Genomic DNA, 57671 nt, shown 5'->3' with positions numbered 1-57671 from the left:
AGTTCCTGGTGCGCTTTCCGGGCACCGTGGTCGCGGTCACCCACGATCGCTACTTCCTCGACAACGCGGCCGAGTGGATTCTCGAACTCGACCGCGGCCACGGCATTCCGTGGAAGGGCAACTACAGCAGCTGGCTCGACCAGAAGGAAGAGCGCCTGAAGCAGGAAGAAGCGTCGGAATCGGCGCGCCAGAAGGCGATCAAGAAGGAACTGGAGTGGGTGCGCCAGAACCCGAAGGGCCGCCAGGCGAAGTCGAAGGCGCGTATCGCGCGCTTCGAGGAGCTGAGCAGCCAGGAATACCAGAAGCGCAACGAGACGCAGGAAATCTTCATTCCGGCCGGCGAACGCCTGGGCAATGAAGTGATCGAGTTCAAGAACGTCAGCAAGTCGTTCGGCGACCGCCTGCTGATCGACAACCTGAGCTTCAAGATCCCGGCCGGTGCGATCGTCGGCATCATCGGCCCGAACGGCGCCGGCAAGTCGACGCTGTTCAAGATGCTGACGGGCAAGGAACAGCCGGATTCGGGCGAAGTCGTGATGGGGCCGACCGTGAAGCTCGCGTACGTCGACCAGAGCCGCGACGCGCTCGACGGTTCGAAGACGGTGTTCGAGGAAATCTCGGGCGGCGCCGACGTGCTGACGGTGGGCAAGTACGAAACGCCGTCGCGTGCGTACATCGGCCGCTTCAACTTCAAGGGCGGCGACCAGCAGAAGATCGTCGGCAACCTGTCGGGCGGCGAGCGCGGCCGCCTGCACCTCGCGAAGACGCTGATCTCGGGCGGCAACGTGCTGCTGCTCGACGAACCGTCGAACGACCTCGACGTCGAAACGCTGCGTGCGCTGGAAGATGCGCTGCTCGAATTCGCGGGCTCGGTGATGGTGATCTCGCACGACCGCTGGTTCCTCGACCGGATCGCGACGCACATCCTCGCGTTCGAAGGCGATTCGCAGGTCACGTTCTTCGACGGCAATTACCAGGAGTACGAAGTCGACAAGCGTGCGCGCCTCGGCGAAGAAGCGGCGAAGCCGAAGCGCCTGCGCTACAAGCCGATCAGCCGCTGACCGGCACGGCCCGGGCGCCCGGCGCCGCGAAAACGCGGGGCCAGGCGCCGAGCGGCCCGCTCAAGGCGCGGCACAACAAAAAAGCGGACCGCTTGGTCCGCTTTTTTTATCCGATCGCCGGCTGCCCGCCCGCCGCTTACGCGAGCGCGCCCAGTTCGCGCAGCCGCGCCTCTGTGGCTGCCGCACTCGTGTGATGAATGCCGTGCCAGCCGAGCGCCGTCGCGGCCGCGGCGTTCTTCGCGTTGTCGTCGATGAACACGAGCTCGTGCGGCGCGATGCCCGGCAGGTGCGGCACGATCCGCGCGTGCATCTCGTGGTAGATCGCCGGATCGGGTTTCACGAGTTTCACCCGGCCCGACACGACGATGTCCGTGAAACGCCGCAGCACCGGGAAGTTGTCCCACGCATACGGAAACGTCTGCGCGGACCAGTTCGTCAGCCCGAACAACGGCATCCCCTGCGCGTGGAGCCGGTCGACGAGCGCCGCGCCTTCGTCGAGCACGCCGCCGATCATCTCGTGCCAGCGCGCGTAGAACGCACGAATCAGCGCCTCGTGCTCGGGGAACATCGCGACGCGTTCGGCCGTGCCTTCGTCGATCGTCTGCCCGCCATCCTGGCGCACCACCCAGTCCATCCCGCACACGTGCGTGAGGAACCAGCGGCGCTGCGCGTCGTCGGGAATCAGTTTCCGGTAAAGGTACTCGGGACTCCAGTCGATCAGCACGCCGCCGAAATCGAACACCACGGCCTTGATCGTCATGCGAACTCCGTCGCGAGCACGTCGGCGAGCGGGCGCGGCGTCACCGCATTGCCCGACAGCGAGTTGTTTTCCCAGATGAAGTGGTGATGCGCGACGATCTGCGCCGCCGACAGGTGCGTGCGCTCGTTCGTCGTGTGCAGATCGGACACGACGGTCGTCCGGTAGCCGAGCAGCGCCGCACGGCGCGCGGCCGAATCGACGCAGAACTCAGTCGCATAACCGCAGATCAGCACCGAACGAATGCCGTGACCGTCGAGCTGCGCGGCGAGCGGTGTGTCGTGAAACGAGTCGCTCACCTGCTTGCGCACGCGCCAGTCGTCGCGCCCGACCACCAGCTCCGCATGCAGCTCCCAGCCCGGCGTGCCGGGAACGACGTCGTCGTCCGCATCGCCGTCGTGCTGCACGAAGCAGACGGGCGCGTTCGCCGCGCGCGCCGCCGCGGTCAGCCGGTTGATGCCCGCCACGACATGATCGAGCCGGTAAGCAGGCCGCGCCCGCTGCACCAGCCCGCGCTGCATGTCGACCACGATCACTGCGGTGTCCGCCATGGTTTGCCCTCGGTTGTGTCGTTCGGCCGTCGGCCGGCCGTTATCGCAAGGTGCGTCAGATCGGCTGCGTGCGCGCGTCGAGCCACGCTTTCGCGTCGCCGCTCAGGTGCCGGCCGACGCGCTCGCGCACCGTCGCGTGATAGGTGTTCAGCCACGCGCGCTCGTCGTCGTGCAGCATCTCGATCAGCACGCAGCGCGTATCGATCGGACACAGCGTCAGCGTCTCGAACGCGAGGAAATCGCCGAATTCCGTCTGCCCCGCCGCCCGGTTCACGACCAGGTTCTCGATCCGGATGCCCCACTGGCCGGGGCGATACACGCCCGGCTCGATCGACGTGATCATCCCCTCTTCCATCGCCGTGTACGGCTCGGCCGGCGCGTAGTGCGAGATGACCTGCGGGCCTTCGTGCACGTTCAGGAAGTAGCCGACGCCATGCCCGGTGCCGTGGCCGTAGTCGAGCCCGGCCGCCCACATCGGCGCGCGCGCGATCGCGTCGAGCATCGGCGAGCGGATGCCGCGCGGAAAGCGGGCGCGCGACAGCGCCATCATCGATTTCAGCACGATCGTGAAGTCGCGCCGCTGCAGGTCGCTGACCGTGCCGACCGGCACGACCCGCGTGATGTCGGTCGTGCCGGTGACATACTGGCCGCCCGAATCGATCAGCAGCAGCCCGTCGCCGGCGATCGTCGCGTGCGATTCGCGCGTCGCGTGGTAGTGCGGCATCGCGCCGTTCGCGTTGAACCCGGCGATCGTCGCGAAGCTCGCCGACACGTAGCCGGGGCGCCGCGCACGCGCGGCCGTGAGTTTTTCCTCGATCGTCAGCTCGGTGATCGTCTCGCGGTTCACCGACTGCTCGAACCACGCGAAGAATTCCGCGAGCGCGGCTCCGTCGTGCTCCATCGTCACGCGCACGTGCTCGATCTCAGTGGCCGTCTTGCGCGACTTCGCGAACGTCGACGGATTCACGGCCTCGACGAGCTTCACGCCGGCCGGCACCGCTTCGAGCGTGCCGAACGTCACGCGGCGCGGATCGATCAGCAGCGTCGCGCCGTCGGGCAGCGCCGCGAGCGACGCGCGCGCGGCGTCGTAGGCGCGCACCTCGACGCCATCCTTCGCGAGCGAGGCGGCCAGCGCCGGCGACACCTTGCCGTCGGCGACGAACAGCGTCGCGCGATCGACGCCGATCATTGCGTGCGCAACGAACACGGGATTGAAGTTGACGTCCGCGCCGCGCAGGTTGAACAGCCACGCGAGGTCGTCGAGCGTCGACACGAAATGCCACTGCGCGCCCTGCGCCTGCATCGCGCGGCGCACGTCGGCCAGCTTGCTCGCGCGCGTCGTGTCGGCCTGCGGCGCCGCGTGCTCGAACACCGCGTCGCCGGGCAGCCCCGGCCGCTCGGGCCAGATCGCGTCGAGCAGGTCGAGGTCGGTGCGCAGCGCGATGCCGCGCGCGGTCAGCGCGCCCGTCAGCCCGCGCGCGGCCGCGACGCCGAGCACCGCGCCGTCGACGCCGACCGTCGCGCCCGCCGGCACGTTCTGCGCGAGCCAGTCGACGTGCGGGGCGCTCTGCTGCCCGCCCGTCATCTTCATCAGTTGCACGCCGGTGCCGGCCAGTTCGGCATCGGCCTGCACCCAGTAGCGGCTGTCGACCCACAGCCCCGCGAAATCCGCGGTCACGACCAGCGTGCCGACCGAGCCCGTGAAGCCGGACAGCCAGCGGCGGGCCTGCCAGCGCTCCGGCAGGTACTCGGACAGATGGGGATCGGCGGACGGCACGAGATAGGCGGCCAGGTCCTCGCGGGCCATGGCGCCACGCAGCAGCGCGAGACGGGCCGGCACCGGCGAGACTTCGGGAAGACGGGCATTCATGATTTCACCTGAGAGCATTCAGCGACGGGCCGACAGCGCCACCGTCACGGCTACGACGAGGAACGCGACGCCGGTGCAGACCGGCCATTCGAGCGTCTCGCCATCGTAAAACAGTCCGGAGAGATTGCCGGCCATGCGGGCCGCAGCCGCGCCGACGATGCCGGCGAGCACCGCGATCCACCACGGCGGCCGGCCCGTGCGCCGCATCGGATGCAGCCATCGGCCGAACAGCCCGACGGCCGCTCCCAGGACAAGGATTCCAAACCAGTTCATTCGACGCCTTCTATAAATTCAGATTCGTCCCATAGGCGTGAACGTTGCCAGCGGCTAGCATCGATTCATTCATCGAACCCGGAACCAGCCGGATGCCGCGAACTTTCGAGTGTAGGGGCCGACTCGACGTTATGGCAAGCGCGCACCGGTTGCCGTACTGAAGAAATTCCCATGCGAATTGCTCTGATCGATCCGGACGCGCGGCACGCCGCGCTCCTGAACCGCCTGCTCTTTGCGGGCGGTCATGTGTGCCACGCGTTTGCGTCCAGCACCGCGTTCTTCGAGTGGCTCGCCACCCATACCTGCGACATGCTGATCACCGGGCACTGGGCGGGCGACCGGTCGGCCGAGGAAATCATTCCGTGCGCCCAGGCGGTGCTGCCCGGGCTGCCGGCCATCACCGTGATGCAGTTGCCGCGCGAAAGCGAAATCGTATCGTGCCTGCACGCGGGCGCCGACGATTGCGTCGTGCGTCCCGTGAGCGGGCCCGAGCTGCTCGCACGCGTGAACGCGCTGAGCCGGCGCGCCGGCGTGCGCCGGGCCCCCACCCGCTCGCGCGAAATGTATGGCGACTACGCGTTCGACGCCACGCACTGCCTCGTTCGTTTCGGCGACGCAATCGTTTCACTGACGCCGAAAGAGTTCCGTTTCGCGCAGTTGCTGTTCACGAACCTGTCGCGGCCGGTGTCGCGCGCCCATATCCTCGAAACGGTGTGGGCACGCCGCCGCGACATGAAGTCGCGCACGCTCGACACCCACGCGTCCCGGCTGCGCAGCAAATTGCAACTGCTTCCGGAGCGCGGCTACCGGCTCCTGCCGCTCTACGGCTTCGGCTATCAACTCGACCGCGTGCCGATCGAGCCCCCAAATTCCCGGCCCCGCCACGCCGATGCCCGGTATGCGTCGGGTGAGGAAATCGTTGAAACGCTATAATATGGGGCTAAACGATAGCCCTCGATATGCAACTCCTCACGATCGGAATCAATCACCACACTGCGCCTGTCGCCCTGCGCGAACGCGTGGCGTTTCCGCTCGAGCAGATCAAGCCGGCTCTCGTCACGTTCAAGAACGTGTTTCTCGGCCCCCAGGCGCCCACTACGCCCGAAGCGGCGATCCTTTCCACCTGCAACCGCACCGAACTGTATTGCGCGACCGATGATCGCGCGGCGCGCGAAGGCGCGGTGCGCTGGCTGTCGGAGTATCACCGGATTCCGGTCGACGAACTCGCGCCGCACGTCTATGCGCTGCCGCAGTCGGAGGCGGTCCGGCACGCATTTCGCGTGGCATCCGGCCTCGATTCGATGGTGCTCGGCGAAACCCAGATTCTGGGCCAGATGAAGGATGCGGTGCGCACCGCGACGGAAGCCGGCGCGCTCGGCACGTATCTGAACCAGCTGTTCCAGCGCACGTTCGCGGTCGCGAAGGAAGTGCGCGGCACGACCGAGATCGGCACGCAATCGGTGTCGATGGCCGCTGCCGCCGTGCGTCTCGCGCAACGGATCTTCGAAAAAGTGGCCGATCAGCGCGTGCTGTTCATCGGTGCCGGCGAGATGATCGAGCTGTGCGCGACGCACTTCGCCGCGCAAGGGCCGCGCGAACTCGTCGTCGCGAACCGCACGGCCGAACGCGGCCAGCGGCTCGCCGAGCGCTTCAACGGTCGCGCGATGCCGCTCTCGGATCTGCCGACCCACATGCACGAGTTCGACATCATCGTGTCGTGCACCGCGTCGACGCTGCCGATCATCGGCCTCGGCGCGGTCGAACGCGCGGTGAAGGCGCGCCGCCACCGGCCGATCTTCATGGTCGACCTCGCGGTGCCGCGCGACATCGAGCCCGAAGTCGGCAAGCTGAAGGACGTGTTCCTTTACACCGTCGACGATCTCGGCGCGATCGTGCGCGAAGGCAACGCATCGCGCCAGGCCGCGGTCGCGCAGGCCGAAGCGATCATCGAGACGCGCGTGCAGAATTTCATGCAATGGCTCGACACGCGCAGCGTCGTGCCGGTGATCCGCCACATGCATACGCAGGCCGACGCGCTGCGTCGCGCCGAAGTCGACAAGGCGCTGAAGCTGCTCGCGCGCGGCGACGATCCGGCCGCCGTGCTCGAAGCGCTGTCGCAGGCGCTGACCAACAAGCTGATCCACGGCCCGACGAGCGCGCTCAATCGCGTGAACGGCGCCGATCGCGATTCGCTGATCGACCTGATGCGCGGCTTCTACCAGCACGCCCCGCGCTCGAACGACCAGTCCGGCCACTAGCGCCGGCCGATCTCGCCCTGCCGCCGGCCGCGCGCCGGCCTATCCTTTCCGAATACCCCTTTGCCCGGGAGCGCCGCTCCACACCATGAAGACGAGCATGCAACGCAAGCTCGACCAGCTGTCCACACGGCTGGCCGAACTGAACGACCTGCTGAGCCGCGAAAACGTCACGGCCGACCTCGACCAGTACCGCAAGCTGACGCGTGAACATGCGGAACTCGGCCCGGTGGTCGAACAGTACGCGCTGTGGCGCCAGTCGCGCAGCGACGAGACGGCCGCACAGGAGCTGCTCGGCGATCCGTCGATGCGCGACTTCGCGGAAGACGAAATCCGCAGCGCGCGCGAGCGCATGGCCCGCCTCGAAACCGAGCTGCAGAAGATGCTGCTGCCGAAGGATCCGAACGACGACCGCAACATCTTCGTCGAAATCCGCGCGGGCACCGGCGGCGACGAGTCGGCGCTGTTCGCGGGCGACCTGCTGCGCATGTACCTGCGCTTCGCGGAACGCCAGCGCTGGCAGGTCGAAATGATGTCGGAGAGCGCGTCGGATCTCGGCGGCTACAAGGAAGTGATCGTGCGGATCGCGGGCCAGGGCGCGTATTCGCGCCTGAAGTTCGAATCGGGCGGCCATCGCGTGCAGCGCGTTCCCGCCACCGAAACGCAGGGGCGCATCCACACGTCCGCGTGCACGGTGGCCGTGATGCCAGAAGCCGACGAGATCGGCGAGATCGAGATCAATCCGGCCGACCTGCGGATCGACACGTTCCGCGCATCCGGCGCGGGCGGCCAGCACATCAACAAGACCGATTCGGCGGTGCGGGTGACGCACATCCCGACCGGGATCGTCGTCGAGTGCCAGGACGATCGTTCACAGCACAAGAACAAGGATCGCGCGCTGAAGGTGCTCGCCGCGCGCATCAAGGACAAGCAGTATCACGAGCAGCACGCGAAGGAAGCCGCGACGCGCAAGAGCCTGATCGGCTCCGGCGACCGCTCGGAACGGATCCGCACGTACAACTTTCCGCAGGGCCGGATGACCGACCACCGGATCAACCTGACGCTGTACCGGCTCGAGGCGATCATGGACGGCGACCTCGACGAACTGATCCGCGCGCTGGTCAGCGAACATCAGGCCGAGCTGCTCGCGTCGCTCGGCGATGCCGACTGAGGCCGCGATGCCCGACACCACCGCCGACGAACTGCTGCGCGCGTCTTCGCTCGACGCGATCGATGCGCGCGTCTTGCTCGCGCACGCACTCGGCTGGACCCGCACGCAACTGATCACGCGTGGCGACGCGCCGCTCGATGCGGCCGCGGTCGAACGCTACCGCGCGCTCGAGGCGCGCCGCGTGGCCGGCGAGCCGGTCGCGCAACTCGTCGGGATGCGCGAATTCTTCGGGCGGACGTTCGACGTGACGCCCGACGTACTGATCCCGCGCCCCGAAACCGAACTGCTCGTCGAAACCGCGCTCGACGCGATCGACGGGCTGCCGCATCCGGCCGTGCTCGATCTCGGCACGGGCAGCGGCGCGATCGCCGTCTCCATCGCCGCCGAGCGGCCCGATGCCCGCGTGTGGGCGCTCGACCGCTCGCCGGCCGCGCTCGCGGTCGCCCAACGCAACGCCGGCAAACTGCTCGACGCGCGCCGCCCCGGCGGCCCGCTGCACTGGCTAGAGAGCGACTGGTACGCGGCGCTCGATCCGGCACTCGCGTTCGACACGATCGTCAGCAACCCGCCGTACATCGCGCAGCACGATCCGCACCTCGAACAGGGCGACCTGCGTTTCGAGCCACGCGGCGCACTCACCGACGATGCCGACGGCCTCAGCGCGATCCGGACGATCGTCGCGGGCGCCGGCACCTATCTGAAACCGGGCGGCACGCTCTGGATCGAGCACGGCTTCGACCAGGCCGAGGCCGTGCGCGCCGTGCTCGCGTCGCACGGCTTCGTCGCGGTCGAATCGCTCGCCGATCTGGCCGCGATCGAACGCACGACGGGCGGCCGCCTGCCGGGCTGATGCCCGGCCCGCCCGGTTGAAATCCGCTATCATTTCGATCTAACGCCCCGCTAAAGCAAGGTCAGTCATGGACACCCAACAACGTATCAAGCAAATCGTCGACGAAAACCAGGTCGTGCTCTTCATGAAGGGCAACGCGCAATTCCCGATGTGCGGCTTTTCGGGCCGCGCCGTCCAGGTGCTGAAAGCCTGCGGCGTCGACCAGTTCAAGACGGTCAACGTGCTCGAGGACGACGAAATCCGCCAGGGCATCAAGGCTTTCTCGAACTGGCCGACCATCCCGCAGCTGTACGTGAAGGGCGAATTCATCGGCGGCTCGGACATCATGATGGAGATGTACCAGTCGGGCGAACTGCAGCAACTGTTCGCCGCCGCGTAATACGCTCCCCCTTTCGATGGCCTCTCCCAGCGCGCCGCCACGCCGGCTGATCGTTGCGATCACCGGCGCCACCGGCGCCATCTACGGCGTGCGGCTGCTCGACCTGCTGCGCGCCGCCGGCGGCGTCGAAACGCATCTGCTGATTTCGAACGCCGGCTGGCTCAATATCCAGCACGAACTGAAGCTGTCGAAGGCCGATGTCGAAAGCCGTGCGGACGTCGTGCATTCGGTGCGCGACGTCGGCGCGACGATCGCGTCAGGCTCGTTCGCCACCGACGGGATGGTGATCGCGCCCTGCTCGATGAAGACGCTCGCGAGCGTCGCGCACGGGCTGTCCGACAACCTGATCACGCGCGCGGCCGACGTCACGTTGAAGGAGCGCCGCCGCCTCGTGCTGATGGTGCGGGAAACGCCGTTCAACCTCGCGCATCTGCGCAACATGACGGCCGTCACCGAAATGGGCGGCATCGTCTTCCCGCCGCTGCCCGCGTTCTACGCGATGCCGAAGACGATCGACGAACTCGTCGACCAGACGGTCACGCGCGTGCTCGACCTGTTCACGCTCAACGCACCGCTGACGACGCCGTGGGCCGGCATCCGGCACGCTCAATAAGCCCGCGTCTGCAGAGCCGTTCTTTGCGCATCTTCGCCGATTTGCACTGAAATTCGTTCAACGCGATGAATGCGGCGCCCGCTTGCCGTGGAATGCGGCCCGCCGCCCCGATTATCAACGAACAGGCGTCAATCAAATTCCGGAGCGTGGATTTATCAATCCCCGGTGTGCGCCTATAGTCGACGGCATATCCCTTTGCAGGCCACCACCATGAACCGCTTGCCTTCGCTCTACCTGTCCCACGGCGCGCCGACGCTGCCGATCGACCCGACGCTGCCGTCCGGCGCGTTCACGCATCTCGGCGCCGAATTGCCGCGCCCGCGCGCGGTGCTGATGCTGTCCGCCCACTGGGGCACGCAACGCCCCGTCGCCAGCATCGCCGCGCACCCGGACACGATCCACGATTTCTACGGCTTTCCGCAGGCGCTGTACGACATCCGCTACCCGGCGCCCGGCGCGCCCGACGTCGCCGAGCGCGCGGCCGGGCTGCTGAACGCGGCCGGCATCGCGACCGCGACGACCGAGCACGGCCTCGATCACGGTGCGTGGGTGCCGATGCTGCTGATGTTCCCGGAAGCCGACGTGCCCGTCGCGCAGCTGTCGATTCAGCCGCGCGCGGATGCTGCCCACCACTTCGCGCTCGGCCGCGCGCTGCGACCGCTGCGCGACGAAGGCGTGATGGTGATCGGTTCGGGCCAGATCACGCACAACCTGCGTGCCGCCGATTTCGGCGCGGCACCGGAGGATGCGGACCCGCGCGTCGCGGCATTCACCGACTGGTTCGAGGAGAAGCTGGCCGCGCGCGACGTCGATGCGCTGCTCGACTACCGCCGGCAGGCGCCGCATGCGGCGCTGATGCATCCGACCGACGAGCATCTGCTGCCGGTGTTCACGGCGCTCGGCGCGGCGGACGACGACTACCAGCTCGGCATCCAGTCGCTCGGCACGTACCAGCGCGTGCTCGCGATGACGAACTACGTGTTCGCGAGCGCGGCCGCCTGAACGTCGCGCGGCAACCGTCGACCGTCAAAAAAAAGCCCGCCCGAGCATCGCTCGGGCGGGCTTTTGTCCGCTGCTTGCTGCCGCCGCCGAATCCGGCGGCAGGTCACGCGTCAGGCACCGATCCCTTCGAGGATCTCGTCGTGCGATTCGCGCTCGTCGAGATACTGGGTCCGGTAGCCGGTATTCACGCCCCAGAAGTAGAACACCAGCGCGATCGCCGCGACGACCAGCATGTCCCAGCCGTACGGCAGCACGCCATGGCCGCCGAATTCCTTGCTGCCGATCAGCGACAGCACGGCCATCGTCGGCAGGTACGCGACCAGCCACCAGGCGGCCTTCAGGTCGGCACCCCAGCCGGTCCAGCCCGCCTTCGCCTGGAAGTAGAAGTACACCGGCAGCGCGACGATCATCAGCAGGATGATCTCGCCCGTCAGCGGCCACTTCGCCCAGTACAGGATCAGCGATGCGCAGACGAACGCGAACGGCGCGATCAGCTTCATCAGCGGAATCGACAGCGGACGCTCGATGTCGGTTGCCGCGCGGCGCAGCGCCATCAGGCTGATCGGGCCGGTCAGGTACGAAATCACCGTCGCGACCGAGATCACCGCCGCGAGCGAGCTCCAGCCGCGGAAGAAGAACAGGAAGATGAACGAGACCAGCAGGTTGAACCACATCGCCTGGCGCGGCACGCCGTAGAGCGGGTGCACGTTGCCGAACATCTTCGGCATCGTGTTGTTGCGCTCCATCGCGTAGATCATGCGGGTGGTGGTCGCCATGTAGGTCGTGCCGGTGCCGCTCGGGCTGACGAACGCGTCGACGTACAGCAGGATCGCGAGCCAGTTCAGGTTCAGCGCGATCGCCAGTTCGGCGAACGGCGACTTGAAGTTGAAGTGCTCCCAGCCCAGCGCGACGTCGGCCGGATTCACCGAGCCGATGTAGGCCATCTGCAGCAGCACGTAGATCACGAGTGCGAGCAGGATCGACGTGATCACCGCGAACGGCACGCTGCGCGACGGGTTGCGCGCTTCGCCCGCGAGGTTCACCGGGCTCTGGAAGCCGTTGAACGCGAACACGATGCCGCTCGTCGCGACCGCGGTCAGCACCGCCGACCAGCCGTACGGCGCAAAGCTCGAATTGGAGGCGGTGCCGAGGTTTTCCGGATGGAAGCTCGTCAGCATCAGGCCGAGGATCGTGAGGCCGGGGATCAGGAACTTGAAGATCGTGATCGTGGTGTTCGCCCGGGCAAACGCCTTCACGCCCCAGTAGTTCAGCATGAAGTAGATGACGACCAGCACGGCCGACAGCAGCAGCCCGGGTACCGTCAGCTCGCCGTTCACGAACAGCGCGTGCGCCCATGGATACGGCCACGTGCTCATGTACTGGATCGACGCTTCCGCCTCGATCGGGATCACGGATACGATCGCGATCCAGTTCGCCCATGCACTGATGAAGCCGACCAGCGAACCGTGCGAGTAGCGCGCGTAGCGCACCATGCCGCCCGACTCGGGGAACATCGCACCCAGTTCCGCGTACGTCAGCGCAATCGCGAGAATCACGACGGCGCCGATGATCCATGCGCAGATCGCCGCCGGACCGGCGATCTTCGCGGCCTTCCAGGCGCCGAACAGCCAGCCCGAGCCGATAATCGAACCCAGCCCCGTCAGCATCAATGCAAACGGGCCGATGTTCCGTTGAATAGAACTCTTCACATCCTCTCCTGTGTCTCAAAAAGCAAGGTCGGTTCGCGGTCCGGGATCGGCTCGAACTGCACCGCGCATGCAATTTTGGGGGGCGGGTCACCCGATCGGGGCAACCCTTCCGCGCGGCGCGTAGTTTAACGGTTGCACCTGAAACATGGCGCCAAAATCGATCGGCCCCTACAAAAAATTCGCGCCGTTTGCAAGCTTTGTAAACCTGATATCCGCAATAACCCTGAGTGAACGGAAATACGGTTGACCACGCGAGTGAGAAGTCGTATAAAGGACTTCGCAGGATTTCAAGTGGCGAGTGAATTGGTTCTTTCGTAGTTCGCCCATCAACGGTACTCCGGTTGGTCCTATTACCCCTTCCTTGATTTTCCGCACCCCATGGGCCTCGGCCCCGTTTTATCTTTTTAGGAACAAGTAACATGGCAACCGGTACCGTCAAGTGGTTCAATGACGCAAAGGGCTTCGGCTTCATCACCCCGGAAGGCGGCGGCGACGATCTGTTCGCGCACTTCTCGGAAATCCGCGTCGAAGGCTTCAAGACGCTGCAAGAAAACCAGAAGGTTGAATTCGAAGTGAAGACGGGCCCGAAGGGTCTGCAAGCTGCGAACATCCGTCCGGTCTAAGCTTGGCGCGATAATTCGTGTAAAAAAGCCCCGCTTCGGCGGGGCTTTTTGTTTTTCGGCGCCGGCCAACCGGCAGCGCGGCCTTTCAGCCGCCCGCTTTCAACCGAACAAGCGCTGCGCGTGAATGCCGAGGCCCGTCGCGACACTTGCGAGGCGGTCGCCGAATACCGGCTGCGCATCCGGGAACGCACCCGCGAGCGCGCCCGACAGGAACGCGAGCCCCGTCGAGCCGCCGGTGAAATACAGCGCGCCGACGTCGCGCGGCGCCACGCGCGCGAGCCGCACCGTCTCGCGCGCGGCGTCGACGATGCGCGCGGTGTCGTCGCGGCTCGCGTCGACGAGGCGATCGGCATCGAACGCGATCTGCAGATCCTCTTCCACGTCGTTCAGGTCGATCACCGTCTCCCCGCCCGCCGCGACGCCGATCTTCGCTTCTTCCGCACGCGCCATCAGCGCGTGCCCGAGCCGCTGCTCGACCACGCTCGTGAGCCGGTCGTATTGCTGCACGTCCCGGTACAGGTGCTTCATCAGCTTCAGTTCGCCGAGCCGCTTCGGCGTGTAGACCGTATTGATCAGGTGCCACGTGGCGAGATCGAAGTAGATCTTGTTCGGCAGCTCGCGCCCTTCAGGGTCGAGCGAGCGGTAGCCGAATGCGGGCAGGATCGCTGCCAGCTCGACACGCCGGTCGTAGTCGGTGCCCGCGACATGCACGCCGTGGTGGGCCAGCACGTCGTCCTTGCGCTCGAGCCGCGCCATTCGCTCCGGCCCGACGCGCACCAGCGAGAAGTCGGACGTACCGCCGCCGATGTCGGCGACGAGCACGAGACGCTCCGCCTGCTGGCGCGATTCGTAGTCGAACGCGGCCGCGATCGGTTCGTACTGGAAGTGGACGTCCGCGAAGCCGACCGACCGCGCGGCGGCTTCGAGCTGATTCTGTGCGAGACGGTCGGCGCGCGGATCGTCGTCGACGAAGAACACCGGCCGGCCGAGCACAGCACGGCCGATCGGCGCACCCGCGCGGGCTTCGGCCTTGCGCTTCAGGTGCGTCAGGAAGCGCGCGATGATTTCGGTGTACGCGATTGCGCTGCCGTCGCCGAGATCGGTCGTCGTTTCCGCGAGCGGCGAGCCGAGAATGCTCTTCATCGAGCGCATCAGCCGGCCGTCGAAACCGTCGATGTAGGAAGCCAGCGCCGCGCGGCCGTATTCGACCGTCTCTTCGTCGTTGTTGAAAAAGATCGCAGTGGGCAGCGTCAGATGGTCGCCCTCGACGGGCGCGAGGCGCATGCCGTCGCCGTCGGGCAGCGCCACGGCGGAATTGGACGTGCCGAAATCGATCGCGCAGTAAGTCATGGGAAGTTGCCGCAGCAGGGCCGGCGCGAAAACGGAAAGGACGGGCTTTTTAACATGAAGCCCGCGCGATCACAACCGGGGCCGGCCGCCGGTGCCGCGCATCGGGCTCCGGCGGCCGCGGCGCACGGCCTGACGCGCCGGGAGACTGGCTGGCGGGACGCGCGATGCAGCCCGCCCGCCGGGAAAATCAGGCAGCCGCGTCGAAACCCTTCTTCCACGCGCCCGCATACACGACCTCGCCGATTGCATGGCGCGTGCGCGGGGCTTTTTCGCGATCCCGCAGCACCGGATCGAGCTTGTCGACGTTGCCGTAGTGGCCGAGCGAGATGATCGACAGGATCGCAACATCGGCGGGGATCGCGAACGTGTCGCGGAACGCGTTCGCGTCGAAGCCGCTCATCTGGTGGGCGGCCAGGCCCAGCGCGTGCGCCTGCAGCACCAGCGACATCGCGGCGGCGCCCGCATCGTACAGCGCGGTCGGCGCCGGCTCGCCCTTCGGCGTGAGCGTGTGCGCCGTCACCGCGATCAGCACGGGCGCCGGCGCATTCCAGCCCTGGTTGAACGGCACCAGCGTCGCAAATGCGCGCTTGAACGCGTCTTCGTCCTGCGTGCGGTCGAATACGACGAAGCGCCACGGCTGCGCGTTGTAAGCGGACGGCGCCCAGCGCGCGGCTTCGAGCACCGCGTGCAAATCAGCCGCGCTGACGGGTTCATCCGAATACGCGCGCGGGCTCCAGCGGCCCGCGATCAGTTCGTGAATCGAAACAGTGGTAGGTGCAGGTTTGACGGACATGCGGTTCCTCTCTGACATCGATGAAGGGGCGCGAACGCCTGGCAAACCGCAAGCATACCCGCTTGAGTCGATGCGCGCCCGCTCCTGCCTCGCTATGCAAATCTGCGGACGTGCAATGCCCGGCAGGCCGCCGCCAGGGCGGCCTGCCGGGCGGCCGGACGCGCACCGTCAGGCCGCCTGCGCGGCCGCGCTCGACGGGCCGCGGTTGATCCGCAGCACGATCAGCGCGCCGACGATGCACAAGCCGCCCGAAATCATCGACGCGATCGTATAGGTGCCGAGGCTCGCGCGCAGCAGCCCCGCGCCGAGCGCCGCGAACGCCGCGCCGAGCTGGTGGCCGGCGACGATCCAGCCGAACACGACCGGCGCCGCGGCCTTGCCGAACACATCGGTCGCGAGTCGCACGGTCGGCGGCACGGTCGCGATCCAGTCGAGCCCGTAGAACATCGCGAACAGCGGCAGCCCGAAGAAGTCGATCCCGAACGCGTGCGGCAGGTAGATCAGCGACAGCCCGCGCAGCCCGTAGTACCAGAACAGCAGCACGCGGTTGTCGTAACGGTCGGACAGCCAGCCCGACAGCGTCGTGCCGAACAGGTCGAACACGCCCATCGCCGCGAGCAGCGACGCGCCCTGCACTTCCGTCATCCCGTAGTCGCTGCACATCGCGATCAGGTGCGTGCCGACATAACCGTTGGTGCTCGCGCCGCAGATGAAGAAGCTGAAGAACAACAGCCAGAAATCGCGCGAACGGCTCGCCGTCAGCAGCGTGCGGAACGCGACCGCGAGCGGGTTCTCCTTCGTCGACTCGGGCGCGGGCGGCGCGTCGGCGGGCTCACCGTACGGGCGCAGCTGCACGTCGGCAGGCCGTTCGGGCAACAGCAACGCGACGAGCGGAATCACGATCGCGGCCGCCAGCGCGACGACCAGCACGACCGGCCGCCAGCCGTGACGCTGCGCGATCGCGGCGAGCATCGGCAGGAACACGAGCTGGCCGGTGGCCGTGCTCGCGGTCAGGATCCCCATCACGAGGCCGCGACGCGCATGGAACCAGCGCGTGACGAACGTCGCGGACAGCGTCAGCGCGACGACGCCCGTCGAGCAGCCGACCATCAAGCCCCAGATCACGACCATCTGCCAGCTCTGCGTCATCATCGACGACAGCGCGACACCCGCGCCCATCGTCACGAGCGCGGTGAGTATCGTCGGGCGCAGCCCGAAGCGCTGCATCGCGGCGGCCGCGAACGGGCCCGTCAGGCCGTACAGCGCGATGTTCACCGAGATGGCCAGTGAAATCGCCGCGCGACTCCAGCCGAGCTCGCGTTCGAGCGGCACCATCAGCACGCTCGGCGTCGCGCGCGTGCCGGCCGCTGCCAGCAGGATCAGGAATACCACCGCCGCCGCGAGCCATCCATAGTGGAAGCGCCCGCCGATTCGTGTCACCGCCCAGTTCATCTTCGCGTTCTCCAGTTGGCGGCCGAGACGCCTCCGCCCCACCCAGGCCACCTCCGCCGCACGCTGCATCGGCTGACCCGGGCCGACGCTTGGCATTCGTCTGTCGATCCGGACGGCATTGTTACCGACCGGTCACAAGTGTGTTGCGATCGTAGTGACCAATCGGTAACATGTCAAGCAATTCACCATGCAGTCGAGGGTCATCATGTCGGGCATCGAGATCGCCAAACCGCCGGCGCGCCGCACGCGCCGGCCGATCGACGGCGCCACCGCGCAGGAGCACCTGCTGCGCGCCGCCGAAGAGTTGTTTTACCGGGAAGGCGTTCGCACGGTGGGCGTCGAGGCGGTCGTGGAGCGGGCGGGCGTCAACAAGATGAGCCTGTATCGCCAGTTCTCGTCGAAGGACGAACTGATCCTCGCGTATCTGGAACGGATGGATGCGTGTTTCTTCGAGCGCTTCGACACGAGCGTCGCCAAGCATCCGGGCCAGCCGAAAGCGCAACTGATCCAGTATTTCGTCGATCTCGCCGAGCGCGCGACGCAGAAGGATTACCGCGGCTGCCCGTTCGTCAACGTCGCCGCCGAATTCCCGGATGCGTCGCACCCGGCGCGCGAGCGCGTCGCGCAGAACAAGGAACAATTGATGAAGCGGCTCGTCGCGTTGGCCGAAGCGGCCGGCGCGCGGCAGCCGCAGGCGCTCGCCGACTCGCTCGCGCTGGTGATCGAAGGCATCTACGCGGCAAGCCAGACCTATCGGCACGGCGAAACGCCGATCGGCATCGCCCCCGCGCTCGTCACGCAACTGATCGAGAGCGCGTGCGCGTGACGGCGCGCCCGCTACAATGCGGCCCTCGCCGCCCTGGCCCCCGACTGGTTTCACGATGACCGACACCCGCCCCGAATCGCACGACGACATCCTCGCCGCCACGCGGCACTGGCTCGCGCGCGCGGTGATCGGGCTCAATCTGTGCCCGTTCGCGAAGAGCGTCTACGTGAAGGAACAGGTGCGCTACGCGATCAGTGAAGCGACGACGCTGGAAGACGCGCTCGCCGACCTCGAAACGGAGCTGCGCGCGCTCGACGCGGCCGATCCGCAGCAGGTCGACACGACGCTCGTGATCTTCCCGCATGCGTTCGCCGATTTCATCGACTACAACGATGCGCTGTTTTTTGCCGACCGGCTGGTGCGGCAACTGCGGCTGGACGGCGTGCTGCAGATCGCGAGCTTTCATCCGCACTACCGGTTCGAAGGCAGCGAACCCGACGACATCGAGAATTACACGAATCGCGCGCCGTACCCGATCCTGCATCTGCTGCGCGAGGACAGCATCGCGCGCGCGGTCGACGCGTTCCCCGACGCGTCCGCGATCTACGAAAGGAATCAGGAAACGCTGCGCCGCCTCGGCCACGACGGCTGGCGCGAATGGATGCGCCGGCCGGGCGACGACGTCTGACGCGGCGCGCCGCCCGCCCGCGCGTCAGCCTGCGGCCGGCTCCGCGACCTCGCCGCCCGCCGCCGCTTGCGGCACGAAGAAGCGCTCGTTCAGCTCCGCGAGCCCGAACATCCCGAGGATCTCGTTCAACCGCTCGCCGGGTCGCCGGCGCGGCAGGTTCTTGTACTGCGCGATGATCAGCTCGTTCTTCATCGAATGCTCCCAGCCGACCAGCTCGGTCACGCTGACCTGGTAGCCGTGCGCTTCGAGCTGCAGGCAGCGCAGCACGTTGGTGATCTGGCTGCCGAATTCGCGCGTGTGCAGCGGATGCCGCCACACTTCCGTCAACGCGTTCGCGAGCGACTTGCCCTTGTTCTTGCGCAGCACGCCCGCGACTTCGGCCTGACAGCACGGCACCAGCACGATGTGCTGCGCGCGTTTCGCGAGCGCGAAGCGGATCGCGTCGTCGGTCGCCGTGTCGCACGCATGCAGCGCGGTGACGACGTCGACGGTTTCAGGCAATTGAGGCGACGCGATCGAATCGGCCACCGACAGGTTCAGGAACGACATGCCGCCGAACCCGAGCCGCGCGGCGAGCTCGGCCGAACGCGTGACGAGCTCCTCGCGGGTCTCGATGCCATACACGTGCGACGCGAACGCCGGCGTACCGTGACCCGGCTGCTGCTTGAAGAACAGGTCGTACAGGATGAAGCCGAGATACGACTTGCCGGCGCCGTGATCGACGAGCGTCACGCGGCCTTTGTCGGCCTGCACGCCGGCTAGCAGCGGCTCGATGAACTGGAACAGGTGATAGACCTGCTTCAGCTTGCGGCGGCTGTCCTGGTTCAGCTTCCCGTCGCGGGTCAGGATGTGCAGTTCCTTCAGCAGCTCGACGGACTGCTCCGGGCGGATTTCGTGGGTCTTGTTGGACATCGGGAAGCGACGCCGGGCCACGGTCGGTCGACCACGGCCCGGCGGCGGAAATTCGTGAGGAATGGCGACAGTTTACCGAAAATGCGGTCAGGCTCGCGCGCCGAGCCGCCAGAGCGACGTGACCTCGGCGCGGCGGGCCACATACAGCGGATCGTCGGCGTCCATCGACTTCGGGTGCGCGGGGCGGATGTCGTCGCGGCCGAGCACGACGAGGCCCGCTTCGTCGATCCATTGCAGCAGCGTGTCGCGCGGCCGCAGGCCGAGGTGCTCGGCGAAATCGGACAGGATCAGCCAGCCCTCGCCGCCCGGCTCGAGATGCGCGGCGAGGCCCGCGAGGAAACCGCGCAGCATGCGGCTGTCCGGATCGTAGACCGCGTATTCGATCGGTGCGTTCGGCCGGGCCGGCACCCACGGCGGATTGCAGACCACGAGCGGCGCAAGGCCGGGCGGAAAGAGATCGGCCTCGACGACTTCGACGCGACTCGCGTGGCCCAGCCGTGCGACGTTCTCGCGCGCGCACGCGAGCGCCCGCGGGTCCTGGTCGGTCGCGACGACGCGCTCGACGCCGCGCGCCGCCAGCACGGCCGCCAGCACGCCGGTGCCCGTGCCGATGTCGAACGCGAGCGACGTCGCCGGCAGCGGCGCGCGCGCGACGAGATCGACGTATTCGCCGCGCACCGGCGAGAACACGCCGTAGTGCGGATGGATCGGCGCGCCGCCGAGCGCCGGGACCGGCACGCCCTTCTTGCGCCATTCATGCGCGCCGACGAGGCCGAGCAGCTCACGCAACGACACGACCGACGGCTCGCCACCCGGCCCGTACGCTTCCTCGCACGCGGCGCGCACGTCGGGCGCGCGGCGCAGCGGGATCGTGTAGTCGGCATCGAGCGGAATCAGCAGCATGCCGAGCGTGCGGGCACGCTGCGACTGCGCGAGACGATGCAGGTTGAATGCGTCGACGCCGGCCGCGGCTTTCGCCTTCTTCGGCTTGCGCTCGACCCGGCGGGCCATCGCCTGCACGAGCTGGCGCGCATTCTGGAAATCGCCGCGCCAGACGAGCGCGGTTCCCTCGCAGGCAAGGCGGTAGGCCGCGTCGGCAGTGAGGCGGTCGTCGGCGGGCACCGCGCGCTTCGGCGGTTGCACGCCGGCTTCGGAGCGCCAGCGCACGGCATGATCGACGCCGTCGGCGTCGGTCCAGTGGAAAACGGGGAAATCGGTCACGCGAACTCGGTTACGGTTGGCTTCAACGGGCGGCGTCGCGCCGCGCGGATCACACCATACCGCGCTTTGCCCCGCGCGGCAAAACACGCGCCGCGACGGCCGCCCGAAAGCGGCGGCCGCGGCGCGATCGTCACTCAGGCGAGATCGACGACCGGCGCGCCGGGCGCATCGCGCTTGACCGCCGCGATGCCGTTCTCCCGCCCTTGCTCGCTCTTGTAGGTCTCGCTCGTGCCGATGATTTCGTAATTCGCCGCCTTCAGGTTGAACATGTACTCGCCGTTGCGCGCGATTTTGCGCTCGTAACGCACGTCCAGCGGCGCATTCAGCTGCACCGCCGCGATGCCGGTTTTCGCGCCGTCCTTCGTCACGTAACGCTCGCTCGCCAGGATGATTTCACCGTTCGCCGACTTCAGGTGGAAGAAATACTGGCCGTTCGTGGCCTTCCCGATTTCGAATTTTGCCGACATGTTGTTCTCCTATAAAGATTCGTCCGACCCTCGGACCGGATCAGTGTAAGCAGAACGTCAGAAAAGATCGAGATATCGGCGCATTAAACGTTACTAAGCGTCAAAAGGTGAAAATTAGTGAAATTTACGCGGCGCTTCCACGGCTATCGCCCGCTCAGCCGCCCCACGCCGGCATCGCGGGCAGGCGCAGCGTGCCCGCGTCGTTGAAACGCACGGTGCCGAGTACGCCGCCCGCGAGCCGGCCACGCAGCGCGTAGGGCAGCTCGCCGCTGGCGGCGGCGCCCGGCAGGTTCCACGCCTGCCGCGCGGCGGCGAAGGCCGACACGGAAACCGGCACGTCGAGCACCGCCTCGCCGAAACGCGGCACGACGCCCGAGCGGTCGCTGACGCCGCTCGCGAACGGCGTGCCGTTCAGGTCGAGCGCGACCGAGATGCCGTCGTATTCGATCGGCGCATCGGTCGGATTCTGCACACGCAGCTTCAGGCTGAAACGCATCTCGAGGCCCTGGCCGACGAGCGGGTCGAGCCCGGCGACCGACACGCGCACGGGATCGCGCGTCAGCCCCGCGCAACCGCCGAGCAGCAACACGGCGGCAAACAGCAGCAGCACGGCGCGCAGCGGCGCGGGACGGAACAGGGCTCGTGGCATCGGACAACCTCCTGGCAAGCGGTGAGCGGATCGTCGCTGCATTGTACCGGGCACCCTGCGCCGGGTTTCGTAGTTTTCCCGGCCCCGCAATATCGTTAATAGATTAAAACTACGAAAACACCAGACAGACGGAAAGCGAATTAATGCTTTCCAGCATTCAATGAAGCGCCGCGCATTCAATAGACGTACTTTCCAAATTTTTCGTTTCCTTTACCCAAATCCATCAAGTATATTTACGCATCCTTCGAGCAAGCCGACAAACCTTGAAGCCGCATGACGGCGCTTTTACGGAACGGTGACATGCGTTCCCGCCCTCCTGCGGTCAGGGCCGGCCAGCCCCGTAGGTCGCTGGTTCAAAGAAGATTGCGCGCCCGCCCAGGGCGTGCGGCTTCGTGTCGTGCGCGCGAAATCAATTCAGTACAACACGCGCCCGGCCATTTTGAACCGGCAAGTTAACCGACATCCGGAAATCCAGAGGGGGCAGTAAACCATGATTACCTTCACGTAGTCGGCCGCCGTCTTTTCGAATAATCCGTCATTGACATTTTCATCGCTGTTGATTAACGGCGACGGGAATGTTTTTGCCGGCGTTTTCGCAGCACTGAACGATTCTTTCAACAATCGAGGTTTCAGTCATGTCGATTCATATTCGCAAGATGCGTTATCTGCCGCTTGTCGCCGCACTCGCGCTCGCCGGATGCGGCGGCGACGACGGCGGTGCGGGCTCCGCTTCCGCGCTCAGCTCCGCCGGCGCGCCGCACGCGGGCTCGTCGCCCGCCGTCACCGCGCCGCCGAGCGCATCCAACGTCGACAAGAGCGTGTCGCCTGTCGAGTTGCCGGACACCGTGGTGCCCGTGAACTACCGGCTGTGGTTCCGCCCGAACGACGCGCTGAACGCGTTCGACGGTCGCGCCGACGTCGAGATCAAGGTGCTGAAGCCGGTCAACAACATCGTGATCGCCGGCCACCGGATCAAGTTCACGAACGGCCGCATCACGCTGCAGCCGGGCAACATCCAGCTGATCGCGACGCCGCAGGACAAGGGCGACTTCTATCAGCTGCGCCCCGTGAGCGGCTCGATCTCGCCGGGCAACTATTCGCTGCACATGGAGTGGTCGGGCATCATCAACTTCAAGTCGTATGACGATCCGGTCAACCACACCGGCGGCAGCTGCGGCGACGATCCGTATCCGGGCTGCTCGGCCGCGGAAGGCGTGTTCCGCGTCGACCTGAAAGGCACCGACGGCAAGACGAGCGGCGCGATCCTCACGCAAGGCGAAACCAACCTGTCGCGCCAGTGGTTCCCCGGCTGGGACGAGCCGGCTTTCCGCCCGACCTATGAAGTGACGGCCGAAGTGCCGCAAAGCTGGCGCGTCGTGTCGAACGCGGCCGAGAAGCCGTCGACCAACGTCGGCGGCGGCTACAAGCTCGTGCAGTTCGAGAAGACCCCGCCGATGCCGTCGTACCTGCTGTTCTTCGGCGGCGGCATGTTCGACACCTACGAGGACAACTTCACGAGCCCGCTGCCGGGCGGCAAGGGCGGCCTGCACCTGCGCGTGTTCACGCCGCCGGGCATGAGCGAGTGGGCGAAGCCGGCGATGGACCGCACCAAGCAGGCGCTCGACTTCTACTACCGCTACACGGGCATCCCGCTGCCGCTCACGAAGTTCGACACGGTCGCCGCGAACGATGCGTTCAAGGAGCAGAAGGACCTGAACTTCGGCGGGATGGAGAACTGGGGGTCGATCCTCGAGTTCGCCGACGACATCCTGCCGCAGCCGGGCCAGCCGATGTCGCACTACGGCAACGAAGTGCTGACGCACGAAGTCGCGCACCAGTGGTTCGGCGATCTCGTCACGACCGACTGGTGGGACAACGTGTGGCTCAACGAATCGTTCGCGACGTTCTTCGAGACGAAGACGACGATCCAGTTCTTCCCCGACGAGTTCAGCTGGCTCGACCAGGTGAAGAACAAGTATCGCGTGATCAATCGTGACATCGGCCCGAACGCGTTCCCGGTCGCACCGAACTTCAACGGCTGGGCGTCGAACGACTTCGTGCTGAGCGCGAGCGCGTTCACGTACGACAAGGGCGGCCACGTGCTGAAGACGCTCGAGAACTATCTCGGCGAGCAGACGCTGCGCCGCGGCCTGCAGCAGTACCTGGTCGACTACTCGTTCGGCAACGGGACGCCGAAGCGCCTGTGGGATGCGCTGTCGAAGGAAAGCGGCCAGGCGATCGGCGCGATCGGCGACAGCTACGTCCGTCAGACCGGCGTGCCGCTGATCTCGCTCGACACGCAGTGCGACCTGACGAAGAACCAGACCGTCGTCACGCTGAAGCAGCAGCCGTTCCCGAACAAGAACGCGTATCCGGGCCTGCAATGGACGGTGCCGATCACGCTCGCGTACGGCCAGGGTCTCGCGAAACGCACGACGCTCGCGCTGAAGGACACGCAGGCGCAAACGCGGCTCGACGGCTGCACGGGCGTGGTCGCCGACCCGAGCGGGCTCGACTACTACGTCGTGAACTACAGCGACGCCGCGTGGAGCGGGCTGCTCACGCAGGTCAACAGCTCGGTCGACCCGGTGCTGCTGGCGAACCTGAAGAGCGAGGCCGCGCTGCTCGTCGCGAACAACCTCGCGCCGGCGTCGCGCTCGACGTCGATCGGCTCGGTCGCATCGCCGGCCGCGATGAAGCTGCGCCAGACGCCGACCTTCGGCGGCATCGAGCTGACGACGAAGGAACGCCCGGCACTGCAATACCAGGGCGTCTTCAAGCCGCGCAAGGTACTGACGCAGTAACGGTGCGCCTCCGGCCGGCGCCGCGCCTCATGCGGCTGCCGGCCGGCATACCGGCTTCTCCGACCTTTGACGGGCCTCGCATGCGAGGCCCTTTTTCATGGCCGGCGCCGGCGCGGGCCGGGCCAGCGCGACGCCGCCCGCCGTCGCCGTCATGCCCATGCGGCATCCCACGCCGGCTGCGCGAACCACGTCGCGAGGAACGCGACGAGCCGCGCCGCGCGTGCGGTGCCGCGCGCCGGCTGGCGCAGCACGTGGATCGTCGCCGGCTCGGGCGCCGCCGCGAACTGCGGCAGCACCGCGCGCAAGCGCCCGTCGCGCAGCGCGTCGCCGGCGAGCCAGGTCGGCAGGTGCGCGAGACCGAGCCCGTCGATCGCGGCTTCGAGCAACGCCTCCGAATGATTGCTGCGAAACCGCGGCTGCGCCGGCACATGGCGGCGCTCGCCGAAACGCCACGCGCCCGGCGGCGGCGCACCGTGCCATGCGAGGCAGTCGTGGCCGGCGAGCGCGTCGGGCGACCCCGGTTCGCCGCGCCGTGCGAGGTACGCGGCGCTCGCGCACAGCACGCGCCGCTGCGGCGCGAGCACGGTCGCGACGAAGCGCGTGTCCTCGAGCGGGCCGATGCGCACCGCGAGATCGACGTCGGAGCCGAGCCGCGCACCCTGCAGGTCGACCATGCTGTCGGTCAGCACCAGGTCGACCTGCAACGCCGGATGACGCTGCATGAACGCGCTCAGCGCAGCCATCAGGTGCCGCCGGCCGAACGGCGCCGGACAGTCGACACGCAACAGCCCGCTCGGCTCGTCGTGCTGGCTGTGCAGGTCTTCCTGCAGGCCGCGCAGCTCGGCCAGCATCCGCGTCGCGCGCCCGTACAGCAGCTGCCCGGCTTCGGTCGGCCGCAGCGCATGCGTGGTGCGATGCAAGAGGCGGATGCCGAGTTGCGTCTCGAGCCGGTCGATGCGCCGCGTGACCGACGATGCGGCCACCCCCAGCCGGCGCGCGGCCGCGGAGAAGCTCTGCTGGTCGACCACGTCGACGAACAGCGCCAGATGCGGAGAAAGAAAGTCGTCCATTCGGGCCCTCGGATTTGGCTATGCGTTTAGCGCAAAGCAATCATCCGCCTTTGCACGTTTCCGCGTCAAACCGGGCCGACTAGACTGCACTCATTCTTTTCACCGGCCGCATCGCACCGCCCGCCGGGCCGTGCGACCGCCCACCGCCACGGAGATCATCATGCGCAGCATCCGCTTCGACGCCCCCGCCGCCGACATCGAGTCGCTCGACGCGCGCGTCAGGGAAATCGACACGCCCGTCCCGGCCGACGGCCAGATGCTGATCGAGGTGCGCGCGGCCGGCGTGAACCCGAGCGACGTGAAGGCCGCGCTCGGCCGCATGCCGCACGCGGTGTGGCCGCGCACGCCCGGGCGCGACTGGGCCGGCATCGTGCGCAGCGGCCCGGACGGCTGGATCGGCGCGCCGGTGTGGGGCTCGGGCGGCGACCTCGGCGTGCATCGCGACGGCTCGCATGCGGAGTGGCTCGTGCTGGACGCGGCCCTCGTGCGCCGCAAGCCGGCGGTGCTGACGCTCGATGAAGCGGCCGGCGTCGGCGTGCCGTTCGTCACCGCTTACGAAGGCTTGCGCCGCGCCGGCATGCCGACGGCCGGCGACGTCGTGCTCGTGTTCGGCGCGAACGGCAAGGTCGGCCAGGCCGCGATCCAGCTCGCCACCGCGCACGGCGCGACCGTGATCGGCGTCGAGCGCAACGGCGGCGGGTATCGCGGCCATGCATCGGGCGACGTGCACATGATCGACGCATCGACGCAACCGGTGGCCGACGCGGTACGCGCAGCCACCGGCGGCCGCGGCGCGGACATCGTCTACAACACGGTCGGCAGCCCGTACTTCGACGCGGCGAACGCGTCGATGGCGATCGGCGCGCGGCAGATCTTCATCTCGACGATCGACCGCAGCGTGCCGTTCGACATCTTCGCGTTCTATCGCGGCCAGCACACGTTCGTGGGTGTCGATTCGCTGCAGCTCGGCGGCGCCGCGGTCGCGCAGATCCTCGACACGCTCGCGCCCGGCTTCGGCAACGGCACGCTGCGCCCGTTCCCGATCGTCGACGACTACGTGTATCCGCTCGAGCGCGCGCACGACGCGTATCGCGCGGTGCTGGCCGGTGCGCGCGAGCGCGTCATCGTCAAGCCCTGACGCCGCACCGCACGGGAGACCGCCATGATGGAATACGTGACCTCGCTCGCGGTGGGCCTCGGTGTCGGCGTGCTGTACGCGCTGCTGCACGTGCGCTCGCCGGCCCCGCCGCTCGTCGCGCTCGTGGGCCTGCTCGGGATGGTGATCGGCGAGCGCGCAATCGCGCTGCTGCGCTGACGTACCGACGCGGCGCCGGCGCTAGCGGTCGTCGCGCCGGCGGAACGCCCACCACGCGGCGAGCGCCGTGAAGCCCGCGACGAGCAGCACCATCAGCCAGAAGCCGTGCTTGTTCTCCGAAAACGGCACGCCGCCGACGTTCATCCCGAAGAAGCCGGCGACGATGTTGATCGGCAGCGCGATCACGGTGACGAGCGTCAGCGTGAACAGCGTCCGGTTGTTCTGCTCGTCGAGGCGCGAACCGATCTCTTCCTGCAGCAGCTTGATCCGCTCGTTGAGCCCGGCCAGATCGGCAAGCACCAGCGAGAACTCTTCGGTCGATTCGCGCAGCTCCTGCACGTCTTCCGTATGCAGCCACGCGGGCGGCTTCGCGAGCAGCCGGAAGATCGACCCGGGCTCGGGCGCAAGCATGCGCTGCAGGCGCGTCAGCGTACGACGCATCGCGCCCAGCTCGATGCGGCTCGACGTGAGCCGCTGCGACAGGAAACGATCCTCGATGCGGTCGACGTCGACGCTCGTGCGCCGCATGATCTGGATCAGCAGGTCGGCCTGGTCGCGCAGCAGGTGCACGAGCAGCTCGGCGGGCGACCTGAAATGCTCGCCGTCGCGCACGCATGCGCGCAGCGTGTCGACCGAGCGCAGCGGCTTGAGCCGCGCGGTGATCATGATGCGCCGCTCGACGTGAACGAACAGCGTCGCGATCTCCGACGGCGTCAGTTCGAGGTTGAACATCACGTCGTTGACGACCGCGCGCAACGCGCCGTCCTCCTGCTCGATGCGCGTCGAGCGCGACCCTTCGTGCAGGAATTCGAAGAAGCTGTCGGGCAGCCCGAGATGCGTGCGCATCCAGCGCTCGCTCGCGCCGTGCGCGAGATTGAAGTGCAGCCAGACGAAATCGTCCGACGCGGCATCGTGCTCGCGGCATGCGCGCAGCCACGCGGCGGCCGCGTCGGCGTCGAGCATCGCGCCCGCTCCGCCGGGGACGAAGCGGAATCCGCACACCATGCCGGACGTATCGGCGCCGTAAGTCTGTACGATCAGGTCCATCGTGTCGAAAGTCGTGCGGCGCGCGGCGCACCGCGCATTGCGGGTCGCGAGCCCGCGCCGGAAAGGGAAAGGAGACGTATGCCCGACGGGCATGACGTGCCGGTGACAGCGTCACACGGCATCATACCGGCGATGCCCGGCCCCAAAAGCAGCGCGCCGCCCGACGGGCGGCGCAGGTGCGGCAATCCGGGATGCACGGGACGCGTTACTGCCGCGTCTCCGTCTGCGCGGCGCTCGGGCAGGCGGGGTCCTTGCCCCAGTGGCCGTCGCAGACGCGCCAGCGGCACAGTTGATCCTGGAAGAAACCGCGCTCCGAGCACTCCTTCACGCGCGCGGCCAGCGAGCCGGTGGCCGCGGCCGTCTTGGTCGGCACGGCCTGCCCCTTCTGCGCGGCAAGTTTCTTGTCGGCCGGCTTCGTGCGCGCGACGAGGGCCGCGAGCAGATCCGCATCCGGATCGTCCTTGCCGGCCGCCCTCGCGGTACGGGTCGACGCCGCGTCGCGATGCTTCTTCGCCTGCGCGAGCTCGGCCTGCTGTTCCTTGCGATGCTTGCGGGCCTCGGCCTTCGTTTCGGCCTTCATGTCGGTCTTGCCGCGCGCCGCGACCTGCGCGCCCTTCGCGGCGTCGGCCTTCGCGGTCTTGGTCGTCGCGGCAGCGGCCGCGGCGGCCGCGCCGGCCGTGGCTGCTCCGGCCGTGGCCGCGCCCGATGCGTCGTCGGCGCCGTTGGCGAGCGCACGCGACAGGCGGCTGCTGTCCGCGGCGGACGCGGACGATGCGGCGGCAACGGTTCGGGACGCCGCGTCGTCGTTGACGATCGTGGCCGGCTGCGCGGCGGATGCGGCGGGTTGCACGGCGGACGCGGCGTTCTGCGCGACCTGCACGGCCGCATCGCTGGCCGCCGCGGCCTTCGCCGGTGCGGCGGCGGGTGCGCTCTCGGCCGTGACGGCGGCGCCCTGCCCGCCCGAATGCTGCATGCGCCATGCGCCCCAACCGCCGACGGCCACCACCAGCGCGACGACGGCGGCAATCGGCGCCTTCAGCGAACGGCGCGGCGGTTCGGCGCTCGGCGTGACACGTCCTTCCAGATTCGCGAGAATGCGCGACTGTTGCGCGCCCGCGTCGCCTGCCGGTTTGGTATCGGACAGCAGGCTGGGCGGAGATTTCGAATTTGAATTTTCCGGCGCACTCATTCAGCGTCTCATTGAATCCTGGTTTAATTAACCGCGATAATATAGCCCGGCCTCTTGAAGCAGCCTGATTCTAAGAGCAAGCATTGCAAAACACAATCAATTCCAATTTCCGGGGATTTCGTTGATTGCCGTCGCACTCGTCGCCTATTTCGCCCTCGCCGTAGCCGTTGCGGCACTGTTGCTTTTACCGGGTATCCGCGCGACCGTTTTCGAATCCGTCGCCCAGTTTCACGGCCGTCTTACACGCCGTGCGAACGATCGCGCCGCACGTACGCGAAGTCAGATTGTTAAATCGGCAAGCGCGACGCGCGGTGCTTTAAACGATGTGCAAAATTTACTGATTCGGCGGCGCTTGATGATTATGGTATCGGCAGGTATTCTTGCGACGCCGCCATTGGTCGCCATTGCGTTACGCGGCCGGCAATTGTTCCAGTACGACGACACGGCGCGCGTGCCCGACGAGAAGATCGCCGCGCTGCTGCAGGGCGAACAGCTCGTGCCGCCGCCGCCGCTGCCGCCGGAAGTCTTCGCCACCAAGGAAGTCGAGCAGGTACGCCCGGCGCTGAAGGATGCGAGCCGCGACTGGAACCTGCTGGACCCGGATTTCCGTACGCGTTTGCTGCTGGTCTACAAGATCATGCACGAACAATACGGTTATGAAATGGCGCTGCTGGAAGGTTACCGGAGCCCGGAACGGCAGAACCGGCTGGCGCAGATGGGCGGCAACGTGACCAACGCGGCAGCCTTCCAGAGCTATCACCAATTCGGGCTGGCGGCCGACAACGCATTCCTGCGCGACGGCAAGCTGGTCATTTCCGAGAAAGATCCGTGGGCGATGCGCGGCTACCAGTTGTACGGCCAGGTCGCCGAGCAGGTTGGCCTGACCTGGGGGGGCCGCTGGAAAATGATGGATCTCGGGCACGTGGAATACCATAAACCCGGTTTTAAACTGGGACGCGGCAGCTAGCCAGGGCTGCCGGACAGGAAATAATGAGGGCGGCATGGGGCTTTTTAATATCCCGGCAGGAAACGATACGGGCGGCGCAAAAAATCATGCATTCCGGTGCGCGATTTTTTTCGGCCGCCGCTTCCGTTTTAAATCTCACAGCGTCCTTTCGTTAATGCGCGCGCCTTCTCCGATGCCGCGGGCGCATTGATGCCAGCCCCCTTCATCCCGTTTGACAGCATGGCGACACATCGCGGCGCCACCCTTGCCGCTCGGCGCGCCTGCGTCGCCTCACCGAATCGCACCGGAACCTGAACGTCCTATGCAACGCATCCTCAACGTGCTGACTCATCCGCGTACGCTCTCGATCGTCGGGATCGTCGCGCTAGCGGCCATCCTCTTCATCGTCGCCGACATGCTGCAGTTGCCGCTCCTGTGGGCGGCGATCGCGTTTGCGGCGATCCTCGCGCTGTGGCTCGTCGTCGCGCTGTGGCGCCGCTGGCGCGTGAAGCGCGCGAACCAGCAGCTCGGCCAGGTGCTGGAAGAGCAGGCGGAAACCGGCAAGATCGCCGCGCCTGCCGCCGCCGCGCTCGCGCCGGATGCGAAGACGGCCGACCTCGACGTGCTGCGCACGCGCCTGTCGGACGCGGTGAAGACGATCAAGACGTCGAAGATCGGCCAGGTGTCGGGCGGCTCCGCGCTGTACGAACTGCCGTGGTACATCGTGATCGGCAACCCGGCCGCGGGCAAGAGCAGCGCCGTGCTCAATTCCGGCCTGCAGTTCCCGTTCGCGGACAAGAACAGCGCCGTGATCCATGGCATCGGCGGCACGCGCAACTGCGACTGGTTCTTCACGACCGAAGGGATCCTGCTCGACACGGCCGGCCGCTACTCGGTGCACGAGGAGGACCGCAGCGAGTGGCTCGGCTTCCTCGGCCTGCTCAAGCGCTATCGCCCGAAGGCGCCGATCAACGGCATCATCGTCACCGCGAGCATCGCCGAACTCACCGGCAACCGCCCCGAATTCGCGATCAACCTCGCGAAAAACCTCCGCCAGCGCGTTCAGGAGCTGACGGAGAAGCTCGAGGTGTTCGCGCCGGTCTACGTGATGTTCACGAAGGCCGACCTGATCACCGGCTTCACCGAATTCTTCAGCAGCAGCGACAAGCACGAGTACGACCGCGTGTGGGGCGCCACCCTGCCCTACGAGCCGGACGACAAGCGCGACGTCGTCGCACAGTTCGACACGCACTTCGAGGAACTCTACGAAGGGCTGAAGGAAATCAGCGTCGCGCAGCTGTCGCTGTCGCGCGGCAACCAGCTGTCGCCGGGCCAGTTGAGCTTCCCGCTCGAATTCTCGACGATCAAGCCGTCGCTGCGCGCGTTCCTCGCGACGCTGTTCGAGAACAACCCGTTCCAGTACAAGCCGATCTTCCGCGGCTTCTACTTCACCAGCGCGCTGCAGGAAGGCGAAACCAACAGCGCGGCCGCGCAGCGCATCGCGCAGCGCTTCGGCCTCGACGGCGCCGCGCTGCCGAAGCCGCACAGTGCGTTCTCGAAGAACGGCTTCTTCCTGCGCGACCTGTTCTCGAAGGTGATCTTCGCGGATCGCCAGACGGTGCGGCAGTTCGCGAGCCCGACCAAGACGCGGCTGCGCTACGCGACCTTCTTCGGCTTCGTCGCGGCGCTCGCGCTCGCGCTGGGCGGCTGGACCTGGTCGACGATCGGCAATCAGCAGCTCGTCGCGAACGTGCAGGCCGACCTCGACAACGTCACGCGCCTGCAGCAAGGCCGCAACGACCTGCAGTCGCGCCTGCAGGCGATGGACGTCCTGGAAGACCGGATCGAGCAGCTCGAGCAGTTCCGCCGCGACAAGCCGCTGTCCGTGTCGCTCGGCCTGTATCAGGGCGACCGTCTCGAGCAGCATCTGCTGACCGAGTATTACAACGGCGTGCTCCAGATCCTGCTGTCGCCGGTGTCGCAGAACCTCGCGTCGTTCATGAAGGACGTGAACGCGCACCCCGAACAGCTCGTGCCGATGACGCGCCCGCCCGAATCGGGCGCCGTGCAGGGCGGCACGATGCCGGTCTCGACGAACGCGGCGGGCGCCGCGCCGCAGGCCGGTGCCGCACTGGCCGCGTCCGGCGCCGCGCCGGCCGCCGCTCCGCAGCCGGCCGCCCCGCAGGGCGGCCTCTACAGCGACGCGTCGCCGACCAACGTGCAGGACGCGTACAACGCGCTCAAGACGTACCTGATGCTGTCCGACAAGCGTCACGTCGAGCAGGCGCACCTGACCGACCAGCTCGCCCGCTTCTGGCGCGGCTGGCTCGAGACGAATCGCGGCAACATGCCGCGCGACGAGATGATCAAGAGCGCCGAGCGGATGATCTCGTTCTACCTGTCGCGCGTGAATGACGACGACTGGCCGATGATCGACGCGAACCTCGCGCTCGTCGACCAGACCCGCGAGAACCTGCGCCGCGTCGTGCGCGGGATGCCGGCCCGTCAGCGCGTGTACGAGGAAATCAAGGCGCGCGCATCGACCCGCTTCGCGCCGATGACCATCGCGCGCATCGTCGGCGACGGCAACCAGGGGCTCGTGGCGGGCAGCTACGCGATTCCGGGCACGTTCACGCGCGAAGCGTGGTTCGACTACGTGCAGCCGGCGATCCGCGACGCGGCGACCAAGGAGCTGCAGGCGAAGGACTGGGTGCTGAACACGTCGACGCAGGACGACCTGACGCTCGAGGGCAGCCCCGAGCAGATCCAGAAGACGCTCGTCGGCATGTACAAGACCGAATACGCGCAGCACTGGCAGAAGTTCATGCAGGGCATCGCGGTGCAGGGCTTCAGCAGCTTCGGCCAGGCCGTCGACGGGATGAACCGCCTCGGCGACCCGCAGGATTCGCCGATCCGCAAGATCCTCGAGACCGCGTACGACCAGACGTCGTGGGACAACCCGTCGCTCGCGAACGTGACGATCAAGAAGGCGCAGACGGGCGTCGTGAACTGGGTCAAGCAACTGTTCTCGCGCTCGCCGGCCGGCCAGGTGGCGGCCGCCAACATCGACATCAACGGCAACCCGGCCGAGGTGCCGATGGGCCCGATCGGCCAGGAGTTCATCGGGCTCGCGCGGATCGTCGCGACGCATGACGGCACGTCGATGCTCAAGAGCTACATGGATTCGCTGTCGAAGGTCCGCACGCGCTTCAACGTGATCAAGAACCAGGGCGACCCGGGCCCGGGCGCGCGCCAGCTGATGCAGCAGACGCTCGACGGCAACGGTTCGGAACTCGCCGATTCGCTGAAGCTCGTCGACGAGCAGATGCTCACCGGCCTCACCGATTCGCAACGCAAGTCGCTGCGTCCGCTGCTCGTGCGGCCGCTGATGCAGGCGTTCGCAGTCGTGATCCAGCCGGCCAGCGCCGAAGTCAACAAGGTGTGGAACGCGCAGGTCTACCAGCCGTTCCAGAACTCGCTCGCGACGAAGTACCCGTTCGCGGCGAACGCGAAGGTCGAGGCCGGCGCCGGTGAAATCGCGCAGGTGTTCGGTCCGGACGGCTCGATCGCGAAGTTCGTCGGCACGACGCTCGGGCCGCTCGCGGTGCGCCGCGGCGACACGCTCGCCGCCCGCACGTGGGGCGACATGGGCATCGGCCTCACGCCGGACTTCACGAACGGCTTCGCGCGCTGGGTCGCGCCGCTCGCGGGCGGTGCGGCGGGCGGCAGCGCGGCCGCGTCGTCCGAGCCGCAGACCGTGTTCCAGATCCTGCCGCAGCCGAGCACGGGCACGACGGAATACACGATCGCGATCGACGGCCAGCAACTGCGCTACCGCAATACGCCGCCGCAGTGGACCAACTTCGTGTGGCCGAACCCGCAGGGTTCGCCGGGCGCGACGCTGTCCGCGACGACGTTCGACGGCCGCACGGTGCAGCTGGTCAACGAGCCGGGCCGCTACGGTCTCGAGAAGCTGATCAACTCCGCGCAACGCAAGCGCCGTCCGGACGGCACCTTCGACCTGACGTGGGCACAGGGCAGCGTGAACGTGTCGGTGACGATGCGCATCATCAGCACGTCGCAGCCGTCCGGTGGCGGCGGCGACCAGCCGCAGCAGCAGAGCCTGCGCGGCCTGCAGCTGCCGTCGTCGGTCGCCGACGCGAGCACGGGCGCCGCGCAGAACGCGACCCAGTCCGGCACGGGCACGCCGGGCGCAGCGCCGGCCGTCGCGGCCGCCAACGCAACGAATGCACAGAGGGCGCAATGACGCAAACCGTACAGGCGCAGATCGCCTACTTCGGCAAGATTCCGTCGCGCGGCGACTTCGTGAAGAGCGCGCACAATCCGCAGTTGCTGCAGACGCTCGATCGCTGGATCGCGCAGGCGCTCGAACTGCTCGCGGAAGATCCGCGCTGGAAGCTCGTCTACGAGGATGCGAAGCCGATGCATTTCGCGTTCCTCGGCTCGCGCAGCAAGCTCGCGATCGCGGGCCACATGGTCGCGAGCCACGACGTGTCGATGCGCCGCTTCCCGTTCCTCGGCGCGACCGCGCTCGAGGTCGACAGGCCGCTCGCGTTCCTCGCGCGCAGCCCGCTCGCGTTCGCGCGGCTGTGGTCGCGCGTCGCCTCGCAGATCCCGCCGCTGCTCGGCAAGGACGAGCCGCCCGGCGCGCTGCAGGCGCTCGGCGACACGCAGGTGCCGATCGACATCGGCGGCCCCGGCACGTCGCATGACGGCACCTTCAACGATTTCGTCGAACACCAGTCGCTGTACGGCCTCCAGCAGATGCTGCTCGAAAGCGGTCATCCGGTGCGGCTGCGCGGCGCGATGCTCGCGCTCGGCTCGCTGCTGCGGCCGGTGATGCAGAGCGGCTCGTCGCACATCGAGCGCGGCCTCACGCTGCCGCTGCCGGTCGATCCGTTCTACCGCAGCCTCGTCGCCGCATTCTGGCTCGAACTGATCGCGCCGTTCGTCGCGCAGGCCGACTTCGAGCTCGCGATCTTCATCGGCACGATCGCCGAGCGCGAACGGCTCATCATCGGCTTCAACGGCGCGTCGGCGAAGACGCTGCTGAGCGTCGTCGACCCGCAGACCTACGCCGCCCACAACATCGATATCGACGATCCCGAGTGGATCGACGCCCATGCGCAAAACGATCAGCAGATCAGCAAGCTCGTCAGCTACCTCGACCAACCGCAACTCTCGCTGCGCGTCGCGATCGACGCGTTCCGCGAAGCGTTCATCGGAGGCTGACGGGATGCATCGCACGATTCACGCTCGGCGCGCGCGCTTGTCGGCCACCCTCTCGGCCGCCCTTTCGGCCGCTCTCTCGCCCGCCGTCGCCGCCCTCGCCGCCGCCGGGCTCTTCGCCAGTGGCGCGGCGTTCGCGCAGAACACCGGCGCGACCGTCACGCCGGTCGGCAACGGCACGGTCGCGACGACCGCGCTGCCGTCGTCGAACCCGAACGCCGGCGCCGCGTCCGGCACGGTGGTGCGCGGCACGGCCGGCACGATCACGCCGCCGCCCGCGAACGCGACGCCCGGCCAGGTGGTCGCCAGCGGCAAGGTGCCCGACGAGGCGACCAAGGCCGCGGTGCTGCAGAAGCTGCGCGATACCTACGGCGCGGCGAACGTCGTCGACCAGATCGAGGTGGGCGACGTCGCGACGCCGCCGAACTGGAGCGCGAACGTGCAGAAGCTGCTCGGCGCGCAGCTCAAGCAGATCAGCAAGGGGCAGCTGAAGATCAACGGCACGCAGATCGAGATGAAGGGCGAGGTGCACAACGAGGCGCAACGCCAGCAGCTCGCGAGCGACATGGCGAACACGCTGAACCCGACCTATACGATCCGGAACGGGCTGCGCGTGTCGGCCTCCGAACAGGGCGTGCTCGACCAGACGCTCGCGAACCGGACGATCGAGTTCGAGACCGGCAGCGCGACGCTCACGCCGCAGGGCAAGCTGATTCTCGACCAGATGGCGGCGGCGCTCGCGAAGATGCAGAACCGCACGGTCGACATCATCGGCCACACCGACAACTCGGGGAACCGGACGTCGAACATCGCGCTGAGTCAGGCGCGCGCGGATGCGGTGAAGGGGTATCTGATCACGAAGAACATTCCGCCGCAGCAGATGACGACGACGGGCGTCGGGCCGGATCAGCCGATTGCGCCGAACGATACGGCGGACGGGCGGGCGCGGAATCGGCGGATCGAGTTCCGGGTGGGGCAGTAGGCGGGGATTCGATCGCATTGCGGAGGACCGGGTAGCGGCCGACTCATCCGTCGGATTGCGCACGCTCCGTCCGCCCGCACATGGTCGACAAGCCGGTCGCCTCACCGACCCACTACTGAATCCGGCGATTCCAGTGAAATACGCAATACGCTGCCTGTGGTCGGTCGTTCTTCTGTTCGTTGGCGCGGTCTTCGTGCTGGCGGGTATGGCCGGCACGATCAATTCCGCCATCCTCGTTCGCGCCCGTGCGTGGCCGCACGTCCCCGCCGTCGTCGAGCGATGCGAGTTGTCTCTGCGATACGGCAAATCCGATGCGACGTGGGAAGCGCGTGCCGTATTTCGCTATGGCACGGGACTGACGCGGCGGTACGAGACGACGTGGCAGCCGGCCGGGTCGCCGGTGTATTCGCGTTCGGCCGCCTCGACTATCAGCCGTGAACAATTCGCGGCGTTCACGAAGACGTATTGCAGCGCGGCAGCGAACGATGACCTGCGCGTTTCGTCGATGTTTCCGGGAATTGCCCGCCGCAACGAAGCGGTTGAAGGCGGAGCATGGGTGCGTGAAATCGGATTCGGTCTGTTTGCGCTGATCGCGGGGCTGATGCTGTGTGCGGCAAGCATTTCGATGCTGCCGTGGATCGAGGATCGCAAAAAAGCCGCGGCGAAGCGGAAAGCGCGGCGCACGCGGAACCGCGTCAGTGGTTCGTGATGCGGATGTGCATACCGGGTTCGGATCGCGCGTGGCCACGATCAGGAAAGCAACAGGCACCGTACCGCGCTTGCATTCAACCCACGCCCCGTCGCGCATGCGCTTATACGTGAAGGTCTTCCTATCTGTTGACTCAGACATCGAATAGGACAGTTACCGTTCAGGCATGCTCGTCCGCGATAAGCAGTCAGGCAAGCGCCGCCTCATCCAGCATAGCCGCTCAATGAATTGGGGGCGTTGCGCCGTCCTTGTAGCCCCGTGCCCATTCCTGACTCTGCTTGGCCGCCTGGTCGATGCGCGCCGCGGTTAGATCGTCCTTCTTGCGCTGCTTCGCTTCCTTTGCGAGATCGCTCGACCCGAACGTGTCTTTGTCCCGCGTGCGGAAGTACAGAGACGGCGCCAGCAAGTGATCTTGCCAACTCGTCAGCAACGTATCGTGGACGAGCATGTCGAACAGCGCCATGACATCCGGCGGCAGCGGATGCTTGCCCTCGATCCCTTCCTTCCAGGCCGACACGAGCTCCATCTCAGCTTCAGGCAGCATGGCCGCCTCCACCGCGTCCGCGCTGGCCTTGTTATTGGAATCCCAGGAATCCGGCATATTGCGGATGCGCTCGGCGGATTGCTTCAGGCCCTCCTGATACGACGCACGGCGCAGCTTCTTTGCCGCTTCCTGCTCGAGGCGCTCCCAGACCGTCGAATAGTCCTTCGGCGCTTCCGCGACCAACTTCTCATAACGCTTTTGCGCCGCGTCGCTCGCCGCCTTCATTCCCCGCAGTTTCGCCTGGTCCTCCTGGCTGCGGCTGGCCAGCATGCTCATGTTGATGCCTTGTCGCTGCAGTTCCCAGTCGAGCTGCGACTTCGCCGTTTTGCGCTGCAGGTCGGCGTCGCTCATGTTGCGCTTCCAGTCGGCAACCGGGTCCGACATCGTGCGGCGGAACTCGGGATCGCGGTAGCGGACGGCGATCCAGCGGAGGAAGACTTTCGAATGCGCGACGAAGTCGACGCCAGCTTTGCGGGGGACGAGTGCGGTATACGCGTCGATGAGTTGCTTGATGCGGTATTGCTTGCCGCCGCATTTGATGGGTTCGGCGATCGAGAATCGACCGAAGGTGTCGTTCTTGTAAAGGTAGAGATCCTCCATCGTATCCATCACCGCGCCCGCTTTCAGCGCTTCCAGCAGCATGTCGCGCAGCGGCACCCGCATCAGCTCTGCATTCAACCCGAGCGACCCGTTTGTTGCGCCGCCGACCACATCGCAGCTCGTGCCCGGATAGAGAAATTGCTCGCCGCGCGTTTTTTCGAGACTATCGAGACGCTGATAGAAGCGCATCTCGTGCGCGGCAGCGAAATGAACGCAGCGCTGCACGCTGGCAGGTATGCCGAGGGGGCGATCCTTGTAGCTGGTTTTGATCATCCCCAGATACGGCACCATGCCGATCAGTTCTCCCGCCTCTTCCGACATGACAGACGAAACGGCATCGAGCAGACCGACAAACTTGATCTGGATCGACACACCGTCAATAGCGAGGTCCGTGTCGTCCCTGCGTTTGTATTTCTCTGCCAGATCGTTGATGAACGCTCGCGCAAGCACGCATCCGCGGTCCGCCCCAAACACCGATACCTCGATGACGCGGATCTTCTTCATCTGATGCTTGACAGCCTCGTACGCGGTTTCAAACTGCTTTTTGGCCGCAATCAACCGAGTATCGACGCCCGTTCCGAAAGCTTCGGCCATTACGGCGTTGTCACGTACGATCGGCACGTTCTCCATCGCGACGCCAACGAAAAGGCTGCGCGCAACGCCCCACGCTGCCTTCATCGGCGTTCCCTTCCAGTTGGCTTTGAAGTCGTTCTTGGTGTTCCGCCACAGCAGCGTGCCGGTCGCCTTGGTCCGTTCCCAGTATCGCTCCGGCGACGCATTCAGCACATTCATGACGCGCCGCGCCTGAGCGGGAATGTGCTCAATATCCTTGCGGAGATCCTCGAACGCCTTCTCGATCGGTCGAAGCGAAAAATCCCCTTCGAGAATTTGCTTCTTCACATCGGCGACACGCTTTTTCACGTCGGCCTGCTTGATCGGCGTATTGACGCGCGTGAATGACTCCGCGACCGACGTCGCGCCGCTCTTCGCCTTCTTGGCTGCCATCTTGGCTACGGCGACGCCTGCATTGACCAATGCGTTGGACTTGGCCGATTCGTTGAGCGGCGTACCCAATCCCGAATAATAGAAGCGGTACCAGAACTGGTTGGCCGGCCGACGCGAGTCATCGTTATCGCGATGCGCCTCCCACAAGCGGCAAATATTCGAATATCGCGAACTCTCCTTGTCGTCGATATCGGCATTGCGGCCGAAGGCGTCGAAGAAAAACCCCATGCGAATCGTTGCACCGCATGGCATGCAGTCGCCCTTCGGATAGAGGTTCGCGTCCCGAGAAACCAGTTGCGTGTACACGGACATCGGTGTTGCGTCGTCCGGATCAAGCTTGATTTTCTCAGCCATGCGGTTTCTCCTCTACACGCGGTTGCGGCAGCAAGCCGTCGGCAATCGCCGGTGCGGCCACCGGCTTGAATTTCCCGCTCGTCAACTCCGAGCGAACACTATTCGGCAGTGACTGCGCCCACTTCGCGAAAGTGCCGGGTTGCCCGGCGGCAGTCTGCAAAATGCGCTGAGCTTCAGGGTACGTATCGAATCGGTTGTTCAAGAGCAGATTGAGGTACGTGTACTGTTCCAGGTCGTCACGGTCGGTCAGACGGTATTTCAACCACGCCGACGCGACGACACGGGCGATTCGACGAAACTGCTGGTCCTCGCGTTCGTCGTATCGCTTGTCCAGTTGCACCTGATACCGCTTCATCCATTTCACGACATCGACAATCGGCAAACGCGCGTCATCGAGCATCTCGCCAGGAAACTGGAACTCGACATGCCGGTCCGGAAAGAAGTGCACTTCGAGAATCCGGGCACCCGCATCGTCAGGCACCTTGGACTGCGGCATCGACACCTTCGTCTCTGCATGGAACATTTGCTTGTTCCCTTTGTGCCATTGGTCGACATCGTAGTAATTCCACTTGACGACAAATTCCGTGCCCTTGAGCTTGTAACAACATTTGACGCTCCCCCCTCCAGCGCCCGGCGGGTCGTCTCCCCCTCCGCTCGCCGTATTTCCGAACGTGTCTGCGATCGTGAAGCCGCTCATGTTGTACGGCAGATAATTTCGGCCAATGATCGAAATCCCGCTATAGGTCGGATCCGACTTTCCACATGCGGTCATGGCAGTCACAAGCAGACACCCAGCCAAAACGCGGCCCACCAGACTCGAAAATCTCATTGCTCTACCCATTGATGTTTCCCTTCTGAATCGCGCGCGGCACCCATGCAGGCATAGACCGGCCCCAATCATCCGAATGTCCTCGGCAACCTGGGCCACCGAGTGCGTCGCATCCGTTTCCGTCGTCGCGTATCCATTTCGCGCCGACGCTCACGTTCCATCAAGCCCGACTACATCGCAATTCGCATCCGAGACGTGCCCGATTCGATCATCCACGCCGCGCATTCTCCGTACGCCGCGGTGGCAACAAACCCTCGGATATCGCCGGTACGGCCACCGCTTCGAACGCATCATCCGACAACGCGGACAACACGCTCTTCGGCAAAGACTGCATCGACTTCGCGAACGTGCCGGGCTTGCCGCTGGTCGCTTTCAGGATCTGCCGTACCGACGGATGGGCGTCGAATCTGCTGTTAACCAGAAGCTCGAAATACGCGTATTGCTCGAGATCATCGATATCGGTGAGCCGGTATTTGAGCCACGCAGCAGCGACGACTCGGGAGATGCGACGGTACTGCTGATCCTCGCGCTCGTCGTAACGCTTGTCCAATTGTGCCTGGTAATGACTCGCCATCCAGCGTGATACATCGACCATCGGGATACGCGACTCATCCATCAGCGCACCCGGAAACTGGAACTCGATGTGACGATCCGGATAGAAGTGCACTTCAAGGATGCGATCGCCAACCGTCTCCGGAACCTGCGCCTGCGGCATCGTCACCTTTGCCTCGGCGTGAAGCGTCTCCTCGTTACCCTTGTGCCACTGGTCGACGTCGACATAGTTCCATACGACCGTGGAATCAGTGCCTTTGAGCTTGTAGCAGCACGTCACCCCGCCTCCGCCTCCGGGCAAACTATTGCCTCCGCCCGCTTTGTTACCGTAAGCGTCGGTAATCGTAAATCCGTCCAGGTTGTACGGAAGATAGTTGTGCGCGATAACCGAGATCCCGGCATACGTCGGCTCCGACTTACCGCATGCCGTCATCGCCGCCACGAGCAGACATCCCGCCAGTGCGCGACTCATCAGACTCGACAATCTCGTTGCTCCAGTCATTGATGTTTTCCTTCTGAATCGCTCGCGGCACGCTATGCAGATGCACCCCCGCCTCAATCATTCAAATGTCATCGACGACATAGGCCACAGAGTGCGCCGCACTTCTGTTCGTCGTCGCGCATCCATCTCGCGCCAACGTCCACGTTTCATCCCCCTGCTCATCTACATCGCAAATCGCTTCGGAGAGGTACCCACACGCAGCGCATCCGCTGCACGCGGCGATGGCAACAATCCATCCCGAATGGCCGGAACAGTCACCGGCTCGAAGTTATCGCTTGTCAGTCCCAACAGCACGCTCTTCGGTAGAGACTGCATCGACTTCGCGAACGTACCCGGCTTGTCGCCAGCCACCTGCAAGACGCGCTGAATCTCGGGATGCGTATCGAACCGGCTGTTCACGAGCAAGTCGTAATACGCGTATTGCTCGAGATCATTCGGGTCGGTCAGTCGGTATTTCAGCCATGCTGCCGCAACCGCGCGCGCGATTCGCCGATGCGACTGCCCATCCGTATCGTCGAATTTCTTGTCCAGTTGCTCCTGATAGTGCGTCGCCATCCATCTTGAAACATCCACGACCGGAATGCGAGATTCGTCCAGCAGTTGGCCGGGGAATTGAAACTCGACGTGACGATCCGGATAGAAATGAACTTCGAGAATCCGGTTGCCGACTTTCTCGGGAACGGCCGACGACGGCATCACGACCTTGGTCTCGACTTGCTGCGCATGCGAGTCGTCCATCGTCCATCGATCTGCGTCGTAGTACTTCCACTTGACCGTAAATTCGGTGCCCTTGAGCGTGCAGCAACACGCGACGCTGCCGCCACCTGCGCCCGGCGGATCGTCTCCGCCACCGCTTGCCTTGTTGCCGTATGCGTCGATAATGGTGAAACCGTTCATGTTGTACGGCAGATAGTTCCGGCCCATGACCGAAATCCCGCTGTAGGTCGGTTCCGACTTGCCGCACGCGCTCAAACTCGCGGCCACCGCAAGCAGGCCCACCGCCCATCCAGACCTACGCCACGTCACTACGCGCCTCCAGCAACGCGCGCTCGTGCGCGTCGCGAATCGCATCCCAGGTCGCATCGTCGATCGAAGCCAGCGCCGCATCGACGCTCGTCTCTCCGCGCGACGCTGCCTCGAGCAACGACTTCACGGCCGGGTGCTCGTCGAACCGCGGCGCAACCTGCACACCGGTCACGACATAGCAGAGTAACCCGACCTCATCGACAATCCCGTGCGTCGCCGCGCGATCGAGTTGCTCGACGACCTGATCGTGAAGTTCCGCATCCGACAAGTGATCGACCACCGCCGCCATCGTCTCGCGAAACTTCAGCACAAGCTTGTCGGGATACCCGAGCTCGATCAGCTGCGCATGCTGCTGCTCGCTCAGGCCCGGCGCATCGCCCACCGGCATCACGCCTTCGATCGCCGGCGCATCGTTGCGCCACACGACTTCCTCGAGCCGCCGATCGCGATACCGGATCTCGGCGAACGGTGCAACGAACTGCCGCGTCTGAGCATCGCTCCACACCCGCCGCACGCGTTCGAATACGTGGTTGTCGAAGAAGAACAGATAATACGAGCGGCCGTTGGGCAACTTGTACTGCACGTACTTACGCAGATGCGCGTCGAGCGCATCGAACGACCACGTCGACCACAGCCACGTCACCGCGTGCAGATCGACCGCGTCCAGCCACAGCTGGCGCAGCAGCCGATGTTGCTCGCCTCCCTCATCGTCGAGTGCGTGGTGGTCGAAGGCAATCAGGTACGGTGCGATATCCGTATAGGCGTCGAGACCGGTATCCGTCCAGAGCGACGCATAGCGCAGGCCGCGCACCGTCGCAAGCTGCACATCCAGCTCCTGATAGCCGCGCGTATCGACGAGCACATAAAGCCGCATCGCCCTGCCGTCGCCGTCCGCCTGCGCCAGCGAAGCCTTCAGTGTTTCCAGGAACGCCGGCCAAGCCGGCTCGCGCGGATTCGGCGCGGTGTCGACGGCTTCGCCTGCCTCGACCGCATCGTCCGGATCGACCACGTCGCCCGCGTCGTTGACGTCGTCCATCAATCGGCCTCGACCATCGATTCGCGCCCATTATGCGCGTTCAGCACGCATTGCTTGCACGTGCCGCCCGGCATCGCGGGCAGCGGATACGGCATGCTCGTCGGCCCGGCGAACGCGTGCTGCGCGCCCTTGAAATCGATCTTCCCCGGCGCGTGAATCTCGATGTTGCCGCCCTTGATCCGGATATAGGCACCGCCCGACGTCAGCAGGAGCTCCTGCTTGGCGGCCACGTCGACGTTCTCCGTCGCCGCCACCAGCTTCACGGTCTTCTGCGCGGTGACTTCGATATTGTCCGCATGGGCCTGCACTTCGACCTTGCCCTTCGCGGCGAATAGCTTCATTCCGGCGTTCTGCGCGAACAGGCTGATGCGGTCGCGGATGCCGGCGATCAACGACTTGCCGCTCGTGATGAAGGTGCTTTGACCGCTGACGATATTGGTCTGCCGGTCGCTCGCGAGGTGCACCGACTGCTGCGACGCCATCCCGATCCCCGACGGGCTCGCAAACAGCATCACCGGCTCCTTGAACGCATTCGCGCTGCCGGTCCCGCCACCCGCAGTCCGTCCGCCCGACGCCGCACCCGAAATGCTCTCCTGCGTCGCGTCGGTGAACGTCTTCAGCGCATCGTGACCGTCGCCGAGGCTTTCCGCCAGATGCGCTTCGCTGACCTGCGACAACGACTCGATCAGCCCCTCGGCATTGACGAGCTGCTGTTGCGTCTCGCTCACGTCGAGCGGCTGACTGTTCGCCTGCTTCGGATGCGTCGTGACATACAGCCCCTGCCCGGCCCGCACCGCGCCATACGCATCCGTGCGCAAGTCGAACCCCGAACCGAGATACGCGCCCCGCGTGTTGCCGTTCTGCTCGATCAGGTAGCCGAGATGGAGCAGCGAATTCGCGCTGCTGCTGAACAGGCGCGCGCGGTTCTGGCCCGTCGCATCGTCGAGCACCATTTCGTTGTGACCGCCGCCCGCATACTCCTTCGAGCGAAATCCCGACAGGATGCCGTCGCTATGCCATTGCGGCTTGGCGGCCCCGTTGTAGACGCGATGCATGACGATCGGCCGGTCGCAGTCGCCGCCGATATAGCCGATCAGCACTTCTTCGCCGACCCGAGGAATATGCACGCCGCCGTAGCCGCCGCCGGTATCCGACTGCACGACACGCATCCAGCACGACGCAGTTTCGGTGCCTTCGTTCTGCCGGTCCCAGACGAACCTGACCTTGATCCGGTTCAGCTCGTCCGTATACACCTCTTCGCCCTTCGGCCCGACGACGACGGCCGTCTCGAGCTGCATCACGGGCTTCTTGTGCTCGAACGGGCTGCGATACGGCACGCTCGCGCGCTGTGTCTCGACCTCGACGAGATAGAACCCGGCCGAGCCGTCGTCATGTCCGACCTCGAACGCCGCCGCTGCACCGTGTCCGGCCTTGGCCTGCGCGAGCCGCTCCTGCAGGCTGTGCGGGAAGTGCGCCTCGTGGTCCGACAGCGGCAAGTTGTTCTCGATGTAGCGCGTCACGCCGATCGCCGCGAACTCGCGATCGCCCTCCGGATCGCGGTCGTGCTGCGGATGGTCCGCCAGCGTGAAACGCCGGCCGGCATCGATTCCGCGCACGCCGCCCACGCCGAAGAAACGCTTCGCGCGTGACTCCCATTCCTCGAGGCGGATCTTCGACAGATGTTCGCCACGATCCTGGCCCGGATACGTATAGGCGCCCGTGTATTCGTAGATTTCCGCCTGATCGGGCAGATCGCCCTGCCCGGCCTTGGTCGGCAGCGTCGTGCCGTTCGGATTGCCCGCGGACGACGGCGACTTGTAGTCGAACGTGCGCGTCGTGTGAAGCGTGCTCTGCAGGGTCCTCGACGCAGTCCATTGCGTAAAGCCGGCCGTTTCCGTGCCCGCTCCCGCATGATCGAAGCCGACGGCCTTCGGCGCCAGCTCGTCGACCGCATGCAGATCGTCGGTAATGACGAGCGTATGCGTTTTGCCGTCGTCGGCGTGCCGCCAGAAGCCGAACAGCCCTTCGTCCTCCATCAGGCGATGCACGAAGTTCCAGTCGGTTTCGCTCTGGCGGCAGTACGAGCGCGACGGCAGCGGCTTCGACAGCGCGAACTGATATCGGCCCTTGGCCTGTGGATGCGCGTCGAACACGTCGGCGAGGATCGCGTCGACGCTCTGATCCTGCCAGTACCGCATGTCGCTGCGGAACTTGAGGAAGTGCATCCACGATGCAAAGGTGAGCTGGTAGCTCGACAGGCTGCCGTCCGCGCCGAGCCTGCGCGCCGTGTGGACATAGCCGTTGATCGGGCGATACGACCGGTCCGCCTGCTGGATCCACAGCGTCATCGGCTGCGCGATCAGCGTCTTGAGTTCCACGTCGCTCGCGGTGGATACGAGATCGAGCGTCACGCTGAAATCGCGGCCCAGTTCGGAACGGGTCACGGCCCGGCGCGGGACGAGCGCATTGTTCGGCAACGACGGGATGTCCGTCTTCAGCAGGCGGTCCTGCTGAATCAAGCCACCGCGAATCGCCTGCGCCAGTTCGGTCACGTTCATGCGTCACCCATCTTCTTGTTGGCCGCGAACCCGCCGGGGCCCGCGCTCTCAGGAAAAAGCCGTTCTCTCACCGCACGACGGCGCCCGGGCACGCGTCACGCGCGTCGCCGCGGCATCGTCGCTCACGCCTGCTCGTCGGGCCTCACCCCCAGCAGCTCGCGGATATGCGACAGCGAGCCGTCGTCCTTCACGACGCTCTCGAGCCACTTGTGCAGCGGCATGTCGGCCCATTCGGCGGCCTTGTCGGCGAGATACGCGACCGGGCTGTGCGGCTCGGTCTGGCGGAAGTAACGCGCGACCGCGCGCAACTGGTCGACGGCCTGCGCACGGTTCTGGATGCCGGCGATCATCTGCGGCACCGGGGCGCGCGGAACGGGCTGCGGCTGCACATAAGTCTCCTCGGTCTGAATCGGGTTGCCGAACACCGGCTCGATGCGCTCGGGCTGCGCCTGCGGCGCCGACTGCGCGTGCGGCGCGCTGCCCGTATACCCCTGCTCGCGCGCAAAGCGCTCCGCGAGCCGGTAAACGGTCTCGAACGCTTCGCGCGCCTGCCGGAAGCTCGGTGCCGAATCGCCCGCGCGTTCGACGAGCCGTTCCTCGAATGCATCGAGCGCGAATTCGAACGCCTTCAGGTTCGCGAGCAACGTCGTGTAGAACGCGATCGACGTCACGCGCCGCGACGAATCGATCTGCTCGATCGACGGCTTGCCGCGCGCGATGTCGTCCGCGTGTTCGGGGTCGCGCTTGATCGATTGCGCGACGTGCTGCGCGACTTCCCAGTCGAGCGTGCTGAACGCGTTCGACGCGCCGTCCGTCATCGGCACCGCGCGCAGCAGCTCGGCCGTGCGGCCGGACAGCCACGCGACGTTGCCGAGCCGGTGCTCGGTATCGTCGTCCTCGGGCAGCGGGTGCACGGTGTCCCAGAAGTCGCGGCACAGGCCCTCGAGCAGCGCATAGCCTTCGGTGAGGCCGGTGATGCCGTCCTCAAGCGCGAGCGCCTCGGTCAGCCATACGGCGAGCCGCAGGTCCTTCGTGCGCGTGCGCAGCAGTTCGCCCGCATGGTCGACGACGAAGCCCCAGTCGGCCTCCTTGATCTCGGTCACCCATTCGCCCTGGTCGAGCGTCGGATCGTCGTAGCGCCGCGCGTCCTGGATCGCGTCGAATTCGTTCGAGAACAGCAGGTCGTCGCCGCTGGGCGACGCGTCGCTGATCGGCGTCAGCAGCTCGGGGAGATTGATCGGCATGGTTCGGTCAGTTCATCCAATGCGTGTGTTGCACGGCCGCGCTCATTCGACGATGTACGCGAATTCGCCGGCCTCGTCCGCGCGCACCGCGATGCGCGCGATGGCTGCACCGTCGGCGATCCGGCCGAGCACGTGGCCCGCGATCTCCGGCAGCAGCGTGCCGTTGAGAATGTGGTCGACGTTGCGGGCGCCCGAATCGACTTCGGTGCAGCGTGCGAGCACCGCCTCGACGAGCGACTCGTCCCATTCGAACGCGGCCTTGTGGTTCGTCTCGATGCGCCGGCGGATGCGTTCGAGCTTCAGCTCGATGATCTCGGCCAGCACGTCGTCGGAAATCGGGTAGTACGGCACGACCTTCATCCGCCCGAGGAACGCGGGCTTGAACGTCTTGTACAGCTGCGGACGCAGCGTCTCGGCGAGCGCGTCCGGATCGGGCAGCTCCTCGGCCGGCTTGTTCAGGCACGCCTGCATCACCGCGGCGGAACCGACGTTCGACGTCAGGATGATCAGCGTGTTGCGGAAGTCGATTTCGCGCCCTTCCGCGTCGTCCATCGCGCCCTTGTCGAACACCTGGAAGAACATCTCGAGCACGTCCGGGTGCGCCTTCTCGACCTCGTCGAGCAGCACCACCGAATACGGATTGCGGCGCACGGCTTCCGTCAGCACGCCGCCTTCGCCGTAGCCGACGTAGCCCGGCGGCGAACCCTTCAGGCCCGACACGCTGTGCGCCTCCTGGTACTCGCTCATGTTGATCGTGACCATCTTGCGCTCGCCGCCGTACAGGATGTCGGCCAGCGCGAGCGCGGTCTCGGTCTTGCCGACGCCCGACGGCCCGACGAACATGAACACGCCGCGCGGCTTGTTCGGGTCCTCGAGGTTCGCGGTCGCGGTGCGCACGCGCTGCGCGATCGCGTCGAGCGCGTGGTCCTGGCCGATCACGCGCGCGGCGAGCAGCGGCTGCAGGTTCAGCACGGTGTCGATCTCGTCCTTCACCATCCGGCCGAGCGGAATGCCCGTCCACGCGGCGACGATCTCGGCCACCACGTGGCCGTCGACCTGCAGCGGCACCATCGGCTCGCCGCCCTGCAGCGCGTGCAGCGCCGCCACGCGTTCGGCCAGTTGCTCGCGCGTGGCCTGCACGTCGACCGGCTGGCCGTCTTCCGACGGGCCGCGCGCGTTGTCGAGCGCTTCGCGCAAGGCGGTGATCTCGGCGACGATCGCGCGCTCGGACTCGTAGCGCGCTTCATCCTTCGCGAGCTGTTCAAGCGCCGTGTCGCGCGCGCCGCGCAGCTCGCCGAGCCGCTCGTCGTGCGATGCGCCGCCGGCCGCTTCGCGCTCCAGCGACGCGATTTCCGCGTCGATCCGCTCGATGCGCTTCTTCGTGTCGTCGATCGCCGCCGGCGTCGCGCTGTGCGCGAGCGCGACCTTCGCGCACGCGGTGTCGAGCACGCTGATCGCCTTGTCCGGCAGCTGACGGCCGCTGATGTAGCGATGCGACAGGCGCACGGCCTCGGTGATCGCGTCGTCGAGAATGCGCACGTTGAAGTGCTTCTCCATCAGGCCCGACATCCCGCGCAGCATCGCGGCCGCGAGCGGCTCGCTCGGCTCCTCGACCTTCACGACCTGGAAGCGCCGCGCGAGCGCCGCATCCTTCTCGAAGTATTTCTTGTATTCGCTCCACGTCGTCGCGGCGATCGTGCGCAGCTCGCCGCGCGCGAGCGCCGGCTTCAGCAGGTTCGCCGCGTCGTTCTGGCCGGCCTGGCCGCCCGCGCCGATGATCGTGTGCGCCTCGTCGATGAACAGGATGATCGGATGCGCGCTCTTCTTCACCTCGTCGATCACGCTCTTCAGGCGGTTCTCGAACTCGCCCTTCACACTCGCGCCTGCCTGCAGCAGCCCCATGTCGAGTACGTGCAGCGCGACGCCACGCAGCGGCGGCGGCACGTCGTCGGCCGCGATCCGCAGCGCGAGACCCTCGACCACCGCCGTTTTGCCGACGCCGGCCTCGCCGGTCATGATCGGGTTGTTCTGGCGGCGGCGCATCAGGATGTCGATCGCCTGGCGGATCTCGGCTTCGCGGCCGATCACCGGGTCGATCTTGCCGTCGCGCGCGCGCTGCGTGAGGTTGGTCGTGTACGTGTCGAGCGCCGGCGTCTTCGACGGGCCGGCCGCGGGCGCGCCGCCGTCGGCGGCCTGCGCGACGTCGCTGCCGTCTTCGTCCGCCTGGCGCGGCTCGGCCTCGCTCGACCCGGCCATGATCTCGTCGAACTTGTGCTTCAGGTCCGTCACGTTCATTTCCGCGAACCGCGACGACATCCGCTGCGCGAATTGCGCGAGATCGGGCGCGGTCAGCAGCGCGAGCAGCAGGTGCCCCGAGCGAATGCGGCCGAGCTGCGAGTCGAGGGATGCGATCAGCCACGCCTGTTCGAACAGCGCGATCAGATGCACGGAGAACACCGGCGTGCGCGTGTTGCCCGTCTTCAGGCGCGTGAGTTCGCGCTCGAGATCCGCGCGCAGCGCATGCGGATCGACGCGGCTCGCGCGCAGTGCGAGCGGCAGGTCGCCCGTCGCTTCGTCGAGCAGCGCGAGGAACAGGTGCTCCAGATCGACCTCGTAGTGGCCGCGCGCCAGGCACGCGCTCGCCGCGCGCTCGGTCGCGTGCCGGCACAGCGGGTTCAGTTTCGTGATCAGGGTCTTCAGAGGCGTGCTCATGGCGTCGATCTCAGGTTCGATTGCGTGTTTGTTGTCGTTCGGAATCAGTGAATCACGTGCAGTTCGTAGCGAGCGTCCGAGCGATCCTCGTGCGCATCCCGCGTACACAGGAACGCGTCCCAGCCGAGTCGCGAGCCCGCGCCGAGCACGCTCGCGCCAACCTCGGTGCGCTTGAGCACGAGCTTCACCTCGTATTCGAGCGTGACGCCGGCGAGCAGCGTCAGCATCCGCTCGAGCGCGATCGCGTGCGCACCGCCGGGCAGGAATGCCTCGTAGTCGCGCTTGGACAGCGGCCCGACGACGATCCGCGCGCGCATGTCGCGCTGCCACACGCGTTCGCCGACGAGCGCGGTCGCGCCGAGCACCGCGTTGACTTCGCCGAGCACGCTCAGCTGGTCGGGCGGCACGTCGTACCACTTGCCGACGAACTGGTCGATCTTCACCGGGACGCGGAAATAGTCGGACAGCGTGCGCTGCAGGTACGCGGCCGACATCGGCCGGTGCCGCGCGGCGAGCGCATAACCGGCAATCGCCTCGTCGAGCACGCCGCCCGCGCCGGCCGCGAGGCTGTCGCGCACGTCGTCGCTCGGCACGCCCGCGATCGCGAGCAACAGCGGCAGGTAGCGCTCGTCGCGGTCGAGCTCGTAATGGAACGGCAGCCGGTATTTCTTCCACGCCGCATAGAACAGCGCGGTCGCGCGGTTCGAGAACACGTCGAAGAACGCGCGTGCCGCATGGTCGCGCTTCAGGTGCTCGCGCGCGACGATCTGCTCGGTGTAATGCAGCGGCAGCGCGCCCTGGCCGCCGAGCAGCCCGAAGAATGCGGGCGTCAGCTCGACGTGGCCGAGCTCGCCGGCCGCGAGCGCGGCGCCGCGCGCATCGCCCGTGTCGAGCTGCGTGCCGTCGTCGTCGAACGAGCGCGCGCCTTCGATCTCGCTCGGCGGAAAGCCGAGCGACAGCGTGTTGCGGAATGCGATGTGCCGCGCGACGACGTCGCCCTGCCGCCACGCGCCGGGCGCATCCGACGCCTGCCGCGCGAACAGCCCTTCGAGCACGCGCACGGCCTGGAAGAACTCGAAGCGGTGCGGCTCGTCGAGCAGCGCGTCGACTACGCCAGGATCGATTCGCCGGTCCGGGGCTTGCATCGGATGATCTCCTCGCCGGTGCGCTTCGACACGACGACTAGTTGAACGAAACTGTTGAGGTGCACGTACAGCCCGAAGAAGCTGTCGAGCACGCGCACGAACGACGCGAGGCTCGCGCCGACGAAGTGCTCCTCGTCGATCGTCAGCCGGATCTCGATGCCGCGCACGAAGGTCGCGAACGGCTTGCCGGGCAGCCACTGCACGGCGCCGCGCTGCTCGACGCCGACGAGGCCGTCGATCTGGCGCATCGACACGGCGGTGCGCCGCAGGTCGTACAGCGTCAGCATTTCCTTCAGCGGCGCCAGACCGTGCGCGACCAGCGACACGTGATTGAGCGCGAGGTGCGACACGAGCCGCCAGTGCGCGGCGCGGCCGCGCTCGAAACGCACGCTCTGCGTCGGGCGTCGCAGCAGCGAAATGCCGCTCGTCTGCGCGCCGCCTTCCTGGAACAGATCGCCGCCTTCGAGGCCGAACGCGAGCATCGACGGCAGGTCGCGGTTCGTGCAGGTGAGGTCGAGGCTCAGCGTGTCGGTTTGCGGCGAGGTCGGCTCGAAGTCGATGTCGACGATCGAGATCTCGGTTTCATAGCCGGGGCTCTTCTGCGCGACCCAGTCGTTGCGGCGCGCGAACCAGTAATGGCCGATCCGCGCGGATTCGCCGTGATGCAGCGAATAGAACGGCCGGAACTCGATCACCGATTCCTCGTGCGCCTGCTGCCGGACGAGCTTCACCGAGTCGATCGAGTACACCTCGTACGCGAACGCGCGCCGCGCCTCGGCGATCACCGGGTAGGACACCGCGCGGTGCGTGATGCGGATCGGCTCGCCGTGTTGCCGGAACAGGTTGACGATCGGCGTGCAGAACAGCCGGAAATGGCTCGCCGCCAGCAGTTCGAGCAGCCGCGCGACGTGCGAATCGCTGCGCACGTCCTGCAGCACGAGGTGCAGCGTCGCGCGCTGGCAGCGGCCGGACGCGCGCGCGATCGCCGCGATGTCGAAATCGACGAAATCGAACTTGTCGGGGAACGCGAAGTATTCGGTGAGCAGGCGATACGCGGGATGCGACTTCGCCGGGTAGTCGATCAGCGCGTCGTCCTCGTCGAAGCCGGCGTGCGCGATCGGCAGCTTGCGCAGCGCGGTCCAGCGGCCGTTGCGTTCAGGCTCGACATACGCACCGAGCACGTTGACGAACAGGCAGTCGGTCAGCGCGGCGACGAACGACTGCTCGCCGTGCAGGTGCGCGCGCAGCGTCGGCAGCTTCAGTGCGCCGAGATCGAGCTGCGCGGCCAGCGATTCGAACGTGATCGAGATCACGCCCGTCGCGTTCGACGGCAGCACCGTCGCGCTCGGCGCGAGCGCGACCGGCGTGTAGCGCGCTTCCGAGATGCGGATCGGCGCGAGCGTCACGTCGTACGCGGTGCGGAACCGGCACTGCACGCCGCGGATCGGGCGACTCTTCAGCTCCGTGCCGCGATCGATCACGACCGGTTCGGTCTGCTGGCCGGGCGACGCCGGCGTGAACTGCGCGATCGAGCACGACGGGAACGGCCGCAGGTAGTGCGGATACAGCACTTCCAGCAGCGCTTCGGTGAATTCGGGGTAATCGTCGTCGAGCTTTTTGTTGATGCGCGCGCCGAGCAGCGCGAACGACTCGATCATCCGCTCGACGTGCGGATCCTCGCAATGCTCGCCGGACAGCGCGAGCCGCGCCGCGATCTTCGGATAGCGTTCGGCGAAATCTCGCGAATAGCGCCGCAAAAACGATAATTCGCGCTCGTAATACGGCAGCAATTCTTCCATCGACGACCCCGAACCTCAATATTTCCTGCCGGACCCTGATCCACCACCGGGCGGTCCGGCCCGCTCGGCGGCATGATTTACTGCATTCTCGCGGCGCGTGCGCGCGTGACCGAATACTGCAGCGTCGACGGTTGCAACATCGCGTCGAAGCTCACCGGCTCCTCGGCCGGGTGCACGACGAGCAGCGCCTGGATCGCGAAGTAGAGCGCGTTGGTGGCCTGCTCGTTCAGCTCGAACGTCACCTGCACCTGCTGCAGGCGCGGCTCGTGGCGTGCGATGGCCTGCTGGATCGACTTGCAGATGAACGCGCGGTCGTAGTGGCTCGCGAGGCTCAGCCCCGCGAAATCGTTCAGCCCGTAGGTCAGCACCGACTTCTGACATTCCGGCAGCGTGGCCAGCTCGTTCTCGGTGTGCGCGATACGGGTGTTGAGGATCGCCTCGACGTCGCGGGCGACCGTGTTCTTGAGCTCGTCCAGCGACAATTGCCGCATCGCTGCCGAGGCCGGCAGGTGCGGTTCGTCGTCGAACAGCTTGTCGAGAAAACTCGGTTCGAATCGTTTCATCGGCCGGTGTGTACAGCGAAAACGGCAACGGGACGCTGGTGCGCCCCGTTGCCGCAACCGACCTTAGACCGCGTAGGTCTTGTCGTTCTTCGTCAGACTCCAGGCGCCTTGCGTGTTGCCGCCCTGGTTGCCGCCGATCTTCTGCTGGGTTTGCTTCCACTGCACGGCTGCGTACTTCAGCGAGAACGTCTCGAGCGGCAGACCTTCTTCGCGAACGCTCGGAGCGATGCTCGAGATGATCACGTACTTGAGCTTGACTTCCAGATACTGCACGCGCTTGCCTTCGCCGTCAGCGCGCGAGAAATGGACCGTCACCTCGTCGAACGTGGTACCACCCGACGCGTGTTGGTACAGCAGCGGGCTCGACGAATCGATTTCCTTCGTGAAGATCATGTCGCCGTGCTCGCAACGCGTCATCGTGTGACCGCCAGCGGTCGATGCGGTTGCCGAACGCGGCTGAACGATCGAGTGATCCCACGATTTCAGCTCGATCCAGCCCTGGTGGTCCTTGTCCGCGGATTCGCCCTTCACCGCGGGACTACCAAACTGCAAGTGCATATGTAACATGGCCCTTCGACTCCCCAAAGAGGTGGTTTTAACGTCCTACCCAGGCGGCCCGCCCGGGCGATCTACTCGCTTATGAATTTGCCGGTTTGGGCAGATCAGCGACAAGTCGCAGAGAAATCGAGAGTTCGTCGAGCTGAAAGTGCGGGCGCAGGAACGCGACCGAACGATACGAGCCCGGCTTGCCCGGAATCTCCGACACTTGTATGGATGCCTCGCGCAGCGGAAATTGCGCTTTCTGTTCCTGCGAGGCGTTGTCGTCGAGCAGGACGTACTGCGAAATCCACCGGTTGAGGAAAGTCTCCACGTTCTGCGCCGATGCGAAGCTGCCGATCTTGTCGCGCATCATCGCCTTCAGGTAGTGCGCGACGCGCGATACCGAGAAGATGTACTGAAGCTGCGCGGACAGGACGGCGTTCGCATTCGCGCTGTCGGTGCTGTATTTCTTGGGCTTCTGCACCGACTGCGCAGCGAAGAACGCGGCGTAATCTGAGTTCTTGCAATGGACGAGCGGGATGAAGCCGAGATCGCTCAGCTCCTTCTCGCGACGATCGGTGATCGCGATTTCGGTCGGGCATTTCAGCGCGACTTCGCCGTCGTCGGTCTTGAATGTGTGGGTCGGCAGGTCTTCGACCAGGCCGCCGCCTTCGACGCCGCGGATCGCCGCGCACCAGCCGAAGTCGTCGAACGCGGCCGTCAGGCGCGCCGCGAACGCCCACGCGGCGTTGCACCACAGGTACTTGTCGTGGTCGGTGCCGTCGACTTCCTCGACGAAGTTGAAGTTCTCCGCGGTCTGGCCGTCCTTCGGATTGAACGGCAGGCGGCCGAGGAAGCGCGGCAGCGTCAGGCCGACGTAGCGCGAATCTTCGGCGTCGCGGAACGACTTCCACTTCGCATATTCGACCGTGTCGAACACCTTGCCGAGATCGCGCGGCTTGCCGAGGTCGGAGAACGACTCGAGGCCGAGCAGCTCCGGCGACGCCGACGCGATGAACGGCGCGTGCGCGGCCGCCGCGACGTGCGACATCTGCTCGATGAAGTACATGTCTTCCGGCTGGCGCGAGATCTCGTAATCGCCGATCAGCGCACCGAACGGCGATCCGCCGAACGTGCCGAACTCTTCTTCGTAAACCTTCTTGAACAGCGCGCTCTGGTCGAACTCGCTCGCGCCCTTGAAATCGCGCACGAGGTCGCGCTTCGGCGCGTGCAGCGCCTTGATCTTGATCGTCTGGCCGGTGTTGCTTTCCTTGACCAGATAGTCCATCCCGCGCCACGTGCTCTCGAGGCGCTGGAATTCCGGCGCGTGCATCACGGCCGAAAGCTGCGTGGAAATCAGGCGGTCGAGTTCCGCGACGCGCGCGTCGATCGTGGCCGACAGGTTGTCCGACACGATCACCGTGCCGTCGAGCACCTGGTGCACGAGTTCGCCGATCAGGTCCTTCGCACGTGCATGCTCGGAATCGGATTTCGCGACCTTGCTCTTCTCGACGATGTCGTCGAGCAGCGAAGTCCCGGCGGCGTATTCCGCGCCGCTCGCTTGGGCCGCAGCCGTTTGCTGGTTCATCTCAACACTCCGTCGTCATTCGCCGTCTTTGTCGCCGCCCGTGCCCTTCGCGAGCTCCTGCAGCTGCTGCGTGTTCTTCAGCACCTCGGACAGCAGATCCTCGAGCTTGTCGTTGCCGGCGAGCTTGTTGCGCAGGTCGGCGAGCTTCGAGCGCGCTTCGAGCAGGCGGCGCAGCGGCTCGACCTGTTCGACGACTTCGTCCGGACTGAAATCCGACAGCGAACGGAACTTCAGGTCGACCGCGAACTTGCCGCCTTCCGGGCTCAGGCGGTTTTCCACCTGGAACGCGGCACGCGGCTCGATCGCCTTCATCACGTCGTCGAAATTGTCGCGATCGATGTTGACGAATTTGCGGTCGCGCAGCTTCGGCTGCTCGATTTCGGACTGACCCGCCAGATCGCCGACGACCCCGACGACGAACGGCAGCTCCTTCACCTCGATCGCGTCGCCCTTTTCGACCTCGTAGGTCAGCTGGACGCGCGGCGGCCGTATTTTCTGCAAGCTTTTCTGAATGCTTTCTTTCTTGGCCATCTCGACGGCTCCCAGGTTAGTTGTGGTTATCGCGTCAGTTGCGCTCAGTTGCGCAGTGCGCCGAACGGGTCGGCGCCGCCCTTTTGCGGTGTGGCGGGCGGCGTCGGCGTGGTCGTTGCCGCGGCTTCGGCCGCCGCTGCGGCGCCGGCCTTCGGGCGATGCACGACCCGGCGCGGCGGCCGCGGCTTCACGACCTTCTGCTCCGGCGGGAACAGCGCCGATTCACCCAGCGTATCGCGCAGCTGCTTCGCGAGCGCCTGCGCATCGGACTTCGCGTCGCCCGCGAGCGACGAATCCTGGCGCAGCTCGCCGAGCGACTGCGTCGCGATCCGCAGGCCGGCCACGGCCAGCACGCTCTTCGCCTGACGGTCGGTTGCATCGCGCTGCAGCGCTTCCTGTGCAGCAACGATAGCCTGACCGTAGTGATTCTGCGCGAACTGGATTTGCGCGATGCGCGACCACGGCTCCTCGCGCGTCGGATCCGACTTCGCGAGCTGCTGGTACAGGCCGAGCGCCTTGTCCTGGTCCCCCGCCTTCGCAACTGCGTCCGCATCCGCCAGCGACTTGTTGAACACCTCGGCGGTCGGCGGTGCGGGAGGCTGGCTCGCGCAACCGGCGATCACGCCGCAAGCCACTACTACCCCAGACAGTTTTGCGAAGAGACGGTCTTTCATCGTTATATCCACCGGCGCGTGAGTTTTAAATCGTTGAGAATCTGGTTCTTTTGCTTTGCAAGAAGCGCGCGGGTATAGTACCGATCAATTTTTCATAATTCAATCGTCGTGTGAAGAGTAATTCCTTTTAAAACCGGGCGCTACCCCCTCCAATGGCCTCTCGCGGCGGCTTCGCAGCGATTTTTCTTTCGGCCGGAACGGGCAAGTTTTACTGGTTGCACGACGCGCCGGCCGGGTGGCGGAAAAAATTTCCGGACGCCCGCCACGACGCTGGCGAGCTTAATAGTTGAACAATGCAATGCCGGGGATGCGCAGCGAAGCGGAAATACCCGGCAGATTTGACAGGATAAAAGGCGGCACGCCGGGAATACGATGAGATCGCTGATGATTCGCTACGCGCTGCCGCTGGTTGCCTGCGCGCTTCTGGCCGGATGCGCGGCCGCCCCGCTGCTCGGCTCGGCCGCGAGCGCCGTGATGTCCGCGGCCGGCATCGGCAAGCCCGAGGTGCCCGACGCGCAGAAGCCGCCGCGCAATCTCGGTATCACGCTCGCCGCGGCGCCGAACCTGAATGCCGCCACCGACAACAAGCCGCTCGCGCTCGTCGTGCGCCTCTATGCGCTGAAAGACCCGACGTCGTTCCAGCAGGCGCCGTTCGACGCATTTACCGATCCGGCCAAGGAAAAAGCCGCACTGGGCGCGGATCTGCTGAACGTGCGTGAAATCACGCTGATTCCGGGCCAGCGCTATACGGCCACCGAAAAGGTTTCGCGCGAAGCGCAGGCGTTCGGCATCGTCGCGCTGTTCCGCGATCCCGCACTGCAACGATGGAAACTGACGTTCGATCCGGCAAAGTCGGAGAAATCCGGCATAATCATCGGCCTGCATAATTGCGCGATGACGGTCACCGACGGCACTGTCATTGCACCGCAACAGGGTGCGCCTTCGCAACCGCTGAATATGCTGTCTTCGGTGTCCTGCGGTTAAACATGACGCACGAATGTCAATTAACAAGAGTTAACAATTGGCGATTTAATTCGGGCACGAACAAATCGATTACATCGCAACGCCACATTCACCGGATTTGACATGAGTTATTCGGCCAAGGTGCTGTGGGGGGAAGGGCTGTTCCTCCGGCCTCAACACTT

The 57671-nt window shown here is 66.1% G+C and carries 51 protein-coding genes (2 of these 51 only partly in view); 21 read left to right on the top strand and 30 right to left on the bottom strand.

Annotation, left to right across the window (positions count from 1 at the left end; all coding sequences use genetic code 11):
• Window positions 1-1061: the 3' portion of an energy-dependent translational throttle protein EttA gene (ettA, locus tag HWX08_RS28675; RefSeq protein ID WP_174922622.1), read on the top strand. The gene continues 607 nt to the left of window position 1, outside the view; 1061 of the gene's 1668 nt are visible here — the last part of the coding sequence; the start codon falls outside the window, past its left edge; its stop codon occupies window positions 1059-1061.
• A gap of 136 nt (window positions 1062-1197) precedes the next feature.
• Here ettA and HWX08_RS28670 read toward each other — a convergent pair whose 3' ends face one another.
• The 4 genes from HWX08_RS28670 to HWX08_RS28655 are packed head-to-tail and all read right to left on the bottom strand — an operon-like array spanning window position 1198 to window position 4512.
• Window positions 1198-1821, bottom strand: a complete 624-nt coding sequence (locus HWX08_RS28670; protein WP_174922623.1) for an HAD-IA family hydrolase — start codon at window positions 1819-1821, stop codon at window positions 1198-1200.
• Window positions 1818-2369 (bottom strand): cysteine hydrolase family protein, encoded by a 552-nt coding sequence (locus HWX08_RS28665; protein WP_069255642.1) that lies wholly within the window; start codon window positions 2367-2369, stop codon window positions 1818-1820. Before HWX08_RS28665 ends, HWX08_RS28670 begins: the two co-directional genes overlap by 4 nt.
• A 55-nt stretch (window positions 2370-2424) precedes the next feature.
• Window positions 2425-4239 (bottom strand): aminopeptidase P family protein, encoded by a 1815-nt coding sequence (locus tag HWX08_RS28660; protein ID WP_174922624.1) that lies wholly within the window; start codon window positions 4237-4239, stop codon window positions 2425-2427.
• Between the two features lie 18 nt (window positions 4240-4257).
• Window positions 4258-4512, bottom strand: coding sequence for a DUF1129 domain-containing protein (locus tag HWX08_RS28655; protein WP_174922625.1), 255 nt, complete (start codon window positions 4510-4512; stop codon window positions 4258-4260).
• Between the two features lie 171 nt (window positions 4513-4683).
• On the opposite strand from HWX08_RS28655, the gene HWX08_RS28650 reads away from it, so the two are divergent.
• The 7 genes from HWX08_RS28650 (at window position 4684) to HWX08_RS28620 (ending at window position 10782) form a co-directional block, all read left to right on the top strand.
• Complete coding sequence (locus tag HWX08_RS28650) at window positions 4684-5445, top strand: response regulator transcription factor (protein WP_174922626.1); 762 nt, start codon at window positions 4684-4686, stop codon at window positions 5443-5445.
• A gap of 26 nt (window positions 5446-5471) precedes the next feature.
• On the top strand, window positions 5472-6770 hold the full coding sequence (gene hemA / locus HWX08_RS28645) for a glutamyl-tRNA reductase (RefSeq protein ID WP_174922627.1): 1299 nt from the start codon (window positions 5472-5474) through the stop codon (window positions 6768-6770).
• A gap of 85 nt (window positions 6771-6855) precedes the next feature.
• On the top strand, window positions 6856-7938 hold the full coding sequence (prfA, locus tag HWX08_RS28640) for a peptide chain release factor 1 (protein ID WP_069255637.1): 1083 nt from the start codon (window positions 6856-6858) through the stop codon (window positions 7936-7938).
• A 7-nt stretch (window positions 7939-7945) separates the two neighbouring features.
• Window positions 7946-8788, top strand: a complete 843-nt coding sequence (gene prmC, locus HWX08_RS28635; protein ID WP_069257927.1) for a peptide chain release factor N(5)-glutamine methyltransferase — start codon at window positions 7946-7948, stop codon at window positions 8786-8788.
• 67 nt (window positions 8789-8855) lie between these two features.
• Window positions 8856-9167, top strand: coding sequence for a Grx4 family monothiol glutaredoxin (gene grxD / locus HWX08_RS28630; RefSeq protein WP_006477066.1), 312 nt, complete (start codon window positions 8856-8858; stop codon window positions 9165-9167).
• 16 nt (window positions 9168-9183) lie between these two features.
• A complete protein-coding gene (locus HWX08_RS28625) occupies window positions 9184-9780 on the top strand; it encodes a UbiX family flavin prenyltransferase (RefSeq protein ID WP_069255636.1) in 597 nt (198 codons plus the stop codon).
• 210 nt (window positions 9781-9990) lie between these two features.
• Complete coding sequence (locus tag HWX08_RS28620) at window positions 9991-10782, top strand: DODA-type extradiol aromatic ring-opening family dioxygenase (RefSeq protein ID WP_069255635.1); 792 nt, start codon at window positions 9991-9993, stop codon at window positions 10780-10782.
• A gap of 110 nt (window positions 10783-10892) precedes the next feature.
• Here the strand turns inward: HWX08_RS28620 and HWX08_RS28615 are convergent, their stop codons facing one another.
• A complete protein-coding gene (locus HWX08_RS28615; RefSeq protein WP_107311977.1) occupies window positions 10893-12491 on the bottom strand; it encodes an APC family permease in 1599 nt (532 codons plus the stop codon).
• Window positions 12492-12910: 419 nt separating this feature from the next.
• On the opposite strand from HWX08_RS28615, the gene HWX08_RS28610 reads away from it, so the two are divergent.
• Entirely contained in the window at window positions 12911-13114 is a 204-nt protein-coding gene (locus tag HWX08_RS28610) for a cold-shock protein (RefSeq protein WP_006477070.1), read from the top strand.
• 99 nt (window positions 13115-13213) lie between these two features.
• Here HWX08_RS28610 and HWX08_RS28605 read toward each other — a convergent pair whose 3' ends face one another.
• The 3 genes from HWX08_RS28605 to HWX08_RS28595 all read right to left on the bottom strand — a co-directional run bounded on the left by HWX08_RS28605 (window position 13214) and on the right by HWX08_RS28595 (window position 16709).
• Window positions 13214-14464: an Hsp70 family protein gene (locus HWX08_RS28605; protein WP_174922628.1), complete on the bottom strand. Its 1251-nt coding sequence runs from the start codon at window positions 14462-14464 to the stop codon at window positions 13214-13216.
• Window positions 14465-14651: 187 nt separating this feature from the next.
• On the bottom strand, window positions 14652-15257 hold the full coding sequence (locus tag HWX08_RS28600) for a nitroreductase family protein (protein ID WP_069255632.1): 606 nt from the start codon (window positions 15255-15257) through the stop codon (window positions 14652-14654).
• A gap of 168 nt (window positions 15258-15425) precedes the next feature.
• Entirely contained in the window at window positions 15426-16709 is a 1284-nt protein-coding gene (locus HWX08_RS28595) for an MFS transporter (protein WP_069255631.1), read from the bottom strand.
• Window positions 16710-16914: 205 nt separating this feature from the next.
• On the opposite strand from HWX08_RS28595, the gene HWX08_RS28590 reads away from it, so the two are divergent.
• Both HWX08_RS28590 and HWX08_RS28585 read left to right on the top strand, forming a co-directional pair.
• The gene (locus tag HWX08_RS28590; protein WP_174922632.1) at window positions 16915-17535 is read left to right on the top strand and encodes a TetR/AcrR family transcriptional regulator; all 621 of its coding nucleotides are present in this window, start codon (window positions 16915-16917) and stop codon (window positions 17533-17535) included.
• Window positions 17536-17590: 55 nt separating this feature from the next.
• Window positions 17591-18163 carry a DUF1415 domain-containing protein gene (locus tag HWX08_RS28585; RefSeq protein ID WP_069255629.1) on the top strand — a complete coding sequence of 191 codons (573 nt, stop codon included), beginning with the start codon at window positions 17591-17593 and terminating at the stop codon, window positions 18161-18163.
• Between the two features lie 24 nt (window positions 18164-18187).
• Here HWX08_RS28585 and HWX08_RS28580 read toward each other — a convergent pair whose 3' ends face one another.
• The 4 genes from HWX08_RS28580 to HWX08_RS28565 all read right to left on the bottom strand — a co-directional run bounded on the left by HWX08_RS28580 (window position 18188) and on the right by HWX08_RS28565 (window position 21412).
• A complete protein-coding gene (locus HWX08_RS28580; protein ID WP_174922629.1) occupies window positions 18188-19075 on the bottom strand; it encodes a class I SAM-dependent methyltransferase in 888 nt (295 codons plus the stop codon).
• Between the two features lie 87 nt (window positions 19076-19162).
• Window positions 19163-20296 (bottom strand): methyltransferase, encoded by a 1134-nt coding sequence (locus tag HWX08_RS28575; RefSeq protein ID WP_174922630.1) that lies wholly within the window; start codon window positions 20294-20296, stop codon window positions 19163-19165.
• Window positions 20297-20430: 134 nt separating this feature from the next.
• Window positions 20431-20763, bottom strand: coding sequence for a YegP family protein (locus tag HWX08_RS28570; protein ID WP_174922631.1), 333 nt, complete (start codon window positions 20761-20763; stop codon window positions 20431-20433).
• Window positions 20764-20917: 154 nt separating this feature from the next.
• Complete coding sequence (locus tag HWX08_RS28565; protein WP_069255625.1) at window positions 20918-21412, bottom strand: LEA/WHy family protein; 495 nt, start codon at window positions 21410-21412, stop codon at window positions 20918-20920.
• Between the two features lie 635 nt (window positions 21413-22047).
• On the opposite strand from HWX08_RS28565, the gene HWX08_RS28560 reads away from it, so the two are divergent.
• Window positions 22048-24216, top strand: a complete 2169-nt coding sequence (locus HWX08_RS28560) for a M1 family metallopeptidase (RefSeq protein ID WP_069255624.1) — start codon at window positions 22048-22050, stop codon at window positions 24214-24216.
• A 149-nt stretch (window positions 24217-24365) separates the two neighbouring features.
• Here the strand turns inward: HWX08_RS28560 and HWX08_RS28555 are convergent, their stop codons facing one another.
• Entirely contained in the window at window positions 24366-25286 is a 921-nt protein-coding gene (locus HWX08_RS28555) for a LysR family transcriptional regulator (protein ID WP_175807109.1), read from the bottom strand.
• 160 nt (window positions 25287-25446) lie between these two features.
• Here HWX08_RS28555 and HWX08_RS28550 point away from each other — a divergent pair, with 160 nt between their 5' ends.
• Window positions 25447-26424 (top strand): quinone oxidoreductase family protein, encoded by a 978-nt coding sequence (locus HWX08_RS28550; protein WP_069255622.1) that lies wholly within the window; start codon window positions 25447-25449, stop codon window positions 26422-26424.
• Between the two features lie 24 nt (window positions 26425-26448).
• Window positions 26449-26601, top strand: a complete 153-nt coding sequence (locus HWX08_RS28545; RefSeq protein WP_076605856.1) for a DUF1427 family protein — start codon at window positions 26449-26451, stop codon at window positions 26599-26601.
• Between the two features lie 21 nt (window positions 26602-26622).
• Here HWX08_RS28545 and HWX08_RS28540 read toward each other — a convergent pair whose 3' ends face one another.
• Window positions 26623-27648, bottom strand: a complete 1026-nt coding sequence (locus HWX08_RS28540; protein WP_069255621.1) for a transporter — start codon at window positions 27646-27648, stop codon at window positions 26623-26625.
• A 205-nt stretch (window positions 27649-27853) separates the two neighbouring features.
• Complete coding sequence (locus HWX08_RS28535) at window positions 27854-28837, bottom strand: phage tail protein (protein WP_174922154.1); 984 nt, start codon at window positions 28835-28837, stop codon at window positions 27854-27856.
• A gap of 121 nt (window positions 28838-28958) precedes the next feature.
• On the opposite strand from HWX08_RS28535, the gene HWX08_RS28530 reads away from it, so the two are divergent.
• The 5 genes from HWX08_RS28530 to HWX08_RS28510 all read left to right on the top strand — a co-directional run bounded on the left by HWX08_RS28530 (window position 28959) and on the right by HWX08_RS28510 (window position 36724).
• Window positions 28959-29804: a M15 family metallopeptidase gene (locus HWX08_RS28530; RefSeq protein ID WP_069255619.1), complete on the top strand. Its 846-nt coding sequence runs from the start codon at window positions 28959-28961 to the stop codon at window positions 29802-29804.
• A gap of 301 nt (window positions 29805-30105) precedes the next feature.
• Complete coding sequence (gene tssM, locus HWX08_RS28525) at window positions 30106-34050, top strand: type VI secretion system membrane subunit TssM (protein WP_174922155.1); 3945 nt, start codon at window positions 30106-30108, stop codon at window positions 34048-34050.
• Entirely contained in the window at window positions 34047-35036 is a 990-nt protein-coding gene (gene tagF, locus HWX08_RS28520) for a type VI secretion system-associated protein TagF (RefSeq protein WP_069255617.1), read from the top strand. The genes tssM and tagF overlap by 4 nt, the downstream gene beginning before the upstream one ends.
• A gap of 4 nt (window positions 35037-35040) precedes the next feature.
• Window positions 35041-36015: an OmpA family protein gene (locus HWX08_RS28515; protein ID WP_069255616.1), complete on the top strand. Its 975-nt coding sequence runs from the start codon at window positions 35041-35043 to the stop codon at window positions 36013-36015.
• A 133-nt stretch (window positions 36016-36148) separates the two neighbouring features.
• On the top strand, window positions 36149-36724 hold the full coding sequence (locus HWX08_RS28510) for a DUF3592 domain-containing protein (RefSeq protein WP_244122780.1): 576 nt from the start codon (window positions 36149-36151) through the stop codon (window positions 36722-36724).
• Window positions 36725-36944: 220 nt separating this feature from the next.
• Here the strand turns inward: HWX08_RS28510 and HWX08_RS28505 are convergent, their stop codons facing one another.
• The 15 genes from HWX08_RS28505 to HWX08_RS28435 all read right to left on the bottom strand — a co-directional run bounded on the left by HWX08_RS28505 (window position 36945) and on the right by HWX08_RS28435 (window position 56526).
• A complete protein-coding gene (locus HWX08_RS28505) occupies window positions 36945-39227 on the bottom strand; it encodes a DUF2235 domain-containing protein (protein WP_174922156.1) in 2283 nt (760 codons plus the stop codon).
• Window positions 39220-40056, bottom strand: coding sequence for a hypothetical protein (locus HWX08_RS28500; RefSeq protein ID WP_174922157.1), 837 nt, complete (start codon window positions 40054-40056; stop codon window positions 39220-39222). The genes HWX08_RS28505 and HWX08_RS28500 overlap by 8 nt, the downstream gene beginning before the upstream one ends.
• A gap of 208 nt (window positions 40057-40264) precedes the next feature.
• Window positions 40265-41080 carry a hypothetical protein gene (locus tag HWX08_RS28495; protein WP_244122779.1) on the bottom strand — a complete coding sequence of 272 codons (816 nt, stop codon included), beginning with the start codon at window positions 41078-41080 and terminating at the stop codon, window positions 40265-40267.
• Between the two features lie 192 nt (window positions 41081-41272).
• A complete protein-coding gene (locus HWX08_RS28490; protein WP_174922159.1) occupies window positions 41273-42136 on the bottom strand; it encodes a hypothetical protein in 864 nt (287 codons plus the stop codon).
• Window positions 42123-43172, bottom strand: coding sequence for a DUF4123 domain-containing protein (locus HWX08_RS28485; protein ID WP_174922160.1), 1050 nt, complete (start codon window positions 43170-43172; stop codon window positions 42123-42125). The genes HWX08_RS28490 and HWX08_RS28485 overlap by 14 nt, the downstream gene beginning before the upstream one ends.
• A complete protein-coding gene (locus HWX08_RS28480) occupies window positions 43172-45730 on the bottom strand; it encodes a type VI secretion system Vgr family protein (protein ID WP_174922161.1) in 2559 nt (852 codons plus the stop codon). Before HWX08_RS28480 ends, HWX08_RS28485 begins: the two co-directional genes overlap by 1 nt.
• Window positions 45731-45852: 122 nt before the next feature.
• A complete protein-coding gene (tssA, locus tag HWX08_RS28475) occupies window positions 45853-46974 on the bottom strand; it encodes a type VI secretion system protein TssA (RefSeq protein ID WP_174922162.1) in 1122 nt (373 codons plus the stop codon).
• Between the two features lie 42 nt (window positions 46975-47016).
• Window positions 47017-49686 carry a type VI secretion system ATPase TssH gene (tssH, locus tag HWX08_RS28470; RefSeq protein ID WP_174922163.1) on the bottom strand — a complete coding sequence of 890 codons (2670 nt, stop codon included), beginning with the start codon at window positions 49684-49686 and terminating at the stop codon, window positions 47017-47019.
• A gap of 44 nt (window positions 49687-49730) precedes the next feature.
• Complete coding sequence (tssG, locus tag HWX08_RS28465) at window positions 49731-50831, bottom strand: type VI secretion system baseplate subunit TssG (RefSeq protein WP_174922164.1); 1101 nt, start codon at window positions 50829-50831, stop codon at window positions 49731-49733.
• Window positions 50795-52630: a type VI secretion system baseplate subunit TssF gene (gene tssF, locus HWX08_RS28460; RefSeq protein ID WP_069255605.1), complete on the bottom strand. Its 1836-nt coding sequence runs from the start codon at window positions 52628-52630 to the stop codon at window positions 50795-50797. The genes tssG and tssF overlap by 37 nt, the downstream gene beginning before the upstream one ends.
• A 77-nt stretch (window positions 52631-52707) precedes the next feature.
• A complete protein-coding gene (gene tssE / locus HWX08_RS28455) occupies window positions 52708-53193 on the bottom strand; it encodes a type VI secretion system baseplate subunit TssE (protein ID WP_021161818.1) in 486 nt (161 codons plus the stop codon).
• 63 nt (window positions 53194-53256) lie between these two features.
• A complete protein-coding gene (locus tag HWX08_RS28450; RefSeq protein WP_006477093.1) occupies window positions 53257-53760 on the bottom strand; it encodes an Hcp family type VI secretion system effector in 504 nt (167 codons plus the stop codon).
• A gap of 70 nt (window positions 53761-53830) precedes the next feature.
• Window positions 53831-55321: a type VI secretion system contractile sheath large subunit gene (tssC, locus tag HWX08_RS28445; RefSeq protein WP_059499710.1), complete on the bottom strand. Its 1491-nt coding sequence runs from the start codon at window positions 55319-55321 to the stop codon at window positions 53831-53833.
• Window positions 55322-55336: 15 nt separating this feature from the next.
• Window positions 55337-55852 (bottom strand): type VI secretion system contractile sheath small subunit, encoded by a 516-nt coding sequence (gene tssB, locus HWX08_RS28440; protein ID WP_006484395.1) that lies wholly within the window; start codon window positions 55850-55852, stop codon window positions 55337-55339.
• Between the two features lie 44 nt (window positions 55853-55896).
• Complete coding sequence (locus HWX08_RS28435; protein ID WP_069255604.1) at window positions 55897-56526, bottom strand: tetratricopeptide repeat protein; 630 nt, start codon at window positions 56524-56526, stop codon at window positions 55897-55899.
• A gap of 372 nt (window positions 56527-56898) precedes the next feature.
• Between HWX08_RS28435 and tssJ the strand changes: the two genes are divergently transcribed.
• Window positions 56899-57510: a type VI secretion system lipoprotein TssJ gene (tssJ, locus tag HWX08_RS28430; protein WP_069255603.1), complete on the top strand. Its 612-nt coding sequence runs from the start codon at window positions 56899-56901 to the stop codon at window positions 57508-57510.
• 102 nt (window positions 57511-57612) lie between these two features.
• Window positions 57613-57671 carry the 5' portion of a type VI secretion system baseplate subunit TssK gene (gene tssK / locus HWX08_RS28425; protein ID WP_069255602.1) on the top strand. It continues 1288 nt past the right edge of the window, so the window shows 59 of its 1347 coding nt (coding positions 1-59); its start codon is at window positions 57613-57615; the stop codon falls past the right edge of the window.

The organism is Burkholderia metallica (assembly GCF_902832845.1).
GTDB lineage: Bacteria > Pseudomonadota > Gammaproteobacteria > Burkholderiales > Burkholderiaceae > Burkholderia > Burkholderia metallica.
The sequence above is the reverse complement of the archived record's forward strand: the minus strand, read 5'-3'. Positions and strand labels throughout refer to the sequence as shown.

What these genes read in the sequence shown, in the direction of transcription:
- HWX08_RS28495 (WP_244122779.1), bottom strand. Translation starts at nt 41,080, where the DNA reads ATGAGTCGCGCACTGGCGGGATGTCTGCTCGTGGCGGCGATGACGGCA.
- HWX08_RS28670 (WP_174922623.1), bottom strand. Translation starts at nt 1,821, where the DNA reads ATGACGATCAAGGCCGTGGTGTTCGATTTCGGCGGCGTGCTGATCGAC.
- tssF (WP_069255605.1), bottom strand. Translation starts at nt 52,630, where the DNA reads ATGGAAGAATTGCTGCCGTATTACGAGCGCGAATTATCGTTTTTGCGG.
- HWX08_RS28560 (WP_069255624.1), top strand. Translation starts at nt 22,048, where the DNA reads ATGTCGATTCATATTCGCAAGATGCGTTATCTGCCGCTTGTCGCCGCA.
- prmC (WP_069257927.1), top strand. Translation starts at nt 7,946, where the DNA reads ATGCCCGACACCACCGCCGACGAACTGCTGCGCGCGTCTTCGCTCGAC.
- HWX08_RS28545 (WP_076605856.1), top strand. Translation starts at nt 26,449, where the DNA reads ATGATGGAATACGTGACCTCGCTCGCGGTGGGCCTCGGTGTCGGCGTG.
- tssM (WP_174922155.1), top strand. Translation starts at nt 30,106, where the DNA reads ATGCAACGCATCCTCAACGTGCTGACTCATCCGCGTACGCTCTCGATC.
- tssC (WP_059499710.1), bottom strand. Translation starts at nt 55,321, where the DNA reads ATGAACCAGCAAACGGCTGCGGCCCAAGCGAGCGGCGCGGAATACGCC.
- tssJ (WP_069255603.1), top strand. Translation starts at nt 56,899, where the DNA reads ATGAGATCGCTGATGATTCGCTACGCGCTGCCGCTGGTTGCCTGCGCG.
- HWX08_RS28505 (WP_174922156.1), bottom strand. Translation starts at nt 39,227, where the DNA reads ATGGCTGAGAAAATCAAGCTTGATCCGGACGACGCAACACCGATGTCC.
- HWX08_RS28660 (WP_174922624.1), bottom strand. Translation starts at nt 4,239, where the DNA reads ATGAATGCCCGTCTTCCCGAAGTCTCGCCGGTGCCGGCCCGTCTCGCG.
- tssE (WP_021161818.1), bottom strand. Translation starts at nt 53,193, where the DNA reads ATGAAACGATTCGAACCGAGTTTTCTCGACAAGCTGTTCGACGACGAA.
- HWX08_RS28535 (WP_174922154.1), bottom strand. Translation starts at nt 28,837, where the DNA reads ATGAGTGCGCCGGAAAATTCAAATTCGAAATCTCCGCCCAGCCTGCTG.
- hemA (WP_174922627.1), top strand. Translation starts at nt 5,472, where the DNA reads ATGCAACTCCTCACGATCGGAATCAATCACCACACTGCGCCTGTCGCC.
- HWX08_RS28625 (WP_069255636.1), top strand. Translation starts at nt 9,184, where the DNA reads ATGGCCTCTCCCAGCGCGCCGCCACGCCGGCTGATCGTTGCGATCACC.
- tssG (WP_174922164.1), bottom strand. Translation starts at nt 50,831, where the DNA reads ATGCAAGCCCCGGACCGGCGAATCGATCCTGGCGTAGTCGACGCGCTG.
- HWX08_RS28665 (WP_069255642.1), bottom strand. Translation starts at nt 2,369, where the DNA reads ATGGCGGACACCGCAGTGATCGTGGTCGACATGCAGCGCGGGCTGGTG.
- prfA (WP_069255637.1), top strand. Translation starts at nt 6,856, where the DNA reads ATGAAGACGAGCATGCAACGCAAGCTCGACCAGCTGTCCACACGGCTG.
- HWX08_RS28500 (WP_174922157.1), bottom strand. Translation starts at nt 40,056, where the DNA reads ATGAGATTTTCGAGTCTGGTGGGCCGCGTTTTGGCTGGGTGTCTGCTT.
- HWX08_RS28450 (WP_006477093.1), bottom strand. Translation starts at nt 53,760, where the DNA reads ATGTTACATATGCACTTGCAGTTTGGTAGTCCCGCGGTGAAGGGCGAA.
- HWX08_RS28650 (WP_174922626.1), top strand. Translation starts at nt 4,684, where the DNA reads ATGCGAATTGCTCTGATCGATCCGGACGCGCGGCACGCCGCGCTCCTG.
- HWX08_RS28605 (WP_174922628.1), bottom strand. Translation starts at nt 14,464, where the DNA reads ATGACTTACTGCGCGATCGATTTCGGCACGTCCAATTCCGCCGTGGCG.
- HWX08_RS28580 (WP_174922629.1), bottom strand. Translation starts at nt 19,075, where the DNA reads ATGTCCAACAAGACCCACGAAATCCGCCCGGAGCAGTCCGTCGAGCTG.
- grxD (WP_006477066.1), top strand. Translation starts at nt 8,856, where the DNA reads ATGGACACCCAACAACGTATCAAGCAAATCGTCGACGAAAACCAGGTC.
- HWX08_RS28585 (WP_069255629.1), top strand. Translation starts at nt 17,591, where the DNA reads ATGACCGACACCCGCCCCGAATCGCACGACGACATCCTCGCCGCCACG.
- HWX08_RS28570 (WP_174922631.1), bottom strand. Translation starts at nt 20,763, where the DNA reads ATGTCGGCAAAATTCGAAATCGGGAAGGCCACGAACGGCCAGTATTTC.
- HWX08_RS28435 (WP_069255604.1), bottom strand. Translation starts at nt 56,526, where the DNA reads ATGAAAGACCGTCTCTTCGCAAAACTGTCTGGGGTAGTAGTGGCTTGC.
- HWX08_RS28610 (WP_006477070.1), top strand. Translation starts at nt 12,911, where the DNA reads ATGGCAACCGGTACCGTCAAGTGGTTCAATGACGCAAAGGGCTTCGGC.
- tagF (WP_069255617.1), top strand. Translation starts at nt 34,047, where the DNA reads ATGACGCAAACCGTACAGGCGCAGATCGCCTACTTCGGCAAGATTCCG.
- tssH (WP_174922163.1), bottom strand. Translation starts at nt 49,686, where the DNA reads ATGAGCACGCCTCTGAAGACCCTGATCACGAAACTGAACCCGCTGTGC.
- HWX08_RS28590 (WP_174922632.1), top strand. Translation starts at nt 16,915, where the DNA reads ATGTCGGGCATCGAGATCGCCAAACCGCCGGCGCGCCGCACGCGCCGG.
- HWX08_RS28480 (WP_174922161.1), bottom strand. Translation starts at nt 45,730, where the DNA reads ATGAACGTGACCGAACTGGCGCAGGCGATTCGCGGTGGCTTGATTCAG.
- HWX08_RS28655 (WP_174922625.1), bottom strand. Translation starts at nt 4,512, where the DNA reads ATGAACTGGTTTGGAATCCTTGTCCTGGGAGCGGCCGTCGGGCTGTTC.
- HWX08_RS28600 (WP_069255632.1), bottom strand. Translation starts at nt 15,257, where the DNA reads ATGTCCGTCAAACCTGCACCTACCACTGTTTCGATTCACGAACTGATC.
- HWX08_RS28620 (WP_069255635.1), top strand. Translation starts at nt 9,991, where the DNA reads ATGAACCGCTTGCCTTCGCTCTACCTGTCCCACGGCGCGCCGACGCTG.
- HWX08_RS28515 (WP_069255616.1), top strand. Translation starts at nt 35,041, where the DNA reads ATGCATCGCACGATTCACGCTCGGCGCGCGCGCTTGTCGGCCACCCTC.
- HWX08_RS28540 (WP_069255621.1), bottom strand. Translation starts at nt 27,648, where the DNA reads ATGGACCTGATCGTACAGACTTACGGCGCCGATACGTCCGGCATGGTG.
- tssA (WP_174922162.1), bottom strand. Translation starts at nt 46,974, where the DNA reads ATGCCGATCAATCTCCCCGAGCTGCTGACGCCGATCAGCGACGCGTCG.
- HWX08_RS28485 (WP_174922160.1), bottom strand. Translation starts at nt 43,172, where the DNA reads ATGGACGACGTCAACGACGCGGGCGACGTGGTCGATCCGGACGATGCG.
- HWX08_RS28565 (WP_069255625.1), bottom strand. Translation starts at nt 21,412, where the DNA reads ATGCCACGAGCCCTGTTCCGTCCCGCGCCGCTGCGCGCCGTGCTGCTG.
- HWX08_RS28550 (WP_069255622.1), top strand. Translation starts at nt 25,447, where the DNA reads ATGCGCAGCATCCGCTTCGACGCCCCCGCCGCCGACATCGAGTCGCTC.
- HWX08_RS28595 (WP_069255631.1), bottom strand. Translation starts at nt 16,709, where the DNA reads ATGAACTGGGCGGTGACACGAATCGGCGGGCGCTTCCACTATGGATGG.
- tssB (WP_006484395.1), bottom strand. Translation starts at nt 55,852, where the DNA reads ATGGCCAAGAAAGAAAGCATTCAGAAAAGCTTGCAGAAAATACGGCCG.
- HWX08_RS28555 (WP_175807109.1), bottom strand. Translation starts at nt 25,286, where the DNA reads ATGGACGACTTTCTTTCTCCGCATCTGGCGCTGTTCGTCGACGTGGTC.